This window comes from Acinetobacter sp. YH01018 (genome assembly GCF_013420295.1).
In the GTDB taxonomy this organism is placed as follows: domain Bacteria; phylum Pseudomonadota; class Gammaproteobacteria; order Pseudomonadales; family Moraxellaceae; genus Acinetobacter.
Map to the genome: position 1 here is coordinate 1 of NZ_VOYL01000017.1, position 55,712 is coordinate 55,712.

Here is a 55,712-nt window from a genome sequence, read left to right on the forward strand (position 1 = left end):
TGAAAACATTTAGAATATTAAGTGAACGCTATCGAAATAGACGGAAAAGATTCGGTTTACGCATTAACTTAATCGCTGCACTGGTAAACCGGATAAATTTTCAATAATGACTTTCGCAAGAGATCTATTAAATACATGACATCAATAACCCGGCTATTCACTTTCCTTAAGCGTGCATATAATAATGTCGCGACTGAAAAAATATCATCCTTTTTTGCTGTAATATTCACACTTTACCCTCAATTAAATCCATTCATTAAACTTTAAAACTTACTTTTAAGCGCAATGTAATTTTACATGTCGCCTGAATTTTCAATTGGCTTTTTATTCCAACATTTAGAGCTTTTTATAATTAATACACTGACCTAAGTCGCTTGAAGTTTTCAAAATATAAAAAGTTTTCAGCCCTAAAATAAGTTAAACTTATACAAGTTTTTATTTTATTTTTTTCGGTCTCTCTATTTTATGAATACCTCTTCACGTTTAAGCAATTACTGGATCACCTGTGCAGATGGTCTTGAAACCTTACTCCGCGAGGAAATTGAAGGTTTAGGTGTTCAAAATATTGAACGTTTACCGGGCCGTTTAATTTTCAAAGGCACATTGGCAGATGCATACCGTATTTGCATGTGGTCCCGTTTGGCTTCACGTGTATTAACACCTATTCATACGCATGAACTTGAATTTACCCATGATGCACGTGATGTTGCAGAAGAGCTCTATGAAGGTGCAATCAACTTTGACTGGTCACTCATTTTCGCACCACAAAGTACATTTGCCATTCGTTTACATGTAGAACGTGAAATCAAGGTCAATACACAATTCGCAACTTTACGGGTAAAAGATGGTGTGGTGGATTCCTTTATGGAAGCTGTGGGTAAACGCCCAAGTATCGACATCAAACAGCCAGAAATTACCCTCTATGTGCTTGCTGGTAAAACTGCGCATACCTATTGTCTGGATTTATCTGGTGATTCTTTACATAAACGTGGTTATCGTCATTACATGACCGATGCCCCGATTAAAGAAAATCTTGCAGCCGCCATTCTGCAAAAGGCCAAATTAAAACAGCGTAAGCCAGACATTATTTTAGATCCAATGTGCGGTTCAGGGACTTTTATCATTGAATCTTTGATGATGCTGACCGACCGTGCGCCGGGTCTGGTGCGTCGTTTTGGTTTCAATGGCTGGAATGGACATGACCATGAATTATGGATGTCAATTAAAGCAGAAGCCGCAGAACGCCATCAAACAGCATTGCAACAGCCTTTACCGCAATTTTATGCCTATGATGCTGACTGGGAAGCAGTGAAAGCCACCAAGAAAAATATTATTGCGGCAGGCTTTGAAGCATTGCTCGATCATATCAAAATTGAAGAGCGTACATTGGCAGACTGGCCGGATTTCAAGGCTGAAGGCAAAACCTCATTTATTGTCACCAACCCGCCTTATGGTGAGCGTTTAGGAGATAAAGCCTCTAACCGTGCCTTATATTTAGGCTTGTCTGCCCTGTTACAAAAGAACTTCCCGAATCAGTATGCAGCCGTGATTGCGGCGCAGGTTGAACAAGCCGACGTGCTGGCATTCAATGAACCGCAAATTCTGCGTCTGATGAATGGTAAACTGCCAATTTATGTACGTTTCGGCACCATCAAACCGGCTGCCGTATCAGAACCGTTCTTGGCAAACTGGCAGCCACAACAGTTTGAGCCGATTGAAGGCGCGCAGGACTTTACCAACCGTCTGCAAAAAAACATGCAGAATCTAAAAAAATGGGCGGTTAAAGAAAATATTTTCTGTTTGCGTTTATATGATGCCGACTTGCCAGATTTTAACATTGCGGTGGATTTGTATGGTGATCGCCTGCATGTACAGGAATATGCCCCACCGAAATCGATTGACCCCGAAAAAGCTAAAAAGCGTTTTAACTTAGCCTTGCAAGCCATTCGTGCGGTGACCGGTTTAGGACGAGATGCCATTTTCATTAAGACCCGCGCACGCCAGGAAGGTAAAAGCCAGTACACCAAACAGAGTACTGCTTCTAAACGCTTTATCGTACAGGAAGGCAAAGCCAAAATTTTAGTTAACCTGACTGATTACCTGGATACCGGCCTGTTCCTGGATCATCGTCAAATGCGTTTGCGTATTGCAGCAGAAGCCAAAGGCAAGCATTTTCTCAACCTGTATAGTTATACCTCTACAGCAAGCCTGCATGCTGCTTTAGGTGGCGCTGCAAGTACCACCAGTGTCGACTTATCCAACACTTACCTGAACTGGTCCAAAGAAAACTTTGTCTTGAACGGTTTGACTGTGGATCATGCCGATGAGCAGCACCAGTTCTTTGCCAGCGACTGTTTTGAATGGCTGAAAGAAGGTCATGAACAATATGACCTGATTTTTATCGATCCACCAACCTTCTCGAATTCGAAAAAGTTTCATGGCACCTTCGATGTGCAACGTGACCATTTGTCCCTGATCAAGCGTGCCATGAACCGCCTGACCACAGAAGGAACCTTATACTTCTCGAATAATTATCGTGGTTTCGAGATGGATGAGGAAATTCTGGCGTTCTTTGATGTTCAGGAAATTACCAATGAAACCATTGGACCAGACTTTAAACGTAATACCAAAATCCACCGTGCATGGAAAATTCAACATCCACAAAATGACTAATATATTTTAGATACTACACTAACTAAAAAGGCTGCCTATCTGGCAGCCTTTGTTTTTACATATGTTAATTTAAAAATTTCTTTTCACCGTATTTATATTCAATACCGATTTTTAAGATATCACCTTCCCGTTTCGCTTGCAGCGTCTGCTGCATACCATCCAGCATTTGCTCAAGTTCCTGGTCAGATAAGGTTTTACCGCCTTGTTGCAGATAGTTTTTCATGATGGTTTTCATGATTTGTTTATCGTATTCAATATTGGCCTGATATTCGACCAGATTCGGCGCCATTTTCAATAAGCTTTCAAAAGAGGATTGATGTCCCGGCATGACCTTTCCTGTCAGGCTGGCTTTGGCATAGCCATCACCCACCTTAATTTGATTATTCTGCGATTCAAAAGTAAAACCGTCATTCACAATGGCCAGGAAACTGCTCACCATATCCTGATTGAGTTCTTCTTTTGCTATACATGCTGCACTACTTTTTTCCAATAAATCAAAAAAATTCTGCACTTTTTGTCGATTAAGATCAGTCAGCTTAAAATTCATTTCAAAATCATGAAAACTAGGAGTTTTATACATGGTCATTTCATCAATTTTGACCTGAGTATCAAAAGCAACCTTGGTTTTATCGAGCTGAGTATTTACCCGCAAAGCAAAGCCTTTTAATTCACCACTGCCAAACTGCTGTACATTTCGATCCGTACGCTGAATTGAAGCAATATTTAAACGAGCTTCCCCCTCCTTCAGAACCGTGTTTAAGCCATGATTGCTTTCAAACTCTAAATCGCGCATCTGCATCTGGCCCAACTTATCATTCACCGTCATATTCGGAATTTGAAATTTTACATTCAACACATCGAATTGATCATCTTTTGATTTGGCAAGCATTGTAAAAGTCATGGGATCAATGCGGGTTTGTATATCTGCATCATTTTTCTCATACACCGGAGTGACGAGTGAAGTATGCATTCTTCCCAACCAATCAATTTTTGTTTGAACCGTTAACGGTTGCTTCAGTAAACGTTGGAAGGTTGCATCACCTTGCTTTAGTGAGATTTTTGATTGAATCTGATAGCCATTCCAGCTGCGCTTGATTTTATCTTGACCGCTAATCATCAGGATATCTTTAGGCTTACAGGGATCAAGAGTAAATTCGGCCGTCCAGTCGGCAGAACCCTGCATCGCACCCATATTAAAATTTTTATACTGAATCGACATGAAATTTGATTTTTGAGACTGTTGATAATAGGAAGTTAAACTTTTGTCTGCATATAAATTCCCTCCTATGACCGCTGTTGCCAATACCACAATGCTTCCCAGACCCCAAGTTAATTTTGACATAGTATCTGCTCTAGATTTATATGTTTTTATTAAATAATAAGTATAATTAAATTTTTTAATAAAAGATAATTATTTTTTAATAATTAATAACTTATACACATAAAAAACCAAAAAAAACTTTAAAAATTATGTCAATTTTTTACCTAAAATTTCACTTTTTCGACTGAAATTGTCAGGCATAAAAAAACCCAGCCGAAGCCAGGTTTTTTTCTATTTACAGCAAATTAACTTAATTTCATTTTTTCAAATTCAAGATGACCATTTTCCCCTTTTACGAAAATGGTATCTCCTGGCAGAAAATCACCACTCAGGATTTTTTGCGCCAATGTATTTTCTACTTGTTGCTGGATAGCACGCTTCAATGGACGAGCACCATATACCGGGTCAAAACCGGCATCAATCAACTGATCAAATGCAGTGTCATCCACTGAAAGACGCATGTCTTTTTCGCTTAAACGTGCACGCAAACGGTCCAGCTGAATATCGGCAATACCACGAATTTGCGCTTTTTTCAGTGAATGGAACACCACCAGCTCATCAATACGGTTAATAAATTCTGGACGGAAGTGTTGAGATACAGCCGCCATCACCACTGCACGAACTTCATCATCAGTTGCGTTATCGCCCAATTCACGGACATCTTGCGAACCCAGGTTTGAAGTCAGCACAATCACCGTATTTTTAAAGTCCACCACACGACCTTGCGAGTCGGTTAAGCGGCCATCATCCAGTACTTGCAGCAAGATATTAAATACGTCTGGATGTGCTTTCTCCACTTCATCAAACAACACTACGCTATAAGGTTTACGGCGTACCGCTTCAGTCAAGATACCGCCCTCTTCATAACCGACATACCCCGGAGGCGCACCCACCAAACGGCTGACCGAATGTTTCTCCATGAACTCACTCATATCAATACGCACCATGGCATCATCACTGTCAAACAGGAAGTTGGCCAAGGCTTTGGTCAATTCGGTTTTACCCACCCCGGTTGGTCCGAGGAACAGGAATGAACCACTTGGACGGTTCGGATCAGACAATCCTGCACGTGAGCGACGTACTGCATTAGAGACTGCTACTACGGCTTCATCCTGCCCTACCACACGGTTATGCAGGAATTCTTCCATATGCAGCAATTTCTCGCGTTCACCTTGCAGCATTTTCGCTACAGGAATACCGGTTGCAGCACTGACCACTTCGGCAATTTCATTTTCCGTAACTTTGGTACGGATCAGTTTCGGTTCTTCACCATTTTCCTCAGCAACCTCTTCTGCAGCAAGACGTTTTTGTAATTCAGGAATAACCCCGTATTGCAAACGACTGGCTTCTGCCAAGTCACCTTCACGCTGGGCTTTTTCAAATGCGGTACGCGCTTTATCGAGTTCAACTTGCGCTTGGCTGGTGCCTTCAACCAGTCGTTTTTCAGCAATCCACTGTTCTTCCAGATCACTGTATTCTTTCTGTACTTCTTCGATCTGTTTTTCCAGATGGCTGACTTCTGCCTTGCTTACCGAATCTGCATCCTGTTTCACCGCTTCCAGCTGCATTTTCAATTGAATTAGGCGACGATCCAAACGATCGAGTGGCTCAGGTTTGGAATCAATTTCCATTTTAATCCGCGAAGCTGCCTCATCAATCAGGTCAATGGCTTTATCGGGCAATTGACGGTCAGTGATATAGCGGTGCGACATTTTCGCTGCGGCAATAATCGCTGAATCCAGAATCTGTACCCCGTGATGGGTCGCATATTTCTCTTTTAAGCCACGCAGAATTGCAATAGTATCTTCAACGCTTGGTTCATCGACCAATACTTTTTGGAAACGGCGTTCCAGTGCAGCATCTTTTTCAATGAACTGGCGGTATTCATCTAATGTGGTTGCACCAACACAGCGCAGCTCACCACGGGCCAATGCAGGTTTAAGCATATTGCCTGCATCCATGGCACCTTCGCCCTTACCTGCGCCCACCAGGGTATGTAATTCATCAATGAAGAGGATGATTTCGCCTTCATGTTTGGCCAAATCTTTCAGAACTGCTTTTAATCGCTCTTCAAACTCACCGCGATATTTTGCACCAGCCAGCAATGAACCCAAGTCCAAAGATAAAACCCGTTTACCTTTCAGGCCTTCCGGAACTTCACCGTTGACAATGCGTTGTGCCAAGCCTTCCACAATTGCCGTTTTACCCACTCCAGGCTCGCCAATCAGTACCGGATTATTTTTGGTACGGCGTGACAAGACCTGAATGGTACGTCTGATTTCTTCATCACGACCAATCACAGGGTCCAGTTTGCCGGACATGGCACGTTCAGTTAAGTCTATGGTGTATTTATTGAGTGAATCACGTTGATCTTCATGGGTATTACTCATGACTTTTTCATCACCTCGAATTTTTTCAATCGCTTTGCGTAAGCTTTCAGTAGTTACGCCGACATTATTTAATAAAGTTTTGGTTGCACCGGTTTCCGCTAAAGCGAGTAGCACCCAGTCGGTAGATAAAAACTCATCCCCGGCTTTTTGGGCATAGCTGTCCGCCAGATTTAAAGCCCGTACCGCTTCAGGATTTAAGTTGATGTCCCCAGTTGGATTAGCGATGGTCGGCGCATCTTGAAGCGCTTGCTGCACTTTGGTTTGCAGATCACGTAGATTTGCTCCGGCTTGCTGAAACAGGCTGATATTGGCAGGCTCTTCCAGTAACACCGATAAAATGTGAATACCTGAGATGGCAGTATGGTCTTTACCCATGGCCAGAGACTGAGCATCTGATAAGGCTTGCTGCAAGCGATTTGTAAATTTTTCAAAACGCATTCTTATTTTTCCTCACAACAAATTTTGTACTTGGATAATAGATGGGAATGGCTTGATATTTTTCAATAACATTTTTAAAAAATATTTTTAATTTTCAACAACTAAACCAAATTAATATAAAGCTTGGATGTTAGTTATAATATGGGTGTTTAAGCTAATTTTTTCAAGCATATTGTAATTATTTATGTATGAAATTCTCTTCCCTAGGCATTTTGTATCTTTTAATAAGGAATCATCAAAGCTTTTAAAAAACTATTGTGATTATGAATACATCAATCAGCTTGATGAATATTCTAGAAATGCATGTTTAGAGGACAGGATTCATCAAAAGTATAATGGGTTACTGTTGAATCCCTCTTAGAGTGAAATGCGTTTTTACTTTATACCTTTTTAATTGTGATGCAGAATAAAAAATGGCAATCCAAAAATGGATTGCCATCTGGATTTCATTATTCAACTTCAATAATTTCAAAATCGTGGCTAATTTCCACCCCACCATCCGATAACATTTTGCTTGCAGAACAGTATTTTTCAGCTGAAAGTTCAACTGCTTTAGCGACCTGTTTTTCTTTGACTGCTTTACCCGTTACCACAAAATGTAAATGGATTTTGGTAAACACGGCTGGGATGCTATCCGCACGTTCAGCTTTGAGCTGACATACAACATCCGTCACATCTTGGCGAGATTTCTTTAAAATAGTCACAATATCAAAGGAAGCACAGCCACCAAGTCCCATTAATATCAACTCCATAGGACGTGGTCCACGGTTTTGACCACCATATGCCTCGGCCCCATCCATTACAATTTGGTGACCACTTTCCGATTTTGCTTCAAAAGCAACATTCTCTAGCCAATGAACGCTTGTTTGCATTGCAACTACCTGAAAAAAACTATAAATTTACGACGTACCTGTACACTAACATAAATTGAGTTGATAAGGAATTTCAGCTCTTCTGTGTGACAAGTTCACTTTAGGTCTTGTGCGATCTATTAATTATCCATATTCGGAACCGTTAGCATGACTTCAAACTTTTCACAACTTAGCACTGATGCGCTGTCTCCTGGTCAACTCCCTGAGTCAGTAAAAGCATTATTAAAACGTGCATATATAAATCGTTATCCAAAACGCACTGCAATTGTAGATGCAGGCTCAGAATCAAAATCGCTTTATTTGATTTTAAAAGGTTCAGTATCCATTATTTTACGTGAAGATGATGATCGTGAAATTGTGGTTGCCTATTTGAATGCTGGAGACTTTTTTGGGGAAATGGGTCTTTTTGAAGCAAATCCACAACGTACTGCAGAAGTTCGTACACGTGACGTATGTGAAATTGCCGAAATCACCTATGAAAACTTCCACGAATTAAGCAAACAGTATCCAGACCTGAGCTATGCCGTATTTGCCCAGCTTGTACGTCGCTTAAAAAATACCACTCGTAAAGTGACTGACCTGGCATTTATTGATGTATCTGGCCGTATTGCACGCTGCCTGATTGACCTGTCTTCTCAACCAGAAGCCATGATTTTACCGAATGGACGTCAAATCCGTATTACCCGTCAGGAAATTGGCCGTATTGTTGGTTGTTCCCGTGAAATGGTCGGTCGTGTCCTCAAAACACTGGAAGAACAAGGCATGATCCAGACTGATGGTAAAGCCATCCTGATTTATGATGTTTCTGCTGAAGATAGCAATGCAGCTTTAGAAGACGAGGATGATGAAGAATAAGTTTTCTTCCATTCACCATAAAAGCAAATCCTAAGATTTGCTTTTTTTATGTCCGTAATTTGCAACCTGTTCTTTTTAAATTTTTTATGACAACTTTAAAACAATTCATGATTTAACCCTGATGCAAAAATCAGTTAGCCTAATGCACAATGTTAAACTTGATAAAAATTAAGGGATCAACCTCTATGCAACTCAAATCTTTAGCCAATACCGGGATTCTTGTGCCTGAAATTTGTTTAGGCACCATGACCTTTGGTGAACAAAATACCCAGGCAGAGGCCTTTCAACAGCTTGAATATGCTCTGGATCAGGGGTTGTTTTTTTGGGATACCGCAGAAATGTATCCGGTCCCACCAAAACCTGAGACTCAAGGAGCAACTGAAACCATCCTGGGCAACTGGATTGCACAACGTGGTCAGCGTGACCAGCTGTTCATTGCCTCAAAAATCGCCGGTCCCTCACAAGGCGGCAGCCATATCCGTGATGGCCAAACACGCTTTACTGCAGCTGAGATTAGCTCGGCAATCGATGGCTCGTTAAAACGCCTGCAGAGTGATTATATTGACCTGTATCAATTGCATTGGCCACAACGTCCAACCAATTTCTTCGGAAAATTGGGTTATGGCAATACAGAAGCGCACAATCAACAGCAAGTCACTGCCTTAGAAGAAACCTTAAGCGCCTTAAGTGATGAAATTAAAAAAGGCCGTATCCGTTATATTGGGCTGTCCAATGAAACCCCGTGGGGAACTTTAAAATTTTTACATCTGGCTGAAAAGTTAGGCCTGGAAAAATTTGTCAGCGTACAAAATCCGTATAGCCTGTTGAACCGGACTTATGAAATTGGCATGTCTGAAATTGCCCATTATGAAAATGTCGGCTTACTTGCCTATTCCCCTTTAGCCTTTGGTTACTTGACAGGTAAATTCCGTCATGGTGCTCGTCCAGCCAATGCACGGGTCAGCCTATTTTCCCGTTTTAGCCGCTATAGCAATCCTGAAAGTGAATGGGCAACTGAACAGTATGCTCAGCTTGCAGAGCGACATGGCTTAACCCCAACTCAACTGGCATTGGCATTTATTAAGCAGCAGTTCTTTGTCACCAGTACCATTATTGGCGCAACTAACCTGGATCAACTGAAAGAAAATATTCAGGCTTTTGACATTGATTTATCAGCAGAAGTTTTACAGGGTATTGAAGATATTCACCGCCAGCAGCCAAATCCAGCACCCTAATTTCATTTTAAGTACTGCTTAAAATGAAATTAGAAAAGTTAAAGCTTTATATTCGATCACTTCGAAATTATTGACACCATCTTCCCTTGCGCACTCAGAATATATTCTGAGGATGCTCATCCCCCATAGGAAGAGGGAGTAAAAGCAAAAAAGGATGCTATAGGCATCCTTTTTTATGAATAAAACAACAATTAGCGTCTGTTATAAATAGCTTGAGCTGCAGGCAAGTTTTTACGCATTGCTTCGATACGCTGACCATTTGAAGGGTGAGTCGACAGGAATGATGTACCACCTGCACCTTCTAACTTGTTCATTTTTTCCCAAAGGGTAATCGCGGCTTGCGGGTTATAACCTGCACGTGCCATTAGCATTAAACCACCTTGGTCTGCACGGCTTTCAAGACTACGTGAATATGGCAAACCCACACCCACTTGTGCGCCTAACTGAGCTGCTGCTGCCCCCAATTGACCGACATTATTGCCTGCATAGCCTAAACCAATGTTTAAAGCTAGGTCAGTTAAAGCTTGTGCACCAATTTTTTGTTTGGAATGTTCTTCCAGGGCATGCACCATTTCATGACCCATCACAGCTGCAATTTCAGCATCGGTTAGATTGAGTTTATTCACAATACCAGTGTAAAACACCACTTTCCCCCCTGGTGCCACATAGGCATTAACCTGGTCTGATTTCAGCACAGCCAATTGCCAGTCAAACTTTTGGCCTGTCTGGTTGATTTGATCACCATAAGGTTTTAGACGTAAAAATACCGAATTAATTCGCTTATAAGTGGTAGATGAAGTATCTAAGGTTTTATTGGCACTTGCTTCCTGAACAGTTTTATTAAAGCCCTGCGCAGCAGTAACATTTAATGTGGATGAATCTGCCCCAGCCATATCCGCTACAGTGGTACAACCTGAAATAGTGATTACACTCGCTGCACACAAACTTAAAATCAGCTTGCTGTTCATTATAATAATCTCCGCCTTAAAACTAGATATCTCTTTTCAGGGAGATTATATGAAATAGTGAATAATCTTTAAATTGATATTCTCTTCACAATCATATCATTTATGTAAACAAGGTCATTTAAGAAATTGAAAACTAAGCCAATAAAGCAAACATAAAACATTTAGCCCCAAGTATATCTGGGAAAGGGGTTTAATTTTCTGTTCCAGTTGTTCATTTTTGCGCTTAAAAAATAAAAATGCATTTTGAATCAGAACAATGGGGACCAAAATACAGGCAATGATAACGCTTAATCCAATAAGTGCTGCATTAATAATTGCGGGATCTTGTGTTTGCGCTTGAATAATCAGCATGGCAATAGTAGGAGCTCCCCCCATTGCGAAGAGTAATGAATAAAACATCGTCGCTGATATATTTTTATGCATCATGCACAACCTTGTATTTCTTTTATATTTAACATTCTAGCAAGCGCAAATAAATTAAACAGTATTCTCTGATGCAACTTTAGTCGGGCAAAACAGTCTGCATACTGGTCGTAGATATATTTTCCAAATGAAATGGACAAAAAAAGCCTCGCAAATGCGAGGCTTTTTGTACATCTTAATTCTTGGCAGATTAAGCTTCGAATGGATGGCGAAGAATAATTGTTTCTTCACGGTCTGGACCAGTTGAAATGATGTCGATTGGACATTCAATCAATTGCTCAAGACGTTTTACGTAGTTAAGTGCGGCTTCTGGTAACTGATCAATTGATTTAGCACCAAAAGTAGACTCAGACCAGCCTGGCATAGTTTCATAGATTGGCTTTAAAGTTTCGAATGCAAGCGCATCAGAAGAACCTACGCAACCAGAATCAGTAGCTTCGTAACCGACACAGATTTTCACTTCTTCTAAACCATCAAGAACGTCAAGTTTAGTCAAGCAGATACCTGAAAGTGAGTTTACTTCTACTGAACGGCGAAGAATTTCAGCATCGAACCAACCACAACGACGTTGACGGCCAGTAGAGGCACCAAATTCTGAACCTACAGTACCCAAGTGTTTACCAATTGCATCACCCACATCGTTCGCAGCATCGTAAACAAGCTCAGTTGGGAATGGACCAGCACCTACACGTGTTGTGTACGCTTTAGTGATACCCAATACATAGTCAAGGTGTAATGGACCAAGACCAGAACCAGAACTTACGCCACCAGCAGTCGTGTTTGAAGAAGTTACATACGGGTATGTACCATGGTCAACGTCAAGAAGTGAACCTTGCGCGCCTTCAAACATGATGTTATCACCGTTTTTACGGTATTTATGAAGTTCACCTGTTACATCCACAACTAATGGAGCAACAACTTCACGCCATTGGTCGCAAAGAGCAAGTACATCTTCAAGATTAACTGCTTCTACACCGTAGAATTGAGTCAACTGGAAGTTGTGGTATTCAAGGAGCTCGGTAAGTTGAGCTTTAAGATGTTCACCACCACGTACCAGGTCAGCAACACGAATTGCACGACGTGCAACTTTATCTTCGTAAGCCGGACCAATACCACGGCCAGTTGTACCAATTTTTGCATTGCCACGTTTTTTCTCACGCGCTTGGTCAAGTGCAATGTGGTTTGGAAGGATTAACGGACAGTTTGGAGAAATACGTAAACGCTCACGTACTGGCACGCCTTCTTTTTCAAGAATATCCATCTCTTTAATAAGCGCTTCGGGTGAAAGAACCACGCCGTTACCAATTAAGCACAGTACATTTTCACGTAAAATACCAGATGGAATGAGGTGTAATACAGTTTTCTTACCACCAACCACAAGAGTATGGCCTGCGTTGTGTCCGCCTTGATAACGAACGACCGCTGCCGCTTGATCTGTGAGCAGGTCAACGATTTTACCTTTACCTTCGTCGCCCCATTGGGTACCGAGTACCACAACATTCTTGCCCATAATAGCCTCATTGCATCATGCTGTTAAAATTGAAAACTTGAATCAGTGACTCAATACTGATTCAGGTCATTAAATCTGTTCGACTTTCCATTCCCCTGCTACATTCACCAATTGGTGAGTCGCAAACGGAATTGAGTTTAAATCGTCATTGCCTAATAACTGAATAACACTTAAGCCTTGTGCACGCAGAGCAGCAATTGCATCCAGTAATGCTTTGTCTGTCCCTTTCGGTGCAACCACTTTTTGAACTTGCTTGAACTGACCTGCACTGAGTGCATATAAGTCACAAGAGAAGCCTGTTGCAGGACGCGCACGCCCGAAATGTTCACCAATACCGTCATAACGACCGCCTTGAGCCAGGGGTGCTGCACGGTTTGGTGCATAGACGGCATACATTAAACCGGTGTGGTAGTGATATGAACGAAGCTCTACAACATCAATACCAATATGCAAGTCTGGCCAACGTGCCTGAATTTCAGACCGTGTGGTTTTTACTGCGTCAAATGCCTGTTTGAATGCCGGGTCTGCAATAATTTCAGCACTCAGGTTGGCTTCTAAAGCATCTAAATCACTTGAATAACGACCCAGTGCATAAAAATCTGCACCAAATTTTAATTCCTGTGTAAATTCAGCAAGTTCAGGCAATGCTTTACGTTGATAAAGATCCGAAAGCTGACTTTCTTCCGCCTTGCTTAAACCAGCATGTTTAACCAGACTACGGAATAAGCCGACATGACCTAAATCCAGATGGATGCCATCTACAAAACTTGCTGTTTTTAATAAGTTAAGCATCACGTCAATCATTTCGACGTCAGCATCAATACTGTCTGAACCAAAAAGTTCCGCACCCAGTTGCAGCGGTGCACGCGTGGTATTAAAACCTTGAGGTTTGGTGTGTAAAACCGTGCCAGCGTAGCAATAGCGCGCTACGCCTTCGACCGGATGTACATGCGCATCGATACGGGCCACTTGCGGTGTCATATCGGCACGCACACCAAGTAAACGACCAGAGAGCTGGTCGATGACTTTAAAAGTGGCCAAGTCTAAATCTTGATTCGATTCTGAGAGAGAAGAAAGAGATTCGATGTATTCGATAAATGGCGTGTACACCAGCTGATAACCTCGAGATGCGAGGAAATCCAATGCTTCACGGCGCAAAGCTTCAATTACTTGCGCTTGTTCTGGTAATACATCAGCTACACCATCAGGTAATAACCATGTCTCTGAAATGGGCATGTTGTAAACCTAAATACTTGTCAGCGCGGAAGTAATCCGCATAAAAAAATCGGGAGCACACCCGATTTCTCCTAGTCTAGCACGATCACTTTAGCTGTGCACATGACTTTTTGCAGATTTGTTCGTTTTTTACCAACTAATTTATGCCGTTTAAAAAACTGAATCAGCTGAATCATTCACGATTGATCAGCACTCTCGCAAATTCAACCATTATAAAATAAAAAATACTGGAATCCGCTAAAACAGCAAACGCCAATCCAGGCTATTTGTACAAAGCCATTCTTCCAAAAAAACCAGTGACGAGTCAGGCCCTTTTTATAGCAACGTTTCCAAAGCTGGTTTAGTCGCATATTCTGAAAGATCGCTCTACAGCTGCTTTAAGAGAATACTATAAGCTCACCTTAAAATTAGACTGAAGGCTTGTCTGTTGAGTGAACCGTTTTTGCCAGCAGTCCAACCAATTCAGCATTTTGCGATTCCACCTGGTTCAGTTTGGTCGTGGTTTTATCAATCACTTCTTGCTGAATATGCATTTTCTTCGCCAGGTCCTGCATAATTTCCAGCGTTTTTTTAAGGTTTTCTTCCAGATGAACCACTTTTTTTTCCAATTGTTGATTCAACTGAATTTCACTGAGTGCAGCACCTTGGTTGGTAAATTGTGCCCAAATCAAAAAGATCACTGCTATGGCCAAAAGGAAAATAAATCCCCATATAAATATCAACATAGATGTGCTGCTCATGTTATTGATTCCTGACTTATTATTATCATGAATCGAGGTGATTAAATTAAAAAGACTTATAATTTTCGTATAACAATTAAAAAGTGACTGTAAAATTAACTCTGTCTAGCTAGAGAATATTTATTATAAGCATTTTTCTGGGTCGATTATCCACTGCCACTGTCCATAGAGCATTTCCTAGCAGTCTATCCATCCTACTGAAGCCAACATCTTTACTCAAGAATTAATAAACCATTCGAACAAATTGATAATAATTGAGTTACAGGTCTCATTATTTACCCCCATACGCCATAAAACTCCATGCCTTTCAAAAGCAGCAAGATGGAAAATCCATCTTGCACTCTTTTCTTTAAATAAGGTTCGCTATTTATGAGTAAAAGATTCACACAGGTCCAGCAAGCGATTTGCATAACCCCACTCATTATCATACCAGGCAAAAACTTTAGCCTGATGACCCACCACCATAGTTTGGCTCAAATCCACAATCAATGAATAAGGCGAATGGTTAAAGTCTGATGAAACCAAAGGTTCATCAGTAACATCCATAATTTCCGCATAATCCTGATGTGCCGACTTGATCAGGATTTCATTAATTTTATGTGCTGTGACATGCGACTGCGCAACAAAAGTAAGGTCAATAGCAGCCACATTAATGGTCGGTACGCGTATGGAATAACCATCTATGCGCTCTGCCATTTTCGGCATGACCCGTTTTAAGGCCCCTAGGGCCGAAGATGTGGTCGGAATAATATTGTGTCCTGAAGCACGGGCACGGCGTAAATCGCGGTGAGCATGATCCAGTACTGACTGATCTGCCGTCACTGCATGGATTTCTGTCATCAGTGCTGTATCAATGCCAAAAGCATCATCTATGATTTTAACTAAAGGTACCAAGGCTTGTGTGGTGCAGGATACACTGGAAATAATCCGGTCCGTAGCTTTGACTTCGTGATGGTTTACCCCATACACAATGGCGGCATCCACCGTGTCAAAGGGTGCAGCACCAATAATGACCCGCTTCGCCCCTGCAGTAACATGTCCTGTGGCTGCTGCACGTGAACGGAATAAACCGGTACATTCCAGCACCACATCAATATTTAACTTATTCCAAGGCAAGCGTTCAGGCTGTTGCTGGCTAAAAACCTGTACCTTTAATTGCGCCAGACCTGCAGAAATATGCAAAAAAATCTGTTCATCCTGCAAAAGCACTTCGACCTTGCCTTTGAAGCGACCATGGGTGGTGTCATATTTAAACAAATGCACCAGTGTTTCTACATCTGCAACATCGTTAATCGCCACGATATCAAAATGAAAATCCTTAGGATTTTCAAACCAAGCCCGTAATACATTGCGACCAATTCGCCCGAAACCATTAATGGCTACTCGTTGCATCAGATATCCTTAACTCTTGGGTAGATGTAAACACCGCTCTATGTTAATGGATTTTAACCAGATACCGATACCATTTCTGCTGCTGTATTTATAAAATATCTCGCAACAAAGGGTTCAGCCTGCTGCTTCTAAGCTTATTTTGTCGCAAATTTTATTCAGACCAGATTGCCTTAAAATATTTACTTCACTTTTCACTTACTTGATATCTTATGCATAAAGCAGAATTTGGCTGATTAATTCAGTGCATGAAACCTAATACCGCTTAAATAGAATTGTGATTAATTCGCCTTAAAGTGATTGGTGCATGCCGCTTTTTCCGTTATACTTTAGCGTTTTAAAATTTTAAGCCAGTATCTCAAGCCAGCTTTATAAAGGTAAGACTTGCTTGACGTGCTATTAGCCAAATACAAGATTTATGGAGTGACTTGGTTGTGAGTACTCGTTTTATGACATCAGCTGAAATTCGCGAAGCTTTTTTAAGCTATTTTGAATCGCAAGGGCATACACGTGTCGCGTCGAGTTCTCTGGTTCCTGCCAACGACCCAACATTATTGTTCACCAACGCTGGGATGAACCAGTTTAAAGACTGCTTCCTGGGTCTTGAAAAACGTGACTATGTTCGCGCAACATCTTCACAAAAATGTGTCCGTGCCGGTGGTAAACACAACGACTTGGACAACGTGGGCTACACTGCACGTCACCACACCTTCTTTGAAATGCTAGGTAACTTCTCTTTTGGTGATTACTTTAAACGTGATGCGATCAAATTTGCCTGGGATTTTTTGACTAATGAGCAATGGCTAGGCTTACCAAAAGACAAACTCTATGCCACTGTTTATCATACCGATGACGAAGCCTTCGACATCTGGAACAAAGAAATTGGCTTAGATGCATCTCGCATCATCCGTATTGGCGATAACAAAGGCGGTCAATACGCATCGGATAACTTCTGGGCAATGGGTGATACAGGTCCTTGTGGTCCTTGTTCTGAAATCTTCTTTGACCATGGCGACCACATCTGGGGTGGCTTACCCGGCACACCTGAAGAAGATGGCGACCGTTTCATCGAGATCTGGAACAACGTATTCATGCAGTTCAACCGTACTGCTGATGGCGTACTGCATCCTCTTCCAGCACCATCTGTAGATACAGGTATGGGCCTGGAACGTATTTCCGCAGTTTTACAACATGTAAACTCAAACTACGAAATCGACCTGTTCCAGCACTTGTTAAAAGCTGCGGCTGAAATTATCGGTTTAGACACGTCCGAACTTGAAGCCAAAGCACAAACTGAAGGTAAGCCAGTTGACTACCCTGCTTCCCTTAAAGTGGTGGCTGACCATGCACGTTCATGCTGCTTCCTTATTGCTGACGGTGTAAACCCTTCGAATGAAGGCCGTGGTTATGTACTGCGTCGTATTATCCGTCGTGCTGTGCGTCACGGTAACAAACTGGGTGCGACCGGTTCATTCTTCCACAAAATGCTTCAGCCATTAATCGAAGTCATGGGTGCTGCATATCCTGAACTTGCAGCCAACCAAGCACGCATCGAAGCGCAACTGCTGAAAGAAGAAGAACAATTTGCGAAAACTTTAGAGCAAGGTTTGAAATTGCTTGAAGGTGAATTGGCTCAACTTAAAGGTTCTGTGATTCCAGGCGCAACAGTATTCAAACTCTATGATACTTATGGCTTCCCGACTGATTTAACAGCTGATATTGCACGCGAACGCGACTTGACCATTGATGAAGCCGGCTTTGAAAAAGAGATGGCTGCACAACGTCAACGTGCGCGTGACGCAGGTAAATTCGCCATCGACTACAACAGTATTGTAAAAGTTGAAGGTGAAACCCAGTTCGAAGGTTATGAAGCCACTCAAGCTCAAGGCCAAATTGTTGCGATCTATAAAGATGGCGAACAGGTTGATGAAGTTGTAGAAGGCGACGAAGCGCTCATCGTATTAAACCAAACCCCTTTCTATGCAGAAAGCGGCGGTCAGATTGGTGATACAGGTATCTTCAAAAACGATACCGGTATTTTCGAAGTTCAGGATACCAAAAAATCTGGTGGTGCATTCGTACACCAAGGTATTGTGACCATGGGTAGCTTAAAAGCTGCTCAATCTGTTGAAGCGATTGTTAAAGCAGACATCCGTGAAGCAACATCACGCAACCACTCTGCAACCCACCTGCTACATGCTGCCCTTCGCCAAGTGTTGGGTTCACATGTACAGCAAAAAGGTTCATTGGTTGCATCTGACATTTTACGTTTTGACTTTGCCAATGACCAACCTGTTTCATTCGAACAGCTGCAGGAAGTTGAACGCATTGTAAACCGTGAAATTATCGCCAACACTACCGTTTCAACTGAACTTCTTGACATCGAATCTGCCAAAGAAAAAGGCGCGATGATGCTGTTTGGTGAAAAATATGGTGACGAAGTACGTGTACTTTCCATGGGTTCAATTATCGATGAGAAAAACTTCTCGATCGAACTGTGTGGCGGTATTCACGTCAAACGTACCGGTGATATCGGTCTGTTTAAAATCACATCTGAAGGTGGTGTAGCGGCAGGTGTACGTCGTATTGAAGCGGTGACTGGCACAAAAGCGGTTGAAGTGGTTCAAAAAGCCGACCGTGATATCAACACCATCAATGGTCTGTTAAAAGCGCAAAAAGAACAAACCATCGAGAAAGTTGAAGCGCTGGCAGATACAGCATCCAGTCTGCAAAAGCAGATTGAACAACTCAATCAGAAATTGGCGAACTTCCAGGCAGCTGAACTTTTAAGCCAAGTTCAAACTGTGGCTGGTCGTCAAACATTGATTACTACTGTACAAAACATGGATGCGAAATCGCTTCGCAACCTGCACGACGGTGTAAAATCTAAATTAGATCATGCAGTGATTGTACTTGCTGCTGTAGAAGGTGATAAAGTCAGCCTTCTCGCTTCTGTAGCAAAAGACTTTACTGCTTCTATTAAAGCAGGTGACATCATCAAACACCTGGCAACCGAGCTCGGTGGTAAAGGTGGTGGTAAACCTGACTTGGCACAAGGTGGCGCGCCACTTAACGAGAAGTTTGCAACAGTGATGGCAGATTTGACTGCTTGGCTTGAAGCAAAATAAAACTTCACCTTTTGTGTAACTGATCCTGATCGGAAAATCAGGGTCATGGTTTATATGGAACAACTATGGCATTAATCGTTCAAAAATATGGCGGTACCTCTATGGGTACTCCCGAGCGCATCTTAAATGTTGCTCGTCGTGTAAAGCGCTGGCATGACCACGGCCACAAGGTTGTGGTTGTGGTATCAGCAATGAGTGGCGAAACCAATCGCCTGCTTGCTTTAGCGAAGGCCATTACCGAAACCCCTGATCCACGCGAATTAGACCAGATGGTCTCTACGGGTGAACAGGTTACGATTTCTATGTTAGCGATGGCGCTCAACTCAATTGGAGTAGAAGCAAAATCACTTACTGGCCGCCAGGTTGGCATTAAAACCGACAGCGCATTCAACAAAGCCCGCATTGAATCTATTGATACTGATGTATTAACTGAAAACCTAGATGCAGGCCGCGTACTTGTGGTTGCCGGTTTCCAGGGCTTTGATGAATTGGGCAATACAACAACTTTAGGTCGTGGTGGTTCAGATACCTCTGGCGTGGCACTTGCAGCTGCACTTAAAGCAGATGAATGTCAGATTTATACAGACGTAGATGGCGTTTATACCACTGACCCACGCGTTGCACCAAAAGCGAAAAAAGTTGATCGTATTTCTTTTGAAGAAATGCTGGAAATGGCATCACTTGGTTCGAAAGTCCTGCAAATCCGTTCAGTTGAATTTGCTGGCAAATACCAAGTACCTTTACGCGTATTATCAAGCTTCGATAACGACGATGATGGCGCATTTGACGAAGACTTCAAAAACAACGTCGGAACTCTTATTACTACTGAATTGGAAGACAACATGGAACAGCCAATTATCTCTGGTATCGCGTTTAACCGTGACGAAGCAAAATTGACTATCTTGGGCGTGCCTGACCTGCCTGGCATTGCATCCAAAATCCTGGCGCCAATTGGTGCAGCGAATATCGAAGTTGACATGATCATTCAGAATGTGGAAGAAGACGGTACCACTGACTTCACGTTCACAGTCAACCGTGGTGAGTTCAATAAAGCAAAAGCAATTCTGGAACAAACTGCAAAAGAAATTGGTGCTCGTGAAGTTGCGACCCGTTCAGACATCGTAAAAGTTTCTATCGTAGGTGTGGGTATGCGCTCTCATGCAGGCGTAGCAAGCAAAATGTTTACTGCTCTAGCTGAAGAAGGCATTAACATTTTAATGATCTCAACTTCGGAAATTAAAATCTCAGTGATCATTGAAGAAAATTATTTAGAGCTTGCCGTGCGCACGCTTCACACAGCTTTCGGTTTAGACCGTGAATCTGGCGAATCAAGCGCACGCGCTTAATATGTAGAGTAACAAATTTAGTCCTTGTTGAACAAAATTTGCGAAATACTACAAAAAGAACAGAGCCACTATAGTTTTTTTTATAGTGGCTCTGTTATATTTGTAACTGAGGATTTTGAAAATATTAACAGAATTATTTTAGTCAAATTCTTGACAGATTGTTTTGATAATATTTCTATAATATTAAGGTTGTGTCTTTTTAAATTTTAAAATCAATTGCACGTTTAGCGTTTTGCAAGGAGATAAACATGCTGATTCTAACCCGACGTGTCGGTGAAACATTAATGATTGGGGATCAAGTCAGTGTAACTGTGCTTGGCGTAAAAGGTAATCAGGTTCGTATTGGCGTAAATGCTCCAAAAGAAGTATCTGTTCATCGTGAAGAAATCTACCAACGAATTCAACATGAACGCGCTATGCATGAACATCTGCAACACCTGGATCAGGATTATCAGCCTTCTTTTGAAGAAGATAATTTCCCACAAAATACCCAGAACGACTTTAACCGTTAAACCGTTAAAGGTTGTTCTAATATAAAGCGGCTATATGGCCGCTTTAAATTTATCTGCTGCTTATTTTTGTCCCAGCAAGGCCAATGCATTTTTAACCGGTGCATAACTACGGCGATGTTGATCAATCACGCCATGCTCAGCAATCGCTTCAAAATGGGCTTTGGTTGGGTAACCTTTATGTTTGGCAAAGCCAAAATGTGGATATTGCCGATCCAGCACCACCATCTCCCGGTCACGGGTCACTTTTGCCAGAATACTGGCTGCTGAAATTTCTGCATGCAGCGCATCCCCGCCGACCACCGCATCACAGCTCATGGTTAAGCCTTGCGGAACTTTATTGCCATCAACCAGCACATGTTCCGGCTGAAGATGCAAAGCTTCTACAGCACGGCGCATAGCCAATAAAGAGGCTTGTAGAATATTGATCTGGTCTATTTCTTCATGGCTAGCTTCAGCAATGGCCCAAGCCAAGGCTTTCTCTTGTATTTCTACAAATAATTTTTCACGCTTTTTTTCGCTGAGTTTTTTAGAATCATTCAAGCCTTCAATCGGATTATTGGGATCTAAAATAACTGCTGCCGCTACCACCGAACCCACCAAGGGGCCACGCCCCGCTTCATCTACACCGGCAATTTTCATTAATACTGTACCTACAAAAAAAAGGCTGAATCACATCAACCTCTTTAATTTTAACATGAATTAAAGTTCTATTAGTTCATGGCTTCAGCAACACAAGCATTAATGGTTTTAGTCACTGCATTTGAAACAATGGTATTACGTGCAGCCGGATCAATTGCAGCTGTCGCCAAATCAACTGCAGTTACATTTTGTGGTGCTTTTTCACTGACACAACCACAGATTTCAGTCTGAATATTTTGCTTTTGAGTTGCAGTCATTAACTTGGTTGCATTTTGCCATGCTGGAATAGTATTCAGCTCGGTGGTACATTTGGCATTAATTGCAATTTTAATTGCAGCCATACCGAGTTGTTGAGTTGCCGATTGAGTACCTGTTGCACCAGTTGTACCTGTAGTTGTGCCAGTTGATACACATGCAGTAAGCGCTAAAGTTAAAGGTGCAAGCACAGCGATTAATTTTTTCACAGTATTATCCTGAGTTATAAAATCTGTTGGGCATATTTTGCCGAAACTTTCCCAAGGAAGAAATCTATATTTCAGTTGAATTTTCCACATCCGGATAATCTGCTTAAAAAAACGGCATCCTTTTCAGTGTTGCAAGAAGCACACGCTTCGTTCCATATCCATCATTTTTAAATATGAGCTTTTTGATTAGCATACCCAGACTTGAAAATGACATATGGATACATGGGTATAACATGAAAAATACCTCACAATACTATACGCGTACGGCACAAATGCTGCATTGGCTCATGGCTGCTATTTTTATTGCAGCATGGTGTATTGGTTTTTATAGCGGAAATTTTCTAAGTTATGAGATCGATGGAAGCTTTAAAGGTCAGGTCATTACTCTACATAAGAACATCGCCACCACCATTATCTTTCTGGTCCTGATTCGTATATTTTGGCGCTATACCCACCCTGTTCCAGCACTACCCGACAGCATGTCACCTTTGATGAAAGTCTTGGCACATCTGGGACATTTAGCTTTATATCTCATGTTACTGGCTTTACCGATTACCGGCTGCTTATTTAGCTGGAGTGCAGGACATCCGGCACCCGTTTTGTATTTATTCGAAATTCCACGTTTGGTCCAGGATAATCCCAACCTTTTAGCCACCGTAAAACCTGTACACATTTATTTATCCTGGTTTGCAGGCTTACTTGTCATTGGTCATATTGCCGCAGCATTAAAACATCATTTCATCGATAAAGATAACATCTTGCGCAGCATGACCCGACAAGCAAAATAATAAATTTTGTCGCTATAAAAAAGCCGCACTAGTGTGACACTGATGCGGCTTTTTTATAATTCAATTTATAGTGATAAGTTATTGCAGAGCGTCCTGAGCACAACCTTTAACACTGTTCACCACCGCTTGTTTAATCAGGCTATTTTTTGCAGATTCACTCATCGATGCCATAGCTAACTCTTTGACCGAAACGTCCTGCAAGGCATGTTCACCCACACAACCACAGATTTGTTTTTGTACGGTTGATTGCCGCTCTGAACTCATGAACAAAGCTGCGGATTGCCACACTTTTGAAGCATTCAACTCACTTTTACAGCCTTGTTCAATCACTGGTTTCAACATTTTCTGGGTTAAAGTAGAATTTTTATCGGTCGCAAAAACTGATACAGAACCAACCAACAAAGCAATAGCAGCTATCCAGCATAGACTCTTTTTCAAAATAAAACCTAATTTTTAACCAGTAATGATTGAGCAGATCAATATATCAATCTGCCCAATCCAAAAGCATTTTTCAAAGGAATGGATTACACCAAAGAATCAATCTGTTGTGACAATTTTTGCTTTTCAGCATCAGAGATAAATGAAGCTTCAAACGAATTTTTCGCCAATTGCTTTAGCTCATCATTTGACAGGTCTAAAGCTTTTGTAATTGCAATGAAATTATCATTCATATAACCACCAAAATAGGATGGATCATCTGAATTGACCGTCACATGTAGGCCATGTTGCAGTAAACGGCGGATATTATGCTGCGCCATATCATCAACCACACAGAGTTTTAAATTACTTAAAGGACACACGGTTAAAGGCATTTTATCTGCAATCAAACGCTGCATCAGTTTCGGATCTTCTTCAGAACGTACACCATGATCCACTCGGTTCACTTTAAGCAAATCCAAAGCTTCCCATACATATTCTGCCGGCCCCTCCTCGCCTGCATGTGCCACCACTAAAAAGCCTGCTTCACGCGCTTTGGCAAATACCCGTTCAAACTTAGATGGTGGATGCCCCACTTCGCTTGAATCCAGACCGACAGCAATGATTTGATCTTTAAACGGCATAGCCTGTTCTAAAGTTTCAAATGCCGCTTCTTCACTTAAATGACGCAAGAAACACATAATTAAATGCGAGCTAATGCCTAATTTGCTTTGCGCATCATCACAGGCACGTTTTAAACCCTTAATCACCGTTGCAAAAGTAATACCACGATCGGTATGGGTTTGCGGATCGAAGAACATTTCAGTATGCACAACTTTATCTGCAGCGCATTTTTCAAAATATGCCCAGGCCAGATCATAGAAGTCCTGTTCATGAATCAGGACATTGGCACCCGCATAATAGATGTCTAAAAATGACTGTAGATTATGGAAGTTATACGCCTGTTTTACTTCCTCAACAGATTTATACGGAATATCAATATGATTGCGTTGAGCAATCGCGAACATCAGCTCAGGCTCAAAAGTCCCTTCAATATGGACGTGTAACTCTGCCTTTGGCATGGCTTGAATAAGCTCAAGTTGATTCATATCTTATCCTTATAAAATTTTTCAAAAATAAAAAAGGGTGCAAACCGAGTTTACACCCTATTCTGAATGGGGTGAATTAGCCGCCAAATACAGCAAATTTCAATGCCCAAAGAGCCGCAACAATCCAGACCATATAAGGTACAGTTTTCGCTTGCCCAGTCAGCAGCTTGATTAATGCGTAGCTAATAAAGCCCATTGCAATACCGTCGGCAATTGAATAGGTAAATGGCATGCATACGATGGTTAAAAATGCAGGAACGGCTTCAGTGATATCATCCCATTCAATGTTGACGATCCCTTGAATCATTAACACACCTACAAATAATAATGCAGGTGCAGTAGCAAAACCTGGAACCGATTGCGCCAAAGGAGCCAGGAATAAGCACAGCACAAACAACACGGCAACAACCACAGCGGTCAAACCTGTACGACCACCTGCAGCAACCCCCGCAGACGATTCAATATAAGGTGTTGTAGAGGAAGTACCCAATGCTGCACCCGCTACAATCGCAGTCGAGTCAGCAAAGAGTGCTTTTTTCAAACGTGGTAATTTGCCATCTTTTAACAGGCCGGCACGATGTGAAACCCCCACCAAGGTACCCGTCGAGTCAAATAAATCCACCAGGAAAAATACAAAGATGACCCCAACTAGACTGGCCGTGAACAGGCCTTCAAAATCCATTTGCAGGAAGGTTGGAGCAATCGATGGAATGGCTCCTACAACACCTTTAAATTCGTTCAGCCCCATTGCTGTAGCAATCGCGGTAATCACCAGGATACTGATAATGATGGCACCACGGACTTTAAAGTGATGCATCACCACAATCATCAGGAAACCCAGCAAGGTCAGCAATACTGTCGGTTGTTTCAAGTCACCCAAGCCTACAAGGGTAGCCGGATTATCGACAATAATGCCTGAATTTTTTAATGCAATCAGTGCAAGGAACAAGCCAATGCCGCCGCCAATCGCAAATTTCAGCGACATAGGAATGGCATTGACAATCGCTTCACGGATTTTAAACATACTGATGGCAATAAACACCAGCCCTGAAACAAACACGGCAGCCAGTGCCGTTTGCCAAGGTATCCCCATGCCCATACACACCGAATAGGTAAAGTAGGCATTCAGCCCCATACCCGGTGCAAGCGCGATCGGATAATTTGCAACAAGCCCCATCACCAGACAGCCAATTGCAGCTGCAAGACAGGTTGCAACAAAAACAGCCCCATGATCCATCCCAGTTTCGGATAAAATCATTGGATTGACAATAATGATGTAACACATGGTTAAGAAAGTGGTTACACCTGCAAGAACTTCTGTGCGAAAACTGGTTTTGTTTTCACTGAGCTTAAATAAGCGTTCTAGCATATTCTCTGAAGATGGATTAGGAGTCGTCATGACTTTACCCCTGTAAGTAAACTTTATGCTATCAGCACGCTATAAAATTAATGATCCGTTTCTCAAATCACCATTAAGTTTATAGATGTCCAAGCAATCAATATGCCAATATTTTCATTAAAAACAAATATTTTCTACAATGTTTCGTAGACGACAAAACAACCGGATAACAAAAACCATAAACAAAAAAGCCGCATAACTTTTATGCAGCCTCCTGAGATAGAAAGTCAAACACTTACAATGTAAATATAAGAATTCAGATCTTGGTAAATTATAACACAATGCTTTTTATTGTTTCTAAAATTTATTTTTAATTAAATTTAAATAACTTAACAATATATTTAAAACATATAGTAAAAACCCAGGCGTTAAAACTTGCTGGATTTCACATGCAAGGGCGCTGCAAAATGGGGATCCGAAGTTTCACTCTGCTCTACCACCCTATTATTTGGATTTGCTTCTACAGCCTTCAAAGATTGATGCGCATCCTGAATCAGTTGATCCATTTCCTGTCTTTTTTTCATTTGACTGTCGCGATAAACCCCGTACCCCAGTAAAACCACTGCAAAAATAAAGGTTGGAACTAATAATCTTTTCATCATAAAATTTTATTGTTCAACAATTCATCATGATGTTAACAAACATGAATTAAAATATAATGATAAAATATTTCAAAATCCTGTTTATTTTTTCGCAATAAAAATCCCGAAATTTATCGGGATTTTTACCTTGTTACTCTCATTTAAGCAGCTTGCTGCTCGTCGCGTTTAAAGACCAGCTCACCTTGTAGCGAACTCTCTGCATCAAAATAGTAACCATCCAGATTAAATGATTTTAAGTCCTCAGCACGTTCTGCTTGATTTTCAATGATAAAACGTGCCATTAATCCGCGTGCTTTTTTTGCATAGAAGCTAATCACCTTATATTTGCCGTTTTTCTGATCCAGAAAAACCGGCTTAATGATCTCGGCTTTAATTTTGCCTGGTTTGACCGATTTATAATATTCATCCGAAGCAAGATTCACCAATAGTTCTGAGTGCACCTCGGCTAAATCCTGGTTAATCAAATCAGTAATGATATTGTCCCAAAAATCATAAAGATGATGACCACGTGGATTTTTGAGCTTGGTTCCCATTTCTAGGCGATAGGGCATCATTAAATCTAGAGGACGCAACAAACCATACAGTCCAGACAACATACGCAAATGCTGCTGTGCATAGGCAATATGCTGATCATTCAGCGCATAAGCATCCAGTCCGGTATACACATCCCCTTTAAAGGCAAATAAAGCCTGACGCGCATTAGAAAAGCTCAGCTCTGGCTGCCAATCATTAAAACGCTCGACATTCAACTTGGCAATTTTTTCACTCACGCTCATTAAATTGGCGATATCTGCTGCAGAAAGCTTACGACTCACATTTACAAGTTCTTGTGAATGTTCTAGTAATCTTGGCAGTGTATGTGCATCGGTTGGAAGTGCAGATTCGTAATCTAAAGTCTTGGCTGGAGAAATTAAGGCGAGCATGAATAACCTGGTCAAAAAACAATTAAACAGACTATAACAGTAGCATTGTCTTATTGCCAATCTGTGTTTTTACTGGGTCTTAACGCTAAAATAGCCCTCTCTTCTGTCATGAGTCGGTTATTACATGTCCGAGCAAATTTTCATTCAAGGTCCTGCAGGTCAACTGGAAGTTTTTGTTGATTATCCACAGGGTGAAGTGAAAGGATTTGCGCTGGTATGTCATCCTCACCCCCTACAAGGCGGCACTCCGCAGCATAAAGTTCCAGTTCTGCTTGCTCAGATGTTTCTTGAACGCAGCTGTATTGTCTATCGTCCAAGTTTCCGAGGCTCTGGCCAAAGTACGGGTGAGCACGATAAAGGCCATGGCGAAACGGATGATATTCTAGAAATTATTCAACAGATTCGCTGTAAGCATATCAATTTGCCTTTTTATGCAGCAGGCTTTAGTTTTGGTGCCCATGTCATGGCAAAGTGTTTTCATGTATTGCCCGATGAAATTAAACCCAAACAATTGATTTTATGTGGACTACCGACTGCAACAGTTGCAGGTGTACGTCATTATGTTACACCACACATTAAAGGTGATATTCTGTTCCTGCATGGTGAAGCTGACGAAGTAACCTTGTTGTCCGACTTAATTGAATGGGCCAAACCGCAACGCCATTTACTCACCATCTTACCCGGTGCAAATCATTTCTTTACTGGATATTTAAAGCAATTACGCGTTGCTATCTCCCGCTTTCTTGTAGACGAATAAGCTGACAGCAGTATAGAGCATCTATTTTATATATGGTTTATACATGGCTGCAAATAAAAAGAGGAGGCTAAGCCCTCCTCTTGGTTTACTCATGGGGTCAAAATAAATATTTAACCTTTCCATGTAAAACCACTAAAAGATTCGTCTTCTTTTAAGGTATTTTCTACTGCTTGGGCCAATTGATTCAATAAACTTTGTTCCGTAATACGATCTAGCCAGTCCTGATCTTCAGCTGGGTAAGAAGTAATCTCGCAGACCAGGTGCCCTTCTGCATCACGACTCTGGCAGGTGACAGATAATGGCAAAGATTGATTGTCTACACTTACCGCAACCTGATCACCACTTTGCGACAAGGTCTGGAAACCGTATTGACCGAGTTCTTTAGACAATAAATCTGCAACATATTCCTGAGTCACATGGCAGTCATTCGTTTGCTGTGACACATGATTATGCTTTTCACAGTTTGCAGTAAATTCTAATTTTCTCATCTGTGTATCCAAAGACATTATTGTTGTATGGTTTTAGCATAAGCAATAAAAACAAAACAGCCAAGCGAAAGCTTGGCTGTTGTTTAACAAATATACAAAATTAGACTAATTATTCACTGACTTGAATGGCTAAACCAGCTTGATTGGCCAACTCAGTGAAAGTTGGGAAACTGGTTGCTACAGTTTCGGTGCCAATAATTTTAATTTCGCCGGAAGTACGCAAGCCCGCCATGGAAAAACTCATGGCAATACGGTGGTCATGATGCGATTCAATTTCACCACCTGTGAAAATTGCAGACCAGTCACCAGACTTGCCCTTACCTTCAATGATGATGCCATCATCGGTTGGCGTACAGTCAATGCCCATAGTCTGCAAGCCATCTGCCATTACCTGAATACGGTCAGATTCTTTTACCCGAAGCTCGGCAGCACCAGTCAAAATGGTTTGACCTTCAGCACAAGCTGCAGCAATAAATAAAGCTGGGAATTCATCAATGGCCAATGGCACCTGATCTTCCGGCATATGAATACCTTTTAAGGTGCGCGTGCCGCGAATACGAATGTCTGCAATCGGTTCACCGCCTGCGATACGTTCGTTTTCAACAGTCAAATCTGCACCCATCTGTTTCAGGATTTCAATGACACCGGTACGGGTCGGGTTAATCCCTACCGCTTCCAAAGTGACATCGGAACCTTCAGTAATGGCAGCACCCACCATAAAGAATGCAGCGGATGAAATATCAGATGGAACCTGAATATCAGTACCGACCAATTTACCGCCACCTTGCAGGGAAATACGGTTACCCTCAGTTTTTACTTCATAACCAAAGGCACGCAGCATACGTTCGGAATGGTCACGGGTCGGTTCCGGTTCAGTCACCGATGTTTCCCCTTCTGCCCAAAGGCCCGCCAGTAAAATCCCTGATTTCACCTGAGCCGAAGCCATTGGTAAGTCGTAATGAATACCTTTAAGCTTTTGATTGCCGGTAATGGAAACGGGCGGTGTACCACGCTCACCTGTAGTCTGAATCTGTGCTCCCATTTCACGTAACGGTTTAGCAATACGTTCCATTGGACGCTTTGACAAGGATGCATCACCAGTCATGACTGAATCAAACTTCTGTGCACAGAGCATACCGGAAAGCAGGCGCATGGAAGTACCCGAGTTGCCCATGTATAAGGCACTTGCAGGGGATTTTAGGCCATGCATACCTACGCCATGAATAGTCACGTCACCATTTTTAGGCCCTTCAATACTCACGCCCATATCACGGAATGCTTGAAGTGTTGCCAATGCATCTTCACCTTCAAGGAACCCGCTAACATGTGTGGTTCCTTCAGCAATCGCACCAAACATGATGGAGCGGTGTGACACAGATTTGTCACCTGGCACGGTAAATTTACCTTTAAATGTCTTATCACCCGGCAAAATGGTAAATTGTTGTGTCACGTTATCGTTCTCCATCAAAGGTTTTTTAGCGAGCATATGATTGAAGTGTTGTCGCGCAGCTTGTGCATGCTCCAACAGTCCAATCAATGCCTTGGAATTTTCATCTTCAATGAGTTTGCGAATTTGAGCCAGTTGCTGCTCAAAGCCATCCACTGCATTTAAAATTGCTTTTTTATTGGCAAAAAAGATGTCATGCCACATTTGCGGGTCACTCGCCGCGATTCGGGAAAAATCACGAAAGCCCCCAGCGGCATAACGAAAAATATCCAGATTATCTTCCCGGTTGGCCAGTTGCTCAACCAGGTTAAAGGCCATTAAATGCGGAAGATGACTGGTATGGGCCAGCACTTCATCGTGCTTGTCCACATCCATACAAATCACTTCTGCCTTGGCAGCTTGCCACAGTTGAACCAGTTTATCCACAGCCCAGTCAGCACTGCTTGGTAATGGCGTCAAAATGACTTTATGATTGGCAAACAAATCAACCTTACCTGCATGCACGCCAGTATGTTCCGCACCCGCAATCGGATGACCCGGAACAAAACCTGCCGGCAGGTTTTCACCATATACGGCTTTGGCTGCATCCACCACATTGCCTTTGGTACTGCCCACATCGGTAATGATGGTGTTCTCTGACAGATAAGGCTTGATGGTTTCTAACACCTTTTGCGTTGCCCGCACAGGTAAAGCCAAAACCACCAGATCTGCACCTTGCACCGCATCTACGGGATTGCTATAGCCCTCTTGAATCAGTCCAAGCGCTTTTGCATCATCCAACGTTTTTTGCGAACGCGTTGAGGCAACAATTTGCTTTGCCAGTTTTTCAGCAATGATGACACGAGCCAGACTTGAGCCAATCAGCCCAAGTCCAATAAAGGCAACTTTTTCAAACAGTGGCTGAGACATGGCTTAGGCTTTTTCCTCTACCGCATCAGGAGCTAAATCGAGTACTTTCGCCAGTGCTGTCAGGAATTTGGCATTTTCCGCTTCAGTACCAATCGATACACGCAGATGATTTGCAATACCCACAGGACGTACAATTACGCCTTCTTTTAACAAGGCATTGAACGTTTGTGCTGGATCAGCCTGTACATCGACCAAAATAAAGTTGGCACGAGAAGGTACATAGTTCAGCCCCAAAGCTTTAAAACCAGCTTCGAGCTGTGCCATACCCGCCTTGTTCACTTCACGCGATTGCTCGATAAAGTCTTCATCCTTGAGTGCAGCAACCGCAGCAACCATGGCAAGATGATTGACGTTAAATGGCTGACGAATACGGTTCAGGTAATCTGTTACTTCTGGCGATGCCAAGGCAAAACCAACACGCAGTGCAGCCAGACCATAACATTTAGACAAGGTACGGCTGACAATCAGGTTTGGATACTGCTCCAGAAATTTCAGGCTGTTGAAGTTTTCCGGGAAATATTCCACATAAGCTTCGTCCAGAACAACAATGACATTTCCCGGAACTTTTTGCATGAAAGCTTCAAATTCGGCTTCTTCAAACCAGGTTCCCGTCGGGTTATTTGGATTGGCAATAAAGATCAGTTTGGTATTGTCTTTAATTGCTGCTGCCATGGCATCCAGATCGTGAGCAAAACCTTTGGCCGGCACTTCAATCGCTTCTGCATTAATCGCTTGAGTCACCAAAGCATATACGGCAAAAGCATGCTGGCTATAAATTACCGAGTCTTTCTCTGAAACGAATGCGCGGGCAAACATTTCCAGCAAGTCGTTTGACCCATTACCTAAAGTAATACGGTCAGCAGTTACACCAAATTGTGCCTGAATCTGGTCTTTCAAGATAAAACCGCCACCATCCGGATAGCGACCAATTTCTGCCAGTTCAGCTGCTACAGCCTGTTTGACTTTATCAGAACAGCCCAACGGATTTTCGTTTGAGGCTAATTTGACAATATCAGTAATCCCTAACTCACGCTCAAGTTCACTAATAGGTTTACCTGGTTGATAAGGCTTTAACTTTGAGATGCCTTCATTGGCAGGGACAAACGACATGTTACTCTTCCGCTATTTCAAGTGATAAAAGGAATCAGCCTAAAATTAAAAAATCAAGCCGATCACCAGAGTGATTTATAAAACTGCGATCGGATATGAACCCAATACGCGAACTTCTTTGACCAAAGGACGAATTTCTTCAATTGCCGCTTTGACATTTTCTTGCTCGATATGGCCTTCCAGATCAATAAAGAATACATAGGCCCATTTTTCAGGCAATGCAGGACGGGTTTCAATACTGGTTAGACTGATGTTGTGTTTGGCAAAGGGTGCCAGAATTTCCAGTAATGCACCGGCACGGTCATGCGCTGAAATTAATAATGAAGTTTTATCATTGCCACTTGGCGGTACTTTTTCACGACCAATTACCAAGAAACGAGTGGTATTTTCCGGATTATCTTCAATATTGCTGTGCAGGATTTCCAGGTCATAAATATTGGCAGCCACTTCTGACGCAATCGCTGCGGAATGCCATTCATTGCGAATACGGCGTGCCGCTTCGGCATTAGAACTTAAGGCAACACGTTCCACGCCTGGATAATGGGCATCTAACCATTTACGACATTGTGCCAAGGTTTGCTGATGGGCATAAATCTGTTTAATGCTGTCTTTACGGGTATTCGATGACACCAGGAACTGGTGATGAATACGCAGTTCCACTTCACCAATCACGTTTAAGTGTGAAGATTTAAAACAGTCTAAAGTATGGTTCACCACGCCTTCAGATGAGTTTTCGACCGGCACCAGACCATAATGCGCACTACCCGCTTCGACTTCACGGAACACTTCATCAATGGTAGGCAGTGGACGGACAATGGCATCCTGACCAAAATGTTTCAGTACTGCTGAATGGGTATAAGTACCCACAGGCCCTAGAAATGCAATACTTTGTGGTGCTTCCAGTGCCAGACACGCAGACATGATTTCACGGAATAAACGCGCCATGGTGACGTCAGACAACGGGCCTTCATTACGCTGCATAACATTACGTAAAACTTGTGCTTCACGTTCAGGACGGTAAAACAATGGATTCTCTTCAGCAGCAAATTTTGCTTTTGCGACAGCTTCAGCCAGTTTTGCTCTTTTATTGATAAGCTGTTGAATCTGTTGGTCTACAGAATCAATATCCTGACGGATTTGAGCCAGATCAAGAGAAGTCGATGTGTTTTGATCGTCGTTGATCATTGTTATGTTGCCCTTCAAAAACGTTATGCAAACAGTATAACAATAGTTAGCTTTCAAATGTTACGCAATAAGACTTTGATTGATTCAGTCTTAAAAACATACAGTTGATTTAATCAGCAATTTTATTGCTGATGTTTTTGCCCGGAGTATTTTAAATTGCTGAGCTTTTGCCAATTCGCTAAAAAAGACACCACGGCTATACATCTGTAATTCAGCAATCTGGCTCGCAATTTTATGTCATTTCACTAAATAAATTTATTGGTATTTGCAAATAAGCTCATCGTTAAAAACACTTAATACTGAATTATTTTTAGCCATTTTCCTTATTTTCAAAGATTCGATTAAGCGATTCTGGTCGAATATCTTCAAGTTCTGCAAGCAACAGTGATCGGTATTGTAGATCAACACATTCAGGAGTCACTTCAAACCTGGATAGCTAGGATAGCTTTTCATCTCGCAATGAATAACATCACAAAACGCAATCACGCCCATCTGACCGCATACAAAGTCAAAAAATCCACAGCCATTTTGAAATAATTAACAAAATCAATCATCGGAAAAATTTTGCATGCTGACCATTTGACACATGTAGAAACAAAAGTTTTTAGTTTAATTTTTTAATATTTACAAATGCTTGAAAACACTCACCCAGGTAAACTTACAGATATTTTACAGATGCAAGAGTCCTTTACCAAACTCCATCACAAAAGTTTAATGTTTAATTTATAGTCTGTGAACAAAGCAATTCGGAGAAAAATAATGTCCAAAAGAATCGCCGTGCTAGTGACCCATGATTTTGAAGATGTCGAATATTCTGAACCTGTGCAAGCCTTTCGTGCAGCACGGCATAGTATTTTAAATATTGAAAACAAAGCAGGCAATATTGTCTATGGTCATAAGCGAAAATCAGCCGTCACCATTGACCAAAGTATAGATGATGTCACCGTGCATGATTTTGATGCTTTGCTCATTCCTGGCGGTTATTCTCCAGACCGGCTCCGTGGCGATGACCGCTTCGTGGATTTTGTGCGTAAATTTGCCCATGCAGAAAAACCCATTTTGAGCATTTGTTATGGTCCGCAGTTACTGATTACAGCCAAAGTCGTCAAAGGCCGCTTAATGACCACCATTAAAACGGTTGCCAAGGATCTGATTAATGCCGGCGCAGTCTATTATGATGTTGGTGTGGTCAACGATAATAATCTGTATATCTCATCACGCTCTCCTGATGATTTACCTGCGTTTATAGAAGAAAGCTTAATGGTTTTGAATCAATAAAAAGCACCCTGCAAAGTCAGACCTGGTGTCCAGCTTTTAGGGTGCCTCTCTATTTATTCAGCTCTTTTTTTATTGTAGCGTCTTATTCATGAATTAACGCCCCAATAAGCTACGTGCTACAATCTCTTTCATAATTTCATTGGTTCCGCCGTAAATTCGCTGAATACGGGCATCCACAAAGAAACGTGAAATTGGATATTCTGTCATATAGCCATAGCCACCAAACAGCTGTAACAGCTTATCCGCTATTTTCATCTGCATGTCGGTTGCGAAACTTTTTAAAGCTGCTGCCGTTTCCACATCCAGTTTACCCTGCATATATAACTCAACGTTCTGGTTATAAAAAGCAGCAGTCGCCTGTTCCTCAATTTTCGCCTGAGCCAAAACAAAACGGGTATTCTGGAACTGGCTAATTGGCTGACCAAAGGCTTGTCGTTCTTTGACATAAGCAATGGTGACATCAATTGAACCACGAATAGCACCAATGGCTGTTGCAGCAATCGCGGTGCGCTCACGTGGTAATTCCTGCATTAAATAGGCAAAACCTTGTCCTGGCTGACCCAGCAGCTGATCTTTAGGCACCTTGATATTATCGAAGAACAGTTCTGAAGTATCTTGTGAATGCAAACCAATCTTGTTGAGGTTGGTGCCCTTTTTAAAACCTTCCAGGTGTGTATCTAAAAGCAATAAAGACACGCCTTTTGCCCGGGCTTGCGGATCAGTTTTAGCCGCCAGTACCACAAGGTCAGCATGTTGACCATTCGAGATAAAAGTTTTGGAACCATTGAGCAGATAGTGATCTTCCTGCAGGATGGCATTGGTACGCATGGCCTGCAAATCGGAACCGGCACCCGGCTCCGTCATGCCAATCGCCCCTACCACTTCACCCGTCACCATTTTGGGTAACCAGTACTGCTTTTGTTCTTCTGTCCCAATATGCAAAATATAAGGTGCTGCTATTTCAGAGTGGCAGGAAATACCGGTGGATAGTGCGCTAAATCCGGCACGTGCAGATTCTTCTACCAGCATCAGTGAATAATGGGTTGGCACGTCATAACCGCCATATTCTTCAGGAACATCCACGCACAGGAAACCGTTTTCACCCAGCAAGTTCCAGACTGAACGCGGCATAATGCCTTCCTGTTCCCATTGTTCATAATGTGGAGCAATATGCTCATTCATAAAGCGTTTGAAATTGTCGCGGAATAATTCTAAATCAGCATCATAAGCCAACATACAGCATCCTTATATTGAGTTGTTGTAGTTCTGTCCCTTTCTCATGCTATCTACTTTATAGATATCTGTCATGCCGTATAGGCTTTATATTTTATGACCTTAGGGTCAATAAAAAAGGAAGCCGTAGCTTCCTTTTTAAATCTGCATCGATTAAGCGTGTGCTTGAGTCTCTTCTTCTTGCATTTTTTGGTCAACCATTTCAGGATTGTTTAATGCTTCATTTAATTTAACTGTATCTAATTGATCGACCCATTTTGCAACGACAATGGTCGCCAATGAGTTACCCACAAGATTCGTCAAGGCACGTGCTTCAGACATGAAACGGTCAATACCCAGAATCAATGCAAGACCTGCTACAGGGATATTTCCTACAGCAGACAATGTTGCCGCCATGACAATAAAACCAGAACCTGTTACACCTGCCGCACCTTTAGAAGAGATCAACAACACCGCTAAAAGTGTAATTTCATGTGCTAAATCAAGCTGAGTATTAGTTGCCTGTGCAATGAAGATTGCAGCCATGGTTAAATAGATTGAAGTACCATCCAGGTTAAATGAATAACCGGTAGGAATCACCAGACCCACAACTGACTTTTCACACCCGACAATTTCCAGTTTTTTCAACATGCGTGGAAGTACGGATTCAGAAGATGATGTACCCAGGACAATCAGGAGTTCTTCACGAATCATACGAATCAATTTCACAATACTGAAACCGCTGAAACGCGCGATACTGCCCAATACAATGAAGATAAACAGCAAACAGGTAATATAGAAACAGATGATGAGTTGAGCTAACTGAGCAAGTGAACCAATACCATATTTACCAATCGTAAATGCCATCGCACCGAACGCACCGATAGGCGCAAGTTTCATGATCATGTTTACGATATTGAAGAATACATGCGAAATTTGATCGATGAATTTAAGGACCGGTTTACCTGCATCACCCAATTTATGTAATGCAAAACCAAACAGCAATGCAAATAAAAGGACTTGAAGAATTTCACCTTCGGCAAAGGCACCCACCACCGTATTCGGGATGATGTTCATAAAGAAATCAACGGTCGATTGTGAAGCACCGGATTCCACATACTTGGCGATACCTGAAGTATCTAAAGATGCAGGATCAATGTTCATCCCTACACCCGGTTTTGCAATATTGATCACCAGCAAACCGATAATTAATGCCAGTGTTGAGACAACCTCAAAATAAAGCAGCGCGATACCACCGGTTTTACCCACAGATTTCATGCTTTCCATACCTGCGATACCACTAACCACAGTACAGAAAATCACCGGTGCAATAATCATTTTAATGAGCTTAATGAAAGCATCACCTAATGGTTTTAATTGCTCGCCCAAGCCTGGAACACTTTGCTTAACGCCGTCAACGATTACAGATGAACTTGGGTAAAAATGCCCAACAATAACACCTAAAATGATGGCAACAATCACCTGAAAATACAGTGACTTATAAATTGGTTTTTTAGCCATAACATTACTTCTTTAGATATTTCCAGCACTAGAAATATTCAGTTTTTGCCTATTCTTACGAATACACAGCCTTTAATCCTTTTGTATTCATCACAAAAGAACATACAAAAAGTATTGAGTAAGCTCAAATACTGGGATATAAAAAAATCATAAACTTATCATCATGAATGAATTGAATTTATAAAAAATCCACCTATTCGGTCACACATGCTGATAAGCAAATCTACATAATTTTACCTAATGTTAAATTTTACCTAATTTTTATTTGTTGATGCGGTCTATATTGTTAAGTTTGTTTAAAATACCATCGCTACTCATTAGACATTAGTCGAAATAACTAAAGTTACTTTTATTTAAATTAGGCTGAAATATTTACCTTATCTTTATAAACTATTATCCATCCTATTTTCCTTTGCCAAGAAATACTCCTTATGCAAACCAAAAGAAATATCTACAAAGATGCTGAACATCCTTTCGCACAATATGTCCGTATTATAGGCAAAGGAAAAAACGGTGCCCGTTCGCTGACTTTTGACGAAGCCTATCAGGCATTCACCATGATCCTAAAAAATGAGGTTTTGGATGTTCAACTGGGGGCTTTCCTCATGCTACTGCGTGTTAAAGAAGAGTCTGTCGATGAACTGGCCGGTTTTGTACAAGCCACCCGTGATCAGCTCAGTTTCAAAGCTTTAGATGTGGATTTGGACTGGTCATCTTATGCTGGCAAACGCAAACATTATCCCTGGTTCTTATTGGCAGCGCTGACCCTGGCACAACACGACTATAAAGTCGTGATGCATGGCGCCTCTGGACATACCATTAACCGCCTTTATACCGAACAGGTTCTGGAATATCTTGGTTATCCAATTTGCCAGAATGACAGCGAGGTGGAACAGCAGTTGCAACAACGCAATTTTGCTTATATGCCCTTAGCAGCAATTTCACCTATTTTGAGCGATCTAATTTCTTTACGTAATGTGATGGGCTTGCGCTCACCTATTCATACTTTAGCCCGTTTAATTAATCCTTTTAATGCCAAAGCTACAGTGCAGGCTATTTTCCATCCGGCTTATCGTACTTCACACCAGCAGGCCGCATTTAAACTGGGCTATCAAAATAGTGCAGTGATTAAAGGCGAAGGTGGTGAATTTGAACGGAATCCGGATGCTAAAACCTTAATCTGTGGGATTAAAAATGGCGAGCTGTACGAACATGAATTACCGAAATTAACTGAAAACCGTAGTCCTGTTGAAGAAGAACTGGATTTAGCAGTTTTTAAAGCGGTTTGGGAAGGCAAGCAAGATCATGAATATGGCGAAATTGCTGTCACTGAAACCATGGCAATTGCTTTATACACGATGGGAGCTTGTGCTTCTTATGAAGAGGCGATATTAAAAGCAAAAGAGCTATGGCTAAATCGTAAGTCTAAAATCTAATTTGATGCAGAGTATTGGATACGTGACAAAGCCATTCGCAACTGTTCGAGGCAGGACTTCATTTGATAAAAATGGTTCTGCGAAACATTCATCCCATGACACTATTAATCGAGTTTTGCGAATGGCAATGCCTTTGGTTACTTTGGGCTTATCCAAAGTAACAGAATGAGCTTCTATAAATTGAGGTTTATCGGGAAGATACAATCGCGCCTTTCAAAAAATTAAAATATAAAAAAGACACCGCAGTGTCTTTTTTATTACAAATAAATATTTAAACAAAACGAATCGGCTTGAATTCTTCGTCTTGCTGCGGGTCATGTGAATCGCAGTGTTCATCTTCTTCTTTGGTACCGCGGTCAATATAGCCACTGCGTTCAGTCTCAGGTAAATTTTTTATTTCCCAAGCATAAACCGCTTGCATACAGATTTGACGCTGCTCTTGAGTAAGTGCTACGCCATTCGGCCATTTACCAATTTCCACTGCTGTCTTTAAACGCGCAACAATTTCAGGATCGAGTACGGCCAGCATTTGTTCAATATTCATCATTTAATCCTGCTGTTGTAAAGAGTCAAAATCTTGGTTCCAGCCCAGCTTGGTACGACAAGCAATATAAAAATCATAACCGGGTGGATGAAGTAAATTCAATTTAAATGGATGTTTGCGGATATGCAAACTATCCCCGACACTGAGTGAAACGCTGTGTTGACCATCGGCACTGACCATCGGTAAAACACGGTTTTCACGAATGATAATCTTAATTTCACTATGTCCACCGACCACAATCGGGCGTGAAGACAAAGTATGCGGGTGCATCGGCACCAAAGAGATGGCATCCATACTCGGATGGACAATCGGTCCACCACCAGAAAGTGCATAAGCGGTAGAGCCGGTAGGCGTCGAAACAATCAAACCGTCACTATGCTGACGATAGACATATTGACCGTCAATATTCAGTTCAAAGTCAATCATATGAACCGACTTGCCGGAATGTAAAACCACATCATTCAAGGCAATCGCATCATAAATGCTTTCACCTTTGGAGCGGATTTCCATTTCCAGCAAGAAACGGCGGTCGAGCTGAAATTCGCCTTTAAGCACCTGATCCAGCTTAAAAATAACCTCAGTCGGCTTGATATCGGTTAAAAAGCCCAAACGCCCACGGTTGACCCCAATGACAGGGGTATTATGTCTGACCAGGGCTCGTGCGGCATGCAGCAAAGAACCGTCACCACCGACCACAATGACCAAATCCACCACTTCACCCAGTAAACTGCGGCTTACCGTTTGCGTATTGCTATAAGGGACGAGGGCTGCTGTTTCCGAATCAAAAACAGGATGTAAACCCAAACTTAAAAGATGGTCATGAATAAGACTTAAAGTTTCCACGACGGAGGATTTATCTGGACGTCCTATTAGTCCAATGTTACGAAAAGTTTTATGTGAAATTTGCACCTAGGTCATCGCTCCGCTACGATTCCTGCCTATCATAGCATTAACCCTGTTCATTTTAAAAAGCTTTAAGTTCAGATTGCATTGACCATCCAGTGATTTCAAAAACTAAACCTGATTTTAGCCAGTAATTCAGATCTGTTCGCCTTGCATGAACTTAAAGCCATAATCAACCTGATTTTTTATGCTAAAAGCCACCCGGTTTACAAAATTGCTTTAAGTAGAATAACTGAGAGGTATAGTGCTGTTCACTTGCTTTAATATGAACATATTTATTTGCAAATACGGTTTGAATACTAAAAATAATATCTTTTATAAAATCAAAGACTCATTACAAATATTTTGTGCGGTTTATTGTTATATTTTCTCTTCATTCACAGATTAATTATTGCAAAAAAATGAAAAGCTTCGCATGATTAGCACAATTTATTTGGATCTTATAATCATTGATGAAGTCTGAACGCGGTATCGGTTTAGTGGCCCTTATTTTCTCAATATTAGTCATTGGCATTTTCTTAGCTTTTAGTATCTATTTAATCCGAATGGATAATATTGTACGCAATAAATTTGAAGGTCAACGCTGGGACATTCCGGCAAAAGTTTTTGCCCGTCCTTTGGAAATTTATAGCAATGCGCCGGTCAACCAGACAGACTTCTCTCAGGAACTCAAACTGCTGGGCTATAAAAGTTCTGATAGCTATGCCCAATCCGGCAATTATGTAAGCTCCGGTAATGCAATCTATGTGCATACCCGCGGCTTCGACTTTGGTGACAGCGTTGAACCTGAGCAGGTGTTAAAAGTTACCTTTAATGATAATCAGATTGGTGAAGTCAGTGCAACCAAACCTTCTTCTACCGGCATTGCACGTTTAGAACCCTTACTGATTGGCGGAATTTATCCGCAACATAATGAAGACCGTGTGCTGATTAAGCTTAATAATGTGCCTAAACCGCTCATTGAAGCCCTGATCTCAACAGAAGACCGTAATTTTTATCATCATCATGGCATATCGGTTCGTGGTACAGCGCGTGCTGTAGTCAGTAATCTCACTGGTGGCAAACGTCAGGGCGGTTCTACCCTGACCCAGCAGCTGGTGAAGAATTTCTATTTAAGTCCGGAAAGAACCTTAAAACGTAAAGTCAATGAAGCGCTGATGGCCATGCTGATTGAGCTTCATTATGACAAAGATGAAATTCTGGAAGCGTATTTAAATGAAGTGAATCTGGGGCAAAATGGCAATTATTCAATTAATGGCTATGGTCTGGCTTCACAGTTTTATTTTGGCTTACCGCTACGTGAACTGAATATTGCCCAGCAGGCTTATTTAGTCGGTCTGGTACAAGGACCGTCCCTGTTTAATCCATGGAAAAATCCGGAAGGTGCAAAAAAACGTCGCGATATCGTGTTACACAACATGCTGGTGATGGGGTATCTGACCCAAGAACAGTATGAACGAGAAGTTGCACGACCATTAAATGTCATTGCAAAACCTACTTTGGGACCTGCCCGCTTCCCGGATTTCATGGATATTGTACGTCGACAGCTACGCACCGAATATCAGGAAGGCGACCTGACCAATCAAGGGTTAAAAATCTTTACCACGCTGGACCCGATTGCCCAAACCAAGGTACAGGAAGCATTTAAAGCATCTGTTTCCAATTTGGCCAATGCCAACCCGCAACGTTTAAAAGATTTGCAAGGTGCTGTTTTAATCTCTCATCCTGAAAATGGCGAACTGGTTGCCGCTTTAGGTTCGACTCAGGACTTTACTGGCTTTAACCGTGCGCTGGATGCAAAACGTCAGGTCGGTTCCTTGCTTAAACCGGTCATTTACTTAAGTGCAATCGAGTCTGGACGCTATAATTGGGCCAGTCCCATTGAAGATAGTGCCATCAGCATCTTAAGTGAAGGTAAAAACTGGACGCCTAGGAATTACAGTGGTGGTGCACACGGTGTTATTCCAATGTCGGAAGCCCTGGCAAACTCCTATAACCTCGCGGCAGTACGTTTGGGTCAGGAATTTGGTATTTCCACCTTTAGCAATCATCTGAAAAAATTTGGCGTGACTGCCAATATTCCAAACTATCCGTCGATCTTCCTGGGTGCAATTGATATGTCACCGATGGAAGTGATGAGTATTTACGGCAATTTTGCAACCGGCGGTTTCAAATATCCTATCAAGTCCATTCGCTCAGTGGTCGATTCCAATGGACGCCTGCTCGATCGTTATGGTCTGACGCCACAACAAACCATCGATGCTTCTGCAGCTTATATCTTAAACTATGGCCTACAACAAGTGATGAGCTCAGGTACGGGGCGTGCCGCTTATAGCGCTTTCCCTGCCGACTTGAAACTGGCAGGCAAATCAGGTACCACCAATGATACCCGTGACTCATGGTTTGCAGGCTATTCAGGCAATTATCTCAGCGTAGTCTGGCTGGGTCTGGATAATAACAAGGTGACTGGTCTAACCGGTTCTTCAGGTGCACTTCCGGTCTGGATTAATGTCATGAAACAGTTGCGTCAAAAACCGGTTAACTTGCGTCAAACTGACAGTGTGCAATGGCAATGGATTGATCGTTCGACGGGTCATCTATCCGCACAAGGCTGTGAAGGTGCGATGTACATTCCCTTACTACGCAGTAACATGCCACGTCAGGCCACCGGTTGTGGTATACCGCATTATCAGGTAGAACCTGCTGACACACCTAATACTGAAAACAATCAGACACCCGTAGATCAAAACGATAGTATTGGTAACTATATTCGTGAAAGTGAGACTGAAACCCAGAACGATGGTTCTACCAATCAGGTCATTTCAAGCGGTAGTTATAACAATTAAGGGTGATAATTGAGCATGAACAGGCAATCTAAACGGCATAAACACGGGCTGATTATTCTGAGCTTGATCGCTTTGGCGGGCTGTCAAAACCTGCCTGCTCCCGAGAGCAAACAGCCACCAAAACCTGCCCAGACAGAAAAGCGGGACATTAAAACCCCTGCAGGCGTGGTCATTACCCCTTATGAACGTGAAGAAATTCAACGTAAAAAGATGCAGGTGATTGTTCCTGAACAACAGAGCAAACAGCAGTTTGATGATGGCCGCCAGCTACCTGTATTTCAAAAGCTCATGCAAAAAACTCAACTCGCCTATAAGCAAGGGCAATGGAATGAAGCTGAAGCTGCGGCATTGCAAGCTCAACGCCTTGCGCCGCAATCCGCTGAAACCTTCTTGTATCTGGCCCTGATTGCCAATAAAAAGAATCGGCCAGCAAATGCTCAAGCTTTGGCACAACGCGGGCTTAGTTATGCACAAACCAATGCGATGAAGAAACAGCTTTGGCAGGTCATTTTAAAAGCTGCACAACAGCAAAAAGATCAAAAAACCATTCAACAAGCGCAAAAAGCCCTGCAAGGCTTATAAACTTGAGGAGATATTGAACCGATCGTCTCAATACATCCTCTGTCTTTGTTTTATAAAAATCTCATTCCGGCAATGCCATAGCCACCCTGCTCTTTAGCAATGGCAAGATCACCCGCCTGCATGCCGCCCAAGGCAAAAACCGGTATATCGACCTGTGAAACCCAGCACTTGAACTGTTCCCATCCCAATGCTACAGCTTCTGGATGGGTGGCTGTAGGCAGAACCGGACTCAGCAAGATTGCATCACAACCGATGTTTTGCGCCTGTTGCATTGAAGCCAAATCATGACATGCCGCAATGTAACGTTTACCGATCTGCAAATCACCCGGCTTTAATGCCATCAGTTGTGGCTGTTTTAAATGAATGGCGGAAATGGCTTGCTGTTGAATCAAGTTTAATTGTTCAAAAATATCAACATTGACAATCAGCTGAGATAAATGCTCCACACTGCGCTTAGCCAGTTCCGTGAGCTGCTGCTGAGTTCCCTCGACACGCCAATATAACAACTGATCCTGTTTTAACTGTGCCAAATCATCCAGCTGCGCTGAAATTTTAATCTGATGGGGCCAATACAGGCGCTGAATTATGGCTAAATTGGCTTTAGGGAAATTTAGATTCAACAATTCTTCACGGCTGTACCAGCTCCACGGCTGTTGAATTTCATTCAATAAAGCAGTCGGTACAACGGCATGAAATAAATGCAGCTTGACGATTACATCATCATATTCATGAACAATCACATCAAAGGCATGCCATTCATGCAGACCAATTCCCACTTCTTCATAAATTTCACGGCGGCATGCCGCCAAAGGCGTTTCACCCTCCTCCACTTTTCCTCCCGGAAATTCATGTTTATTGCCCTGATGCTGTTTCGCTTCACGCCAGCCGACCAGCACATTGTTCTGATGGAGTAAAATTGCAATGGCAACATCAATGATGGGTTTAAACATTCCCTGTTCCTCGGCATGAAAATATTACAGAGTGTAAGCAAATTTAAGTTTTTTATAAAATCTTAAATAATTAATTGACAGAATTATTTGATAATGATTATCATTTAAATAATTTAATACCTACCACGGAATCGACGGAATGAACGCACCATTTAGCCTATTTACCCGTAATAACGATACAGCTCACTCACTTCCCATGCTGCACTCGAACAACCTGTTTGCTCTGGGACGAGAAATCAGGATTATGCATGCCGGAGAAGAATACCGTCTACGTTTAACCCGTAACAATCGTCTTATTCTGACCAAATAAAAATAATTCACTCAACAATAATAAACGTGGAAACAAGCAGTATGATCGCAAACATACTGCTTTTTAACGCTGGATATGCACCGGAAATTGCAGCTCAACTTTTAATCCACCATGTACTGATCGAGAAAAATGAATTTCACCGGTATGTAATTCAATAATCTTTTTACAAATCGACAGCCCCAGTCCTGAACCTTGTGTCTTGGTACCCAATGCCCGATAAAAGCGCTCACCCAGTCGTTCTAAAACATCTTCTGTCACAGCTTGTCCATCATCTTCAATCACGATGCTGATGTATGATTGCTTGTGCTGCATCTCAATCCATACATGACCATTTTGCCCAGCATAACGGATGGCATTGTCAAGCAGATTGCGCAGGCAACTGAAAATGAGTTTGTCATTGCCAGTAATCACTAGATTTTCGGCGAATTGTGTCTGGATTTGAATATTTTTCTCGGCTGCAAAGGGCTGTAAGGCTTGCAAGACCTCATTGATCACCCTGTTCATATCCATTTCAGACTTGGGCAGTTGACCCGTATGGGCCGGGTCCAGTCGTGCCAGTAACAGCAAGTTTTCTAACACCTGTGTACCACGGTTGACATCATTTTGAATACTCGCCAAGTCTTGGTCGAGTTCCGGATATTTACGTTTCAGTACCTGCAAACGCATTTGAATAGCCGATAAGGGCGAACGTAATTCATGCGAAGCATCTGCAGTAAAACGCTGTTCTGCCACCAGAGATTGTTCAAGCCGCTGTAATAACTGGTTCAGCTGCCATACCATCGGCTGTAATTCTTTTAACTCGGGTACTTGCTGCTGAATCGGTGCGAGATCATCCGCACTTTTAGCTGAAATTTCTCTGGACAGTTGATGAATGACTTTAAATTGGCGTTTCACGGCAAAATGTAAAATCAGCCACTGAATGAACCAGAGCACAATTAAAATCAGGCCATAGCCCATGACATTTTGAGCCAAAGCTTTAAAGCGCTCTCCCATCGGCTGCAATAGCAATACTGAAGTATTCAGTTCAGGATTTTGCGAGGTGTAGATACGCCACAACTGCTGATCGTGCCAAATCAGATCATAACCTTCATCGACATTATTTTTGAACGTTGAAGACAGATGGTCCAAATGGAAATTTTCTGATTCGCTCAGCACCTGTTGCTGATCTTTTAACTGGTATTGAATATCAAATTCATCACTGAGTTCATCGACCTGTTGTCCTGAACTCGTACTTACATCTGAAATCAACAGCATATCTGCAATTTCATCCATGATCTGGTCTTGTACCTGCATGGTCTGGTACAAGGAAATCCCCACAAAAAGCAGCAAGGCCAAAACCCCAGCCAATATGGAACTGAATAATGAGGTCTTGATTAACCTGGTTTGTAGAGAAATGGCTTTTAACATACTAACCCTGACTCATGCGATAGCCCAAACCACGGATGGTTTTAATATACTGGCTGCCAATCTTTTTACGCAATTGATAGATAAACACTTCTATGGCATTGCTTTCTATTTCATCACCCCAAGCATAAAGTGATTCTTCCAGCTGTTCACGGGTAATTACATGCTCCGGCTTTTGCATTAGTTTATGTAAAATCTGAAATTCTTTGGCGGTTAAATTGACGGTCTTTCCATCCTGAATAAGCGTTTTGGCCTGTGGATCGAGGACTAAATTTGCATAGCGCAGATATTGTCCGGCACTGCTTTGATGCTGGCGTAATTGCGAACGTACACGCGCAGAAAGTTCTTCCAGGCTAAAAGGCTTAACCAGATAATCATTGGCACCCAAATCCAGCCCTTCAACACGGTCATGAATACTGTCCCGCGCGGTAATAAAAATCACAGGGGTTTGTTGCTGATGCGCACGTAGAGCTTTAAGAATGTCATCGCCACTGGCTTTGGGTAGCCCACGATCGAGCAGAATACAGTCATATTGATGCTGTTCAATGGCTAAAATGGCATGATCGCCACGTTCCACCCAGTCAATATTGTAGCCATCCATTTCCAACCATGTTTTGATGCTTTCTGCTTGGGAAGCATCATCCTCTGCCAGTAAGATTCGCATGTCTTGTTCTCATGTCTGGATATGTTTTTGTTTAAGATAACAGTTTTTTAAACCACATGATTGCAAAAAAACCACATGACATGCATGTGGTTTTGGGGAGAAATCAGGAAGAATCTCTTACATCTTGATCTATCATGGCATCACTTAAAAACGGATGGCATCCACATCAATTTCAACGCGTTTAGCCGGTTTGTAATCGATGTCAACTTCACCGATGATGGTCACTGGCATTTTGGCATTTACGGGTTTACCTTGCCATAACTCATCGTCAATCTCGACGGTCATGGTGCCGGTATTATCACGAAACTGGTATTTTTCATCCCCGACTGCTTTTACCACATAGCCTTTAAGCTGTACCTTACTGTCATCTTTTAAAGTTAAAGCCTGTTTAACCGTAGTGGCTTTTTGTGGTGCAATTGCAGCTTGATTTACGGTAGTATTTGCCACGGCGAATGTTGTTGCACCGACCAAAGCAGTCATTAAAGCTATTTTAGAAATCATGTTCATGCTCAAACCCTCATTAAGTTGTTGCTCATTTCAATAGCATGATTAAAACAAATCAAGATGAGGTGAATCTTAAGATAGCTTCATTTTCAAACAGTATTTCAATTCAGTGGAACAACGCGTAACACCTCTTCCAGCGTGGTCATCCCTGCCAGCACTTTGCGCGCCCCCGCGATACGTAACGGCTCAATCCCTTCTTTTTTCGCCTGATCACGGAGCTGGTTTAAAGTCGCATCTGCACCAATCAGCTGTTTGGTCGCAAGGCTTAAAGGCATAAACTCATAAATGCCGACACGTCCTTTATAGCCGGTATGGCGACATTCTTCACAACCCACCGCCTGAAATACGAAGTTTGGCATTTCCAGTACATAATCAAAGGTTAAATGCTTCCATTCCTGTTCATTAATAAAGGTTTCCTGTTTGCAATGCGGGCAAAGTTTACGTACCAGACGCTGTGCCAGTACACCTAAAATCGTGGCTGAAGTTAAAAAGGGCTGTACCCCTAAATCATGCAGTCGGGTCAGACTGGATGGTGCATCATTGGTATGCAAGGTGGATAACACCAGGTGACCGGTTAATGCGGCCTGAATCGCCATATTGGCGGTATCCTGATCACGAATCTCGCCGACCATAATGATATCCGGGTCTTGACGCATCAGCGCACGCACACCGTCGGCAAAACTTAAATCAATCCCCTGATTCACCTGCATCTGGTTAAAGCTCGGTTCCAGCATCTCGATCGGATCTTCAATGGTGCAAACATTGACTTCTTCAGTCGCCAGCTGTTTGAGTGACGAATACAGTGTGGTAGTTTTGCCTGAACCGGTCGGACCCGTGACTAAAATAATGCCATGACTGTGTGCAGTTAAAGCCTGCCAATCATTCAGTAACCCGCCTTCAAAACCGAGCTGCTGAAAACTGCGTACCAACACTTCCGGGTCAAAAATACGCATCACCATTTTTTCGCCAAAGGCCGTCGGCAAGGTGGATAGACGTAACTCAGTTTCCTGTCCTTTAGGCGTACGGGTTTTTAAACGGCCATCTTGCGGTTTGCGTTTTTCCGCCACATTCATGCGGCCTAAAATTTTAATGCGCGAAATCACGGCGGTCAGGGTATTGGCCGGCATTTTATAAATGGTATGCAATACCCCATCAATACGGAAACGCACCTTGCCGGTATCTTTACGGGGTTCCAGATGAATATCACTGGCACCCTGTTCAAAGGCAAACTGCAACACCCAATCCACCAGCTTGACAATATGTTGGTCATTGGCATCCGGGTTTTGCGTATCGCCCAGTTGCAATAGTGCTTCTACGCCTTTGTTATCACGGTCATAAGCACTGTTTTTTTGCGATGAATTAACCGCCCGGCTCACCTGATAATATTCCACCAGATAGCGCTGTAATTGATCAGGGCTGAGCAGTACACGCTGAATTTTTTTCGGGGCAATACTATGTTCAAGATTGGCCACCCATTCCGTTTTAAACGGTTGATCGGTGGCTATCAGGACTTTGTCCGGCTGAATTTCGACGGCCAGAATTTTATTACGCACCGCAAATTCTTGCGACATGATATTGGTCAAAGCACCAACATCGGCCTTCAAGGGATCAATAATATAAAAAGGAATATTGGCTTTGTCTGCAATCCACTGGCACAAGCGGTTTAAGGTTAAGGTCGATTGTGGATGCGCCTGATCGACCAGATTAAAATGTGCGATCCACTGCAAGGGATGCCATTTCAGTTGCTCACGTTGACGGTGTGTAGTTTGGATCAGTAGCTTGTTACGTTCGGTAATACGTCCATCTTTTTGTAGTTGTTCCAGACACCAAGATGTATCCATTTCAAAATTAAACTTCATTATTATATGCCCCAAAACATTCACACACTATAACAAACTAAAGATCATCTCGCTTCAGTCCGTTGTTAGAAAAAGATATCCCCATATCTTTTTCTAAACTGATTTATATAACCGTTTACTGCAAAATAAACTATAGCTGTTTTTCATCAGCATTATGCTTTTACTTTCGGACATTTATAGCCAATAATGCCGAATATGCTGTTTAATTCAGCAGCTGAATATGCATAACCCGATAACTGGATTTTCACTGTGAATAATATGCTGAATCTGCCCCTTCAAAGTACATCATTTCAAGCCTTGCTGATGATTATGGCAGCAGCATTGGGCTGTGGCTTGCTGATTGGTCTGGAACGTGAACGTAGCAAGCAACGTGAAAATCAGCATAGCTTTGCCGGGGTTCGCTCATTCGCAATCTGCGCTCTACTGGGAGCCTTGTGTTTTGCTTTTGGCGATATCTTTGGCGTGATTGGTGCACTGATTGTTGGCGGTATCGGTATTTTCTCCCTTAAAAACCAGCTGCAAGATCCCGGGGTTACCACCGAACTGGCTTTTGTCATGACTTATTTCATTGGTGCGCTGTGTGTGTGGAATATTACGCTGGCTGCCAGTCTCTCTGTGATACTGACCTTCATTTTAATGATGAAACAGTCCATGCACGGGATTGCTGGAAAATGGATTACCGGGGCAGAACTTAAAGATGGTGTATTTTTACTGGCCCTAATTTTAATCGCTTTACCGCTGACCCCTGATACGCCTTTATGGGGCAACGTGCTTAATCCGCATATTATTTTAAAACTGCTCACCCTGATTCTTGTCGTACAAGCATTGGCACATATTGCCAAACGTTTACTTTCAAGTAAGAAAGCTCTCATACTTTCTGCAATTGCTTCCGGATTTGTTTCCAGTACAGCAATGATTGCACATTTAGGTATACAAGTACGCAATGAAGAAGCCGATGCCCGATCCAATGCCGGTGCAGCACTGATGTCATGTATATCCACTTTGGTACTTTTATTGATTGTGGTAGGAGGAGTCTCCTTAATCTGGCTAAAGCTGCTGATATTTCCCTCGCTCATTGCCATCAGCATTTTAGCACTGTGCGCTTACTGGCTTTTACGTAAAGCAGGGCCTGTCGAAGAAACAGAACCTGTAGATAGTGCCATGTTCAGTCTAAAAGAAGCAGCCATTATTGCAGGGACATTAACGGTCATTCAGGCCGGTGTACATGGCCTAGAACTCTTACTGGGTGATTCCGGATTAATTGCAGGTACACTGCTGGCTTCACTGTTTGAAATTCATGCCGCTGCAGCCGCTGTAGTGATTCAGGGTGAACCGACAAATGCCAGCTTGCTCTATGCAATGATGTTAGGTCTGGGTGCTCATGCCGTTTCTAAATGCATTAATGCAGCCATAAGCGGAGGATTAAAATTTGCACTTTATTTTGCACCTATACAAATTCTGCATATGGCTGTTTTGATCGGTGTACTTTGGTGGCTGGTACAACATTAAGCTGAAAGTTCAACAATTTCTATGACTGTAATGCCATCCAAGTCCACCCTGAAACTGATATCAAAATCAGCAAACTTCATTTTATAAATCCGCTCCGCATCATTTTGATAAGCCGGCCTTGGATCGAGCGATAAAACCTGTTCCAGTTCATTCACAATTTGACTATTTAACCTGTGGCCTTTCATTAAATCTTGCTTTTGCTGTTCGGCATTTTCTGTCCAGATCACAGAATGTCGTTCAGGTTCATCCTGTGCATAACCACTTTGCGCCGTAACCACAGCATCTGAATATTGGATATAAGGTTTAATATCGACAATCGGTGTGCCATCCAGAAGATCGCTCCCTGTCACATACACATGTACAGACTTGCCAACTTTTTTCACTGTTTTCAGCTGGACAACGGATAGACCTATCGGTGATGGACGGTACATACTGCGTGTTGCAAATACCCCGATTTTTGTATTTCCCCCTAGGCGCGGCGGACGCACTTGTGGTCTAAACTTTTGACTTTCTTTCTGATTTTTATTTTCATGAAACTGCCACAACAGCCAGAGATGACTAAATTCCTCAATCCCTTCAAAAGCTGACAAATCATTATAAGGTTCAACCATCTCAATATAGGACTCAACCTGTACCAGATTGGGTTGGCGTGGAATGCCAAATTTTTCTTTATAGGGCGATCTCATATACCCGATTATTGGCATTTTAAGCTCAGTCATAATCACTTTTTCTGATAAGTTCAATTAAATATATTCAGTTTATCGAGAATGTTTTTAGATTAGAATAGTAAGCTGTTCTAATTTGATAACTTATTGAGACCTTTAATGGCTGCTTTCAACGTCGAAAAGATTACTCACGTCCACCACTGGAATGACACTTTATTCTCTTTTAAAACCACTCGTGACACTGCATTGCGTTTTAAAAACGGACAATTTGTGATGATCGGTCTTGAAGTGAATGGTAAGCCTTTAATGCGCGCTTATTCAATTGCAAGTGCTAACTACGAAGAAGAACTCGAGTTTTTCTCTATTAAAGTTCCAGATGGTCCTTTAACTTCTATTCTGCAAAAAGTAAAAGTGGGTGACGAAATTCTGGTTTCTAAAAAACCTACAGGTACTTTGGTTCTGGACGATTTGAACCCGGGTAAAAACTTGTACCTTCTTTCTTCTGGTACTGGTCTTGCTCCATTCCTGTCTGTGATTCGTGACCCTGAAACTTACGAACGTTTCGAAAAAATCATCGTGGTTCACGGTACACGTTTTATCTCAGAATTGGCTTACCAAGATTTGATTCTCAACGAAATTCCAAACCATGAATTCTTTGGTGAGTTAGGTGCTAAAGAAAAATTAGTGTATTACCCAACTGTAACTCGTGAAGAGTTCCATACTCAAGGTCGTGTAACCACTGCCATTGAATCTGGTCAATTGTTCGAAAAAATCGGTCTGCCACGTTTCAACCCGGAAACTGACCGTGCCATGCTTTGCGGTAGCCCGGCATTCCTGGACGACGTAGCTGCTCTTCTTGATCAGCATGGTCTAAAAGAATCTCCACGTATGGGTGTTCTAGGCGACTACGTAATTGAACGTGCATTCGTTGAAAAATAAGATTCCCTGAATATAAAAAACCGGGCTTAGTAGCTCGGTTTTTTTGACTTTTTCCTTTAATTACTCAGATGCATGTACAAAAGGCTTATTCTCTTTGCGCTCTTGTAAAGATTTTTGAATGACTTGATATCCTGCTGTTAAACCTAAACTTGCCATAATTAAAGCGACGACAATATCAGGCCACATGCTCCCTGTACCAAACACACCGACGGCAGCCAAAATCACCGCGACATTACCAATGGCATCATTACGGCTACACAGCCAGACCGACTGCATATTTGAATCACCATCACGAAAGGCATATAAAATCACTGCCGCAGTGACATTGGCAATTAAAGCAAGCAGACCAATTGCCCCCATAGTCATGGCTTCAGGCGGAATACCTTGTAGATAGGCATAAATAGCTTTACCCATAACCACGAAACCAAACAGCGCCATGGTCACGCCTTTTAACAACGCCACCGTAGCACGCCAGTATAGGCTTGCACCCAATACGGCAAGTGAGATGCCATAATTCACCGCATCACCAAAGAAATCGAGTGCATCTGCCCACAGTGCCGATGAATGGGCATATGCTCCCCCAATCAATTCCACGATAAACATCACAATATTAATAATGAGCGCAATCCACAAAGCAGTCCGAAATTTACTATGTGGCTTTTGCGGTGCAGGTTCATGACTGCAACTACATGCCATTTTTCACCACCTCTATGACTTTATTTAAAACCTTGTTTGTATTATTGTTATTCAAAACTATGGAGTAACTCCAAGGTCAAGTATGAATACACCTAAATATTATTTAATTAAAGAATTAGCCAATAAGACTCAGCTCAGCACTGACACGATCCGTTTTTATGAGAAGAAGAACCTGCTCCAACCCAGCTTTCGTGGCGACAATAATTATCGCTATTATGATGAAAATACATTCAAACGACTGATGTTTATTAAACGCTGTCGCACGCTCGATATTTCACTCAGCGAGATTGAAGCATTGCTTGAACTAGAACAGCAGCCCTCCCAAAGCTGCCATGCAGTGAATCAGCTAATTGAACAACATATTAAACAAGTCACTGATAAAATTATAGAATTACAAAAATTTCAACAACAGCTCATCCAGCTACGCGCCTCTTGCAGTAGCACCAAAACAATTGACAGTTGCCAGATTTTAAAACAACTTGAAGCAGAAAATAAGGAAATATCCAACTAATTTACTGGGTTGAATCTAATTTTTAAATCCATACAATTAAGCCATATTTTTAATATGCCTTTAATTTTGTCATGAGCATTACTCACGTTACAGAACTTCTTTCACCTGCCGGCTCACTAAAAAACATGCGCTATGCTTTTGCCTATGGTGCCGATGCGGTATATGCAGGTCAGCCACGTTATAGTTTACGTGTGCGTAACAATGCTTTCGATCATGACAATCTGGCCATTGGTATTGCCGAGGCGCATGCCTTAGGTAAAAAGTTTTATGTAGTGGTGAATATCCAGCCGCATAACTCCAAGTTAAAAAACTTCATTCGTGACCTGGAACCTGTGGTTGCCATGAATCCGGATGCACTGATTATGTCTGACCCAGGCTTAATCATGATGGTGCGTGAACATTTTCCCGACATGCCTGTACATCTGTCTGTACAAGCCAATGCCGTGAACTGGGCAACAGTCAAATTCTGGAAAAACATGGGTCTGACTCGTGTCATTCTGTCACGTGAACTTTCTATCGAAGAAATTGAAGAAATTAAAAATAATGTTCCTAACATGGAAATTGAAGTTTTCGTGCATGGTGCATTATGTATGGCTTATTCCGGTCGTTGCTTACTTTCTGGCTATATGAATAAACGTGATGCTAATCAAGGCGCCTGCACCAATGCCTGTCGCTGGGACTACAAAATTCACGAAGCAGCTGAAGATGAAACTGGAGATGTGATTCCAGTTCAACAAATTGAAGAATCATCATCATGCTGCAAAAACAAAGATGCCGATGAGCAACACGCCCTAGAACAACACCAATTTGGCGAACCGGTTTTATTACAACGCAATGAAGAAGACATGTTTGCAGCTGAAGAAGACGAACATGGCACCTACTTCATGAACTCTAAAGATTTGCGTGCGGTACAGCATGTCGACCGTTTAACCAAAATGGGCATTCATTCCTTAAAAATTGAAGGTCGTACCAAATCCTATTTCTACTGCGCACGTACTGCACAGATTTACCGTAAAGCGATTGATGATGCACTAGAGGGCAAACCGTTTGATCCATCCCTGATGACTCAGCTGGAAGGCCTGGCGAATCGTGGTTATACGGAAGGTTTCCTGCGTCGTCATGTGCATAGTGAATATCAAAATTATGAAACCGGTTCATCACGTTTTGACCATCAGCAGTTTGTCGGTGAAGTTCTGGAACGCAATGGTGACTATATCAAGATTGAAGTCAAAAACCGTTTTGTGGTCGGCGATTCGCTTGAGCTGATGACCACTTCAGGCAATATCACGTTTACTTTAACAGAAATGAAAGATAAAAAAGGTAATCTGATTGAAGATGCCAAAGGCTCAGGCCATGTCGTGGATATTCCAGTCCCGGCTGATGTTGACATGAACTATGCCCTGCTGATTCGTAACTTACCGAATTCAACAGCAGACATCTCGGCTTCATCTTTAGCGTACCAAGCTGTTTGAGTATCCATACAACATGGCTCTATTGATTACTGACAAATGTATCAACTGCGATATGTGTTTGCCTGAATGTCCGAATGAGGCCATTTATGAGGGTGACAAGGTGTATGAAATTGATGTGAAGCGCTGTACAGAATGTGTCGGCTTTTATGAGCACCAAACCTGTGTAGCCGTGTGTCCAATTGAGTGCATTATTCCGCATCCTGAACATATAGAGACGCAAGAACAGTTGATGCAGAAGTTTAAGAGCTTGATTTTATTCAAATCTTAAAAAAATATTTGGAGATGGCATTAAACTTGCTTAATTAAATACAACAAGTTTTGGGGAAAGAAAAATAAAAAGGCAAAACAAAAAATGCAGAAAAATAGAATAACCATGGAAATGGTGATGATAAAAAAAGGAACCCAGAGTTAGCATGCTGAGTTCCTATAAACAGGGTAAAACAAAAACTTGGGGAACTAAAGCCAAAGTGTCTATGTCAATGTACATAGCCACTTTGGCTTTTTTAGTTACTGTCCCGAACGGATAATGTAATCAAAGGCAGATAGAGATGCCTTGGCACCTTCACCGGTGGCAATAATAATCTGCTTGTACGGCACTGTGGTACAGTCACCAGCAGCAAACACACCCTTCACG

49 protein-coding genes and 2 pseudogenes are annotated in these 55,712 nt (G+C 42.1%); 19 read left to right on the forward strand and 32 right to left on the reverse strand.

The window, feature by feature from the left end:
- Positions 1-107 (forward strand): annotated as a pseudogene (locus FTT83_RS07835) (IS5/IS1182 family transposase); the annotation flags it as partial.
- A 358-nt stretch (positions 108-465) separates the two neighbouring features.
- Positions 466-2,673, forward strand: a complete 2,208-nt coding sequence (gene rlmKL / locus FTT83_RS07840) for a bifunctional 23S rRNA (guanine(2069)-N(7))-methyltransferase RlmK/23S rRNA (guanine(2445)-N(2))-methyltransferase RlmL (protein WP_180176501.1) — start codon at positions 466-468, stop codon at positions 2,671-2,673.
- Positions 2,674-2,737: 64 nt separating this feature from the next.
- Here rlmKL and FTT83_RS07845 read toward each other — a convergent pair whose 3' ends face one another.
- The 3 genes from FTT83_RS07845 to FTT83_RS07855 all read right to left on the reverse strand — a co-directional run bounded on the left by FTT83_RS07845 (position 2,738) and on the right by FTT83_RS07855 (position 7,694).
- Complete coding sequence (locus FTT83_RS07845) at positions 2,738-4,015, reverse strand: DUF945 family protein (protein ID WP_180176500.1); 1,278 nt, start codon at positions 4,013-4,015, stop codon at positions 2,738-2,740.
- Positions 4,016-4,239: 224 nt separating this feature from the next.
- Positions 4,240-6,822, reverse strand: a complete 2,583-nt coding sequence (clpB, locus tag FTT83_RS07850; protein WP_180041814.1) for an ATP-dependent chaperone ClpB — start codon at positions 6,820-6,822, stop codon at positions 4,240-4,242.
- A 449-nt stretch (positions 6,823-7,271) separates the two neighbouring features.
- Positions 7,272-7,694: an OsmC family protein gene (locus FTT83_RS07855; protein WP_166166676.1), complete on the reverse strand. Its 423-nt coding sequence runs from the start codon at positions 7,692-7,694 to the stop codon at positions 7,272-7,274.
- A 147-nt stretch (positions 7,695-7,841) separates the two neighbouring features.
- Between FTT83_RS07855 and crp the strand changes: the two genes are divergently transcribed.
- Both crp and FTT83_RS07865 read left to right on the forward strand, forming a co-directional pair.
- A complete protein-coding gene (gene crp / locus FTT83_RS07860) occupies positions 7,842-8,549 on the forward strand; it encodes a cAMP-activated global transcriptional regulator CRP (protein ID WP_166166679.1) in 708 nt (235 codons plus the stop codon).
- 185 nt (positions 8,550-8,734) lie between these two features.
- Positions 8,735-9,784, forward strand: coding sequence for an NADP(H)-dependent aldo-keto reductase (locus FTT83_RS07865; protein WP_180041816.1), 1,050 nt, complete (start codon positions 8,735-8,737; stop codon positions 9,782-9,784).
- Positions 9,785-9,975: 191 nt separating this feature from the next.
- Here FTT83_RS07865 and FTT83_RS07870 read toward each other — a convergent pair whose 3' ends face one another.
- From FTT83_RS07870 to FTT83_RS07895, 6 genes are all read right to left on the reverse strand, one after another.
- Complete coding sequence (locus FTT83_RS07870) at positions 9,976-10,752, reverse strand: M48 family metallopeptidase (protein ID WP_180176499.1); 777 nt, start codon at positions 10,750-10,752, stop codon at positions 9,976-9,978.
- A 114-nt stretch (positions 10,753-10,866) separates the two neighbouring features.
- Positions 10,867-11,175, reverse strand: coding sequence for a hypothetical protein (locus FTT83_RS07875; RefSeq protein WP_086195596.1), 309 nt, complete (start codon positions 11,173-11,175; stop codon positions 10,867-10,869).
- A 190-nt stretch (positions 11,176-11,365) separates the two neighbouring features.
- On the reverse strand, positions 11,366-12,685 hold the full coding sequence (locus FTT83_RS07880; protein ID WP_180176498.1) for an adenylosuccinate synthase: 1,320 nt from the start codon (positions 12,683-12,685) through the stop codon (positions 11,366-11,368).
- Between the two features lie 69 nt (positions 12,686-12,754).
- Positions 12,755-13,921 carry an ATP phosphoribosyltransferase regulatory subunit gene (locus tag FTT83_RS07885; RefSeq protein WP_180041818.1) on the reverse strand — a complete coding sequence of 389 codons (1,167 nt, stop codon included), beginning with the start codon at positions 13,919-13,921 and terminating at the stop codon, positions 12,755-12,757.
- Between the two features lie 407 nt (positions 13,922-14,328).
- Positions 14,329-14,646: a hypothetical protein gene (locus tag FTT83_RS07890; RefSeq protein WP_086195599.1), complete on the reverse strand. Its 318-nt coding sequence runs from the start codon at positions 14,644-14,646 to the stop codon at positions 14,329-14,331.
- A 378-nt stretch (positions 14,647-15,024) separates the two neighbouring features.
- Positions 15,025-16,053 carry a type I glyceraldehyde-3-phosphate dehydrogenase gene (locus tag FTT83_RS07895; RefSeq protein WP_180041820.1) on the reverse strand — a complete coding sequence of 343 codons (1,029 nt, stop codon included), beginning with the start codon at positions 16,051-16,053 and terminating at the stop codon, positions 15,025-15,027.
- A gap of 431 nt (positions 16,054-16,484) precedes the next feature.
- On the opposite strand from FTT83_RS07895, the gene alaS reads away from it, so the two are divergent.
- From alaS to csrA, 3 genes are all read left to right on the forward strand, one after another.
- On the forward strand, positions 16,485-19,178 hold the full coding sequence (alaS, locus tag FTT83_RS07900; RefSeq protein ID WP_180041822.1) for an alanine--tRNA ligase: 2,694 nt from the start codon (positions 16,485-16,487) through the stop codon (positions 19,176-19,178).
- Between the two features lie 65 nt (positions 19,179-19,243).
- On the forward strand, positions 19,244-20,524 hold the full coding sequence (locus FTT83_RS07905; RefSeq protein ID WP_180041824.1) for an aspartate kinase: 1,281 nt from the start codon (positions 19,244-19,246) through the stop codon (positions 20,522-20,524).
- Positions 20,525-20,772: 248 nt separating this feature from the next.
- Entirely contained in the window at positions 20,773-21,036 is a 264-nt protein-coding gene (gene csrA / locus FTT83_RS07910) for a carbon storage regulator CsrA (protein ID WP_067723263.1), read from the forward strand.
- 60 nt (positions 21,037-21,096) lie between these two features.
- Here the strand turns inward: csrA and rnhB are convergent, their stop codons facing one another.
- Positions 21,097-21,675, reverse strand: a complete 579-nt coding sequence (gene rnhB, locus FTT83_RS07915) for a ribonuclease HII (protein ID WP_086195603.1) — start codon at positions 21,673-21,675, stop codon at positions 21,097-21,099.
- A 71-nt stretch (positions 21,676-21,746) separates the two neighbouring features.
- Entirely contained in the window at positions 21,747-22,139 is a 393-nt protein-coding gene (locus FTT83_RS07920; protein ID WP_086195604.1) for a hypothetical protein, read from the reverse strand.
- Positions 22,140-22,372: 233 nt separating this feature from the next.
- Between FTT83_RS07920 and FTT83_RS07925 the strand changes: the two genes are divergently transcribed.
- Complete coding sequence (locus tag FTT83_RS07925; RefSeq protein ID WP_180176497.1) at positions 22,373-22,927, forward strand: cytochrome b; 555 nt, start codon at positions 22,373-22,375, stop codon at positions 22,925-22,927.
- A gap of 78 nt (positions 22,928-23,005) precedes the next feature.
- Here the strand turns inward: FTT83_RS07925 and FTT83_RS07930 are convergent, their stop codons facing one another.
- From FTT83_RS07930 to yaaA, 5 genes are all read right to left on the reverse strand, one after another.
- Positions 23,006-23,365: a hypothetical protein gene (locus FTT83_RS07930; protein WP_218951837.1), complete on the reverse strand. Its 360-nt coding sequence runs from the start codon at positions 23,363-23,365 to the stop codon at positions 23,006-23,008.
- 86 nt (positions 23,366-23,451) lie between these two features.
- Positions 23,452-24,453 (reverse strand): adenosine deaminase, encoded by a 1,002-nt coding sequence (locus FTT83_RS07935; protein WP_086195607.1) that lies wholly within the window; start codon positions 24,451-24,453, stop codon positions 23,452-23,454.
- A 76-nt stretch (positions 24,454-24,529) separates the two neighbouring features.
- Entirely contained in the window at positions 24,530-25,852 is a 1,323-nt protein-coding gene (locus tag FTT83_RS07940; RefSeq protein ID WP_166166715.1) for an NCS2 family permease, read from the reverse strand.
- 368 nt (positions 25,853-26,220) lie between these two features.
- Positions 26,221-26,454, reverse strand: coding sequence for a hypothetical protein (locus FTT83_RS07945; protein WP_171263168.1), 234 nt, complete (start codon positions 26,452-26,454; stop codon positions 26,221-26,223).
- 140 nt (positions 26,455-26,594) lie between these two features.
- Positions 26,595-27,377, reverse strand: a complete 783-nt coding sequence (yaaA, locus tag FTT83_RS07950) for a peroxide stress protein YaaA (RefSeq protein WP_086195610.1) — start codon at positions 27,375-27,377, stop codon at positions 26,595-26,597.
- Positions 27,378-27,501: 124 nt separating this feature from the next.
- Between yaaA and FTT83_RS07955 the strand changes: the two genes are divergently transcribed.
- Entirely contained in the window at positions 27,502-28,134 is a 633-nt protein-coding gene (locus FTT83_RS07955) for an alpha/beta hydrolase (RefSeq protein ID WP_086195611.1), read from the forward strand.
- Between the two features lie 110 nt (positions 28,135-28,244).
- Here the strand turns inward: FTT83_RS07955 and FTT83_RS07960 are convergent, their stop codons facing one another.
- The 4 genes from FTT83_RS07960 to pheA form a co-directional block, all read right to left on the reverse strand.
- On the reverse strand, positions 28,245-28,622 hold the full coding sequence (locus tag FTT83_RS07960) for a hypothetical protein (RefSeq protein ID WP_180041840.1): 378 nt from the start codon (positions 28,620-28,622) through the stop codon (positions 28,245-28,247).
- A gap of 109 nt (positions 28,623-28,731) precedes the next feature.
- Positions 28,732-30,978, reverse strand: a complete 2,247-nt coding sequence (locus FTT83_RS07965) for a bifunctional prephenate dehydrogenase/3-phosphoshikimate 1-carboxyvinyltransferase (RefSeq protein WP_180081373.1) — start codon at positions 30,976-30,978, stop codon at positions 28,732-28,734.
- A 3-nt stretch (positions 30,979-30,981) separates the two neighbouring features.
- Positions 30,982-32,088 carry a histidinol-phosphate transaminase gene (gene hisC, locus FTT83_RS07970; protein WP_180081372.1) on the reverse strand — a complete coding sequence of 369 codons (1,107 nt, stop codon included), beginning with the start codon at positions 32,086-32,088 and terminating at the stop codon, positions 30,982-30,984.
- A gap of 75 nt (positions 32,089-32,163) precedes the next feature.
- Positions 32,164-33,273 (reverse strand): prephenate dehydratase, encoded by a 1,110-nt coding sequence (gene pheA / locus FTT83_RS07975; protein ID WP_086195615.1) that lies wholly within the window; start codon positions 33,271-33,273, stop codon positions 32,164-32,166.
- A gap of 759 nt (positions 33,274-34,032) precedes the next feature.
- Here pheA and FTT83_RS07980 point away from each other — a divergent pair.
- On the forward strand, positions 34,033-34,551 hold the full coding sequence (locus FTT83_RS07980) for a type 1 glutamine amidotransferase domain-containing protein (RefSeq protein WP_086195616.1): 519 nt from the start codon (positions 34,033-34,035) through the stop codon (positions 34,549-34,551).
- A gap of 93 nt (positions 34,552-34,644) precedes the next feature.
- On the opposite strand, the gene FTT83_RS07985 is transcribed toward FTT83_RS07980, so the two are convergent.
- Positions 34,645-35,787: an acyl-CoA dehydrogenase family protein gene (locus FTT83_RS07985; protein WP_180041847.1), complete on the reverse strand. Its 1,143-nt coding sequence runs from the start codon at positions 35,785-35,787 to the stop codon at positions 34,645-34,647.
- Between the two features lie 150 nt (positions 35,788-35,937).
- The gene (locus FTT83_RS07990) at positions 35,938-37,284 is read right to left on the reverse strand and encodes a dicarboxylate/amino acid:cation symporter (protein ID WP_180041849.1); all 1,347 of its coding nucleotides are present in this window, start codon (positions 37,282-37,284) and stop codon (positions 35,938-35,940) included.
- 431 nt (positions 37,285-37,715) lie between these two features.
- On the opposite strand from FTT83_RS07990, the gene FTT83_RS07995 reads away from it, so the two are divergent.
- Positions 37,716-38,720, forward strand: coding sequence for a glycosyl transferase family protein (locus FTT83_RS07995; protein ID WP_180176496.1), 1,005 nt, complete (start codon positions 37,716-37,718; stop codon positions 38,718-38,720).
- Between the two features lie 271 nt (positions 38,721-38,991).
- Here the strand turns inward: FTT83_RS07995 and FTT83_RS08000 are convergent, their stop codons facing one another.
- Entirely contained in the window at positions 38,992-39,264 is a 273-nt protein-coding gene (locus tag FTT83_RS08000; RefSeq protein ID WP_086195677.1) for a YeaC family protein, read from the reverse strand.
- A 3-nt stretch (positions 39,265-39,267) separates the two neighbouring features.
- Positions 39,268-40,173 (reverse strand): NAD(+) kinase, encoded by a 906-nt coding sequence (locus FTT83_RS08005; RefSeq protein WP_180041853.1) that lies wholly within the window; start codon positions 40,171-40,173, stop codon positions 39,268-39,270.
- Positions 40,174-40,619: 446 nt separating this feature from the next.
- Here FTT83_RS08005 and mrcB point away from each other — a divergent pair, with 446 nt between their 5' ends.
- Complete coding sequence (gene mrcB, locus FTT83_RS08010; RefSeq protein WP_180176502.1) at positions 40,620-43,013, forward strand: penicillin-binding protein 1B; 2,394 nt, start codon at positions 40,620-40,622, stop codon at positions 43,011-43,013.
- 15 nt (positions 43,014-43,028) lie between these two features.
- Complete coding sequence (locus FTT83_RS08015) at positions 43,029-43,595, forward strand: tetratricopeptide repeat protein (RefSeq protein ID WP_180176495.1); 567 nt, start codon at positions 43,029-43,031, stop codon at positions 43,593-43,595.
- 50 nt (positions 43,596-43,645) lie between these two features.
- Here the strand turns inward: FTT83_RS08015 and FTT83_RS08020 are convergent, their stop codons facing one another.
- The gene (locus FTT83_RS08020; RefSeq protein ID WP_180081362.1) at positions 43,646-44,545 is read right to left on the reverse strand and encodes a thiamine phosphate synthase; all 900 of its coding nucleotides are present in this window, start codon (positions 44,543-44,545) and stop codon (positions 43,646-43,648) included.
- Between the two features lie 139 nt (positions 44,546-44,684).
- On the opposite strand from FTT83_RS08020, the gene hemP reads away from it, so the two are divergent.
- Positions 44,685-44,855, forward strand: a complete 171-nt coding sequence (gene hemP, locus FTT83_RS08025; protein ID WP_180043905.1) for a hemin uptake protein HemP — start codon at positions 44,685-44,687, stop codon at positions 44,853-44,855.
- 63 nt (positions 44,856-44,918) lie between these two features.
- On the opposite strand, the gene FTT83_RS08030 is transcribed toward hemP, so the two are convergent.
- The 4 genes from FTT83_RS08030 to FTT83_RS08045 all read right to left on the reverse strand — a co-directional run bounded on the left by FTT83_RS08030 (position 44,919) and on the right by FTT83_RS08045 (position 49,286).
- A complete protein-coding gene (locus FTT83_RS08030) occupies positions 44,919-46,262 on the reverse strand; it encodes a HAMP domain-containing sensor histidine kinase (RefSeq protein WP_180176494.1) in 1,344 nt (447 codons plus the stop codon).
- Between the two features lies 1 nt (position 46,263).
- On the reverse strand, positions 46,264-46,923 hold the full coding sequence (locus tag FTT83_RS08035) for a response regulator transcription factor (protein ID WP_180176493.1): 660 nt from the start codon (positions 46,921-46,923) through the stop codon (positions 46,264-46,266).
- A gap of 144 nt (positions 46,924-47,067) precedes the next feature.
- Complete coding sequence (locus FTT83_RS08040) at positions 47,068-47,430, reverse strand: NirD/YgiW/YdeI family stress tolerance protein (protein WP_180081358.1); 363 nt, start codon at positions 47,428-47,430, stop codon at positions 47,068-47,070.
- Positions 47,431-47,528: 98 nt separating this feature from the next.
- On the reverse strand, positions 47,529-49,286 hold the full coding sequence (locus tag FTT83_RS08045; protein ID WP_180081356.1) for a GspE/PulE family protein: 1,758 nt from the start codon (positions 49,284-49,286) through the stop codon (positions 47,529-47,531).
- A 258-nt stretch (positions 49,287-49,544) separates the two neighbouring features.
- On the opposite strand from FTT83_RS08045, the gene FTT83_RS08050 reads away from it, so the two are divergent.
- A complete protein-coding gene (locus FTT83_RS08050; RefSeq protein WP_218944735.1) occupies positions 49,545-50,795 on the forward strand; it encodes a DUF4010 domain-containing protein in 1,251 nt (416 codons plus the stop codon).
- Here FTT83_RS08050 and tsaA read toward each other — a convergent pair.
- On the reverse strand, positions 50,792-51,514 hold the full coding sequence (gene tsaA, locus FTT83_RS08055; protein ID WP_180081354.1) for a tRNA (N6-threonylcarbamoyladenosine(37)-N6)-methyltransferase TrmO: 723 nt from the start codon (positions 51,512-51,514) through the stop codon (positions 50,792-50,794). The two genes, FTT83_RS08050 and tsaA, sit on opposite strands and share 4 nt — an antisense overlap.
- A 105-nt stretch (positions 51,515-51,619) precedes the next feature.
- Between tsaA and FTT83_RS08060 the strand changes: the two genes are divergently transcribed.
- The gene (locus FTT83_RS08060; protein ID WP_005236496.1) at positions 51,620-52,399 is read left to right on the forward strand and encodes a ferredoxin--NADP reductase; all 780 of its coding nucleotides are present in this window, start codon (positions 51,620-51,622) and stop codon (positions 52,397-52,399) included.
- 60 nt (positions 52,400-52,459) lie between these two features.
- Here the strand turns inward: FTT83_RS08060 and FTT83_RS08065 are convergent, their stop codons facing one another.
- Positions 52,460-53,095 (reverse strand): cation transporter, encoded by a 636-nt coding sequence (locus FTT83_RS08065; protein ID WP_166166769.1) that lies wholly within the window; start codon positions 53,093-53,095, stop codon positions 52,460-52,462.
- Between the two features lie 82 nt (positions 53,096-53,177).
- Here FTT83_RS08065 and FTT83_RS08070 point away from each other — a divergent pair, with 82 nt between their 5' ends.
- From FTT83_RS08070 to FTT83_RS08080, 3 genes are all read left to right on the forward strand, one after another.
- On the forward strand, positions 53,178-53,606 hold the full coding sequence (locus FTT83_RS08070; RefSeq protein WP_166166772.1) for a Cd(II)/Pb(II)-responsive transcriptional regulator: 429 nt from the start codon (positions 53,178-53,180) through the stop codon (positions 53,604-53,606).
- Between the two features lie 71 nt (positions 53,607-53,677).
- Positions 53,678-55,078, forward strand: a complete 1,401-nt coding sequence (gene yegQ / locus FTT83_RS08075; RefSeq protein ID WP_180176492.1) for a tRNA 5-hydroxyuridine modification protein YegQ — start codon at positions 53,678-53,680, stop codon at positions 55,076-55,078.
- Positions 55,079-55,091: 13 nt separating this feature from the next.
- Entirely contained in the window at positions 55,092-55,346 is a 255-nt protein-coding gene (locus FTT83_RS08080; RefSeq protein ID WP_180176491.1) for a YfhL family 4Fe-4S dicluster ferredoxin, read from the forward strand.
- 239 nt (positions 55,347-55,585) lie between these two features.
- On the opposite strand, the pseudogene FTT83_RS08085 reads toward FTT83_RS08080, so the two are convergent.
- Positions 55,586-55,712 (reverse strand): annotated as a pseudogene (locus FTT83_RS08085) (pyridine nucleotide-disulfide oxidoreductase); the annotation flags it as partial.

Bases quoted from the DNA above. Each gene is read 5' to 3' on its own strand.
- csrA (WP_067723263.1), top strand. From the start codon at position 20,773: ATGCTGATTCTAACCCGACGTGTCGGTGAAACATTAATGATTGGGGAT.
- FTT83_RS08015 (WP_180176495.1), top strand. From the start codon at position 43,029: ATGAACAGGCAATCTAAACGGCATAAACACGGGCTGATTATTCTGAGC.
- yaaA (WP_086195610.1), bottom strand. From the start codon at position 27,377: ATGCTCGCCTTAATTTCTCCAGCCAAGACTTTAGATTACGAATCTGCA.
- FTT83_RS07885 (WP_180041818.1), bottom strand. From the start codon at position 13,921: ATGCCCATTTCAGAGACATGGTTATTACCTGATGGTGTAGCTGATGTA.
- mrcB (WP_180176502.1), top strand. From the start codon at position 40,620: ATGAAGTCTGAACGCGGTATCGGTTTAGTGGCCCTTATTTTCTCAATA.
- FTT83_RS07845 (WP_180176500.1), bottom strand. From the start codon at position 4,015: ATGTCAAAATTAACTTGGGGTCTGGGAAGCATTGTGGTATTGGCAACA.
- hisC (WP_180081372.1), bottom strand. From the start codon at position 32,088: ATGTCGTTTGTCCCTGCCAATGAAGGCATCTCAAAGTTAAAGCCTTAT.
- rlmKL (WP_180176501.1), top strand. From the start codon at position 466: ATGAATACCTCTTCACGTTTAAGCAATTACTGGATCACCTGTGCAGAT.
- yegQ (WP_180176492.1), top strand. From the start codon at position 53,678: ATGAGCATTACTCACGTTACAGAACTTCTTTCACCTGCCGGCTCACTA.
- crp (WP_166166679.1), top strand. From the start codon at position 7,842: ATGACTTCAAACTTTTCACAACTTAGCACTGATGCGCTGTCTCCTGGT.
- FTT83_RS07895 (WP_180041820.1), bottom strand. From the start codon at position 16,053: ATGCAACGAGTAGCCATTAATGGTTTCGGGCGAATTGGTCGCAATGTA.
- FTT83_RS07980 (WP_086195616.1), top strand. From the start codon at position 34,033: ATGTCCAAAAGAATCGCCGTGCTAGTGACCCATGATTTTGAAGATGTC.
- FTT83_RS08080 (WP_180176491.1), top strand. From the start codon at position 55,092: ATGGCTCTATTGATTACTGACAAATGTATCAACTGCGATATGTGTTTG.
- FTT83_RS07940 (WP_166166715.1), bottom strand. From the start codon at position 25,852: ATGACGACTCCTAATCCATCTTCAGAGAATATGCTAGAACGCTTATTT.
- FTT83_RS07880 (WP_180176498.1), bottom strand. From the start codon at position 12,685: ATGGGCAAGAATGTTGTGGTACTCGGTACCCAATGGGGCGACGAAGGT.
- FTT83_RS08045 (WP_180081356.1), bottom strand. From the start codon at position 49,286: ATGAAGTTTAATTTTGAAATGGATACATCTTGGTGTCTGGAACAACTA.
- FTT83_RS08050 (WP_218944735.1), top strand. From the start codon at position 49,545: ATGCTGAATCTGCCCCTTCAAAGTACATCATTTCAAGCCTTGCTGATG.
- FTT83_RS08070 (WP_166166772.1), top strand. From the start codon at position 53,178: ATGAATACACCTAAATATTATTTAATTAAAGAATTAGCCAATAAGACT.
- FTT83_RS07925 (WP_180176497.1), top strand. From the start codon at position 22,373: ATGAAAAATACCTCACAATACTATACGCGTACGGCACAAATGCTGCAT.
- FTT83_RS08035 (WP_180176493.1), bottom strand. From the start codon at position 46,923: ATGCGAATCTTACTGGCAGAGGATGATGCTTCCCAAGCAGAAAGCATC.
- FTT83_RS07855 (WP_166166676.1), bottom strand. From the start codon at position 7,694: ATGCAAACAAGCGTTCATTGGCTAGAGAATGTTGCTTTTGAAGCAAAA.
- FTT83_RS07990 (WP_180041849.1), bottom strand. From the start codon at position 37,284: ATGGCTAAAAAACCAATTTATAAGTCACTGTATTTTCAGGTGATTGTT.
- tsaA (WP_180081354.1), bottom strand. From the start codon at position 51,514: ATGACTGAGCTTAAAATGCCAATAATCGGGTATATGAGATCGCCCTAT.
- FTT83_RS08060 (WP_005236496.1), top strand. From the start codon at position 51,620: ATGGCTGCTTTCAACGTCGAAAAGATTACTCACGTCCACCACTGGAAT.
- FTT83_RS08020 (WP_180081362.1), bottom strand. From the start codon at position 44,545: ATGTTTAAACCCATCATTGATGTTGCCATTGCAATTTTACTCCATCAG.
- FTT83_RS07945 (WP_171263168.1), bottom strand. From the start codon at position 26,454: ATGATGAAAAGATTATTAGTTCCAACCTTTATTTTTGCAGTGGTTTTA.
- FTT83_RS07955 (WP_086195611.1), top strand. From the start codon at position 27,502: ATGTCCGAGCAAATTTTCATTCAAGGTCCTGCAGGTCAACTGGAAGTT.
- FTT83_RS07960 (WP_180041840.1), bottom strand. From the start codon at position 28,622: ATGAGAAAATTAGAATTTACTGCAAACTGTGAAAAGCATAATCATGTG.
- clpB (WP_180041814.1), bottom strand. From the start codon at position 6,822: ATGCGTTTTGAAAAATTTACAAATCGCTTGCAGCAAGCCTTATCAGAT.
- FTT83_RS08030 (WP_180176494.1), bottom strand. From the start codon at position 46,262: ATGTTAAAAGCCATTTCTCTACAAACCAGGTTAATCAAGACCTCATTA.
- FTT83_RS07995 (WP_180176496.1), top strand. From the start codon at position 37,716: ATGCAAACCAAAAGAAATATCTACAAAGATGCTGAACATCCTTTCGCA.
- FTT83_RS08065 (WP_166166769.1), bottom strand. From the start codon at position 53,095: ATGGCATGTAGTTGCAGTCATGAACCTGCACCGCAAAAGCCACATAGT.
- FTT83_RS07985 (WP_180041847.1), bottom strand. From the start codon at position 35,787: ATGTTGGCTTATGATGCTGATTTAGAATTATTCCGCGACAATTTCAAA.
- pheA (WP_086195615.1), bottom strand. From the start codon at position 33,273: ATGATCAACGACGATCAAAACACATCGACTTCTCTTGATCTGGCTCAA.
- rnhB (WP_086195603.1), bottom strand. From the start codon at position 21,675: ATGAAAATTGCCGGTGTAGATGAAGCGGGGCGTGGCCCCTTGGTGGGT.
- FTT83_RS07865 (WP_180041816.1), top strand. From the start codon at position 8,735: ATGCAACTCAAATCTTTAGCCAATACCGGGATTCTTGTGCCTGAAATT.
- hemP (WP_180043905.1), top strand. From the start codon at position 44,685: ATGAACGCACCATTTAGCCTATTTACCCGTAATAACGATACAGCTCAC.
- FTT83_RS07875 (WP_086195596.1), bottom strand. From the start codon at position 11,175: ATGCATAAAAATATATCAGCGACGATGTTTTATTCATTACTCTTCGCA.
- FTT83_RS07870 (WP_180176499.1), bottom strand. From the start codon at position 10,752: ATGAACAGCAAGCTGATTTTAAGTTTGTGTGCAGCGAGTGTAATCACT.
- FTT83_RS08040 (WP_180081358.1), bottom strand. From the start codon at position 47,430: ATGAACATGATTTCTAAAATAGCTTTAATGACTGCTTTGGTCGGTGCA.
- FTT83_RS07965 (WP_180081373.1), bottom strand. From the start codon at position 30,978: ATGTCTCAGCCACTGTTTGAAAAAGTTGCCTTTATTGGACTTGGGCTG.
- FTT83_RS07935 (WP_086195607.1), bottom strand. From the start codon at position 24,453: ATGAATCAACTTGAGCTTATTCAAGCCATGCCAAAGGCAGAGTTACAC.
- FTT83_RS08000 (WP_086195677.1), bottom strand. From the start codon at position 39,264: ATGAATATTGAACAAATGCTGGCCGTACTCGATCCTGAAATTGTTGCG.
- FTT83_RS07905 (WP_180041824.1), top strand. From the start codon at position 19,244: ATGGCATTAATCGTTCAAAAATATGGCGGTACCTCTATGGGTACTCCC.
- FTT83_RS07890 (WP_086195599.1), bottom strand. From the start codon at position 14,646: ATGTTGATATTTATATGGGGATTTATTTTCCTTTTGGCCATAGCAGTG.